We start from the raw sequence: 56716 nt of genomic DNA, 5'->3' as shown, positions 1-56716 counted from the left end.
CCCTTGAGGATGTTGCTCACGGCCTTGCGGGTCTGAGCGGCCTCGCTCAGAGGTGCAGCTTGTTGGGTGCTCATCAATGAACCTTCCTGGACGGCAGCGTTTTGCGGCGGCCGTGTCTTGCATGAGTTCGTTCTGTCCATGAAGCGGGTGCTCATGGCGTCCTTGCGCATGGCTCTTCGTCGACTAAGAAAGGTCCTCCAAGGTGAAGAGGACATGTTCCAAACTATGGGTGATGCACGGCACAGCCCTAGCCGGCCGGGCATTTCCTAACACTTCCTTAGGTTTCGGCCTGCCGCCGACGCTCTTTCATGTCCCGAGGGTTTGGCCGGGACGCTCTTTCAGGTCCCGCGGGTTTGGCCGGGACGCTCTTTCAGGTCCCGCGGGTTTGGCCGGGACGCTCTTTCAGGTCCCGCGGGTTTGGCCTGAACGCTCTTTCAGGTCCCGCGGGTTTGGGGTGGACGCTCTTTCAGGTCCCGCGGGTTTGGCCGGGACGCTGATACGCACGAGCTTCCACGCGGCGAGGCGGCCGATACCTGCAGCCAAGGCAATTGACGATGAGACAAGTAGGGGACCTGTTCCTGAAAGTCCGCCGAACGGCGCACACATCAGCAAACCTCCGGCGAAAAACACGGCAACGTGAAGCCATTGATTCCGAAGTCGACGCAGTGCCAGACCGAGAAGCGACCCCACAGCCGCGCCGACCATCCAGACCGGGAGCAGACTGTAACCAAAGAAAATGATGGCCCATCCCGGTGCTTGGATGCCCCAAAAGGCACAGAATGTCAGGTGCGCTACCGCGATTCCCATAGCCAATCCCTTGCCGCCGAGCACCACCCGATCCTTGGACCCGTACCGTGATTCGGCAAACGGGTGGGGACTTGCAAGCCCGTACTCGGCCTCGTCAGTCCACGGTTCCTGGCTCATGGTTATTCTCCTGGATAGTGAAAGAGCGTCCGGCTGAAGGGGGCGGTTATGTGAAAGAGGGTTCGGCTGAAGGGGGCGGTTATGTGAAAGAGGGTTCGGCTGAAGGGGGCGGTTATGTGCGAGAGGGCTTCCGCTGCGCAATCTGGTTGAGCGCCCCTGCCAGGGTTGGGTGCTCAAACGCGAACCCGGCATCGAGCAACTTCCGCGGCTCCACCCATCGGCTCTTGAGGACCAGCTCCGTTTGCGTCCGGATCAGGATCGCGCCCGCTTCCAGGAGCCAAGCGGGCGTCGGAATCCCAAAAGGAACACCCAAACTCCTCCGGACCAGGGACATCAGTTCGCGGTTGTCCACGGGGTAAGGCGTCGCCGCGTTCACAGGACCGGACAGCTCAGCGTGATCGTGAACGAACAGCACCACGCGGTACAAGTCCTCCACATGGATCCAGCTGAACTTCTGCGTGCCGGGCCCCATATGCCCACCCAGACCCAACCGCGCAAGATTGCGGAGGGGCTCCATGACGCCCCCGGCTCCCAACACAATGGCAATTCGAAGCGGCACTTTCCTTGTACGGGGAACAGCAGCCGACGCCAACTCGTCTTCCCAAGCGCGGGCCACGTCCACGGAAAACCCGCTTCCGAGTTCCCCGGAAACCTCAGACTGCGGGCCGTCCTCCGCGTGTCGATAAATGGTGCCCGTACTTGAGTTGATCCACGTCCGGGGAGGCTCGTCGCACGCGGCAACCGCACGGCCCAAGGCCCGCGTCGTCAAAACCCGGGAATCGACAATTTCTCGCCGGTGCTGCTCGTTGTAACGGCAATTCACGGAGCGTCCGGCGAGGTTCACCAACAGTTCGGCGCCGGTCAGCACTTTGGTGATGGCGCCGTCGTCGTTCCATTGCGCACCAGCGGAACCGTCCCGCCCGACGGTCCGAACCTGCCACCCCGCGTCCAAAAAGCGACGCCGGAAGTAACTGCCAATGAACCCGGTAGCACCGGCAATAACCACTGTCCGCGGCATCATGAATCTTCCTTGACGCTGCGCACGAGCCCCAGAACGTCGTCGAAGACTTTGCTGACGCCGGGTATTTTCGCCAGGGACAAGCCCCTAGCCAGAAGGGGAGCCGCGCCGTCGATTAGTTTTCGCGTGCGGCGTTGTCCTTCCGAGCGGTCGTAGACCCAGAACAGCGCGACGCCCATGTACGCCAGCCACAGCAGCTCCGGTAGATCCCCGCGCAACTTTTTCGCCACGGCCGGGGAGGAACCTTCGACGGCGGACCGGAAGATCGCGAGGGAAGCCTCACGGGCGGCGGTGGACGCCTCGCCGAACGGGTTGACGGGCGACGACGGCCGGATCGCCGTCGCGATGAAGTCGGAACCAAACTGGTGGTACGGCGCCATGACGTCCATCCCAGTGTGCAGAACAGCCTTCAGGCGGCCCGCAAGATCTTGGACTCCTTCGAGCGCCTGCGCCGCAACGACCGCGTGCTCGTCCTGTACCTGGATGTACAGCTCCTGGACGAGTTCATCCTTGGACGCAAAGTAGTAATAGGCGTTCCCTACGGACACTCCTGCCTCCTGGGCAATGGCGCGCATGGTGGTTTTCTCGAATCCGATCTCACGGAACATGTTCAGCGCGACGTCGGCCACTAGTTGTCGGGTCTGCTCACTCTTTGCTGCCATGGAAGTGCTCCCTGCCCTTTTTTGAACGTGTTCAGGAACAGTATGTCAGCTTTCTGAACATGTTCAAAAATGTGGGAATGAGCGAGCGTTTGGGGAAGGGCTTGGGATGTGAGAGAGGGATGCTCAAAAGGGGGTGGGATGTGGGAGAGCGTTGGGGGGAGGAGTGGGAGAATGGAACCGGTGCCGGGCCGGATGCCCCACCAACCACAGTGCTAATACAGCGGGGCGCCCTCAGGAAGGGAGCCTGCGCGAACCACTACGAAATGGATGACCCATGCCCTCGCCCTCAGGCTCCAGTACTCTGAGCAAGCCCGCTCCGCGCTTCGCGTCGATCGGCTCCCCGTATTTCGGCATCATGCTGGCCATCATGGCCGTGGTGCTGATCCTGTCCAACATCGGTGCTTCCAAAGGCGTGGTGCTCGGACCGATCATCACTGACGGCGGGTTCTTCCTGTTCCCGATCGCCTACATCCTGGGCGATGTGATGAGCGAGGTCTACGGCTTCAAAGTGGCGCGCAAGGCGATCATCACCTCGTTCGCCCTCTCCGTCTTTGCGTCCCTCTGCTACTGGATCATCATCGTGTTGCCCGGCTTCAGCGACGACTACGGAACCACTAAGCAAGCCGCCATCGAAGGCGCCCTTGGACCCGTTCCCTTGATCGTCCTGGGTTCGCTGCTGGCCTTCCTGGCCGGCCAGACCATCAATTCGTGGATCCTGGTGAAGATGAAAGCCCGCACCGGCGAAAAGAGCCTGTGGGCACGCCTGATGGGATCTTCCGTGGTGGGCGAACTGGTGGACACCCTGATCTTCTGCAGCATCGCGGCGTCGGTCATCGGCATCACGGACTTCGGCTCGTTCCTGAACTATGCCCTGGCCGGTTTCGTCTACAAGACGGCCGTGGAGTTCCTGTTCGTACCCGTCACCGTGCTGGTGGTCGGCTGGATCAAGAAGCGCGAGCCGAGCTACGGGGTCGCTGCAGCCTAGGCTTGGGCTGGCCCGGCGCTGAGTTCACCGGAGGACGCCCAGGACGCGGGAGCTGTACGAGATCGCCGGAAAAGCCCGGCGACCTCGCGCGGCTCCCGCGTGTTCGCGCAGTCCGGCGTTCTCGAAAACCAGTGAGACACAGGACTCTCGAAGGACGCCCGGCCCCTGTCATCTCCTGAGCGCTTTCAGAACCCGCGCCTTGAACTCCTGCTCCTGAAACAGGTCCTTCCATTCCACACGGATGAAGAACCAGCCGTCCTCTACCAGGGCCTTCTCCCGGCGTCGTTCCTCAAAGATCACCCGGTCTGTGCGGGCGTACTTGAAGTACTTGACCTCCCCGTCGAACTCAAGGGCCACCTTCTCTTTCTTCCAAGCGAAATCCAATCGGTGCCGTCCAATCCGGGTTTGCACCTCCACTTGGGCCTCGGGCATGGGCAATTTAAGGCGCATGAGCAGTTCACGGCAGAGGGTTTCACCAGGGGACTCCGAGTGGGGGTCAGCATTGGCCAGGCATCTCTGCAAGGTACGGCATCCCCGCCGTCCGGAGAGGGTACTTGCGTGGGCTTGCATGAGTGGCTTATCCGCTCCCAGCCGCAGCGCATGATCCATGATGATCAACGCTTGCCGGTAGTTCAGAGTCTTGGCACAGTCCACAACAGTTCGCTCAAGATCGGTGACCTGGAGGAATTCCACCGTGGTGATCTGGGAGCGTGTCAATCGCAGTTTGTGCCCGCGAACATCCTTGCCGAGGCGCTCGCTGGATGGGTTGGTGGGAAGGGTGACGTGGATGAGCTGATCCACGTTCCACAGAAAGAGTCCGTGCAGCCGCGCCGCCGACGTGTGGCTGTAGACGTAGCCGCCGGTGGACGTGGTGAGCGTTCCATGTGCATGTGCGTGGATCAGCTGTTTGCCGCGGACATCTTCCGACTGTTTCTCCCATGCCGCGCGGCGTATATAACAGCCTTGGCGCACTCGGATGAGGTCACCCTGGCGGACCAGCGTGCCGATTGCCCGTGAACTGAGTCCCAGTTCATTGAGCTGCTGGGTACGCCAAAGGGTTCCAATTTGAGGAAGGGATGCAGTTGGTTTTTGACTCATCACCTCAGCCTCAGGCAGGCTCGACGCCGAAAGTAGCCCCCGCCGTCGTTATGTGGATAACAGACGAAACCGCCGGATCCATGCCGGGGACGCGGGAGCTGTGCGAGTTAGCCGGACAGGCCCGGCGATCCTGCATGGCTCCGGCGATCTGGCCGCGCTCCCGCGATCTCGGGGCAAGCGAGAGAGCTAGGAGTAGTACCGGCCCACTGTCTCCGCCTTGAACTCGAAGAAGTCCCCGGATTCGATGGCCAACCGGGCATCGTCCACCATCTTCACCACGAAGCGCTCGTTGTGGATGGAGATCAGGGTTGCGGAGAGCATTTCCTTGGCCTTGAACAGATGGTGGATGTAGGCCCGGGAGTAGTTGACGCACGTGTAGCAGTCGCAGCCGTCCTGCAACGGTCCGAAGTCCGTCTTATAGCGGGCCCCGGACAGGTTGAACCGGCCAAACGGCGTGTAGAACGCGGAGTTCCGGGCAACCCGGGTGGGGGAGACGCAGTCGAAAGTGTCGGCGCCGTTCTCGATGGCCGTGAAGATGTCGTCCGGTTCGGAGATTCCCAGCAGGTGCCGAGGCTTGTTCTCGGGAAGTTCTTCGTTGCACCAGCGGACAATCGTGCCCAGGTTTTCCTTCTCCAGCGCCCCGCCGATCCCGTACCCGTCAAAAGGCATGGCGCCCAGGTCCTGGCAGGCCTTTCGGCGCAGGTCCTCGTACTGGGCTCCCTGAATGACGCCGAAAAGCGCCTGATACGGCTTGCCCGCGCGGGAAGAAGTCAACGACGCGTGTTCCTCCAAGCAACGCAGCGCCCAAAGCCGGGTCCGCTCCAGCGACTCCTCCTGGTAGGCCCGGGAGTTCTGCAGCGTGGTGAGCTCATCGAAGGCGAACATGATGTCCGCACCGATCTGGTGCTGGACCTGCATGGAGATCTCGGGGGAGAAGCGGTGCCGGTCCCCATTGAGGTGGGATTTGAACCAGACACCGTCATCGTCAATGTGCGCCAGGCGTTCCTTGCCAGGCGCTACCGCGTCATCGGGCCCGGACGAATCCACGTTCTTCATGTCGATCACTTTTTTGAACCCGGAGCCAAGGCTCATCACCTGGAATCCGCCGGAGTCAGTGAAGGTGGGCCCGGACCAGTTCATGAACGCGCCAAGGCCGCCGGCGGCGTCGAGGATTTCCGGACCCGGTTGCAGATACAGGTGGTACGCATTGGCCAGCACGGCCTGCGCGCCGAGTTCGGAAATGGACTCCGGCAGGACTGCCTTTACCGTTGCTTTGGTCCCGACGGCGATGAACGCGGGCGTCTGGATGGTCCCGTGCGGCGTGGTGATGGTTCCGGTCCGGCCAAGGAAAGCGCCGCCGTTGGCCTCTACCTGGGCGTCCGACGGCGGGCACGTTTCAGTCAGGCGCTTGCCCACCGTAAAGGAGAACTCGGATTGCCGGGAGGACAACCCGGGCAAGTCAGGCAGGGCGGGAACAGAAGAATCGGATACAGACGCAGAAGCGGAAACGGAAGCTGGCACGCTATCAAGTGTGCCAGCTTTACCGGGAGTAACCTGCCGAAAAACCCCTACGAGCCGTAGCTCTCAGCCTTCCAGTTGTCCCACGAGGACCGGATGTCTGCCAAGGTGTGTGCCCCGAGATCGTAGGTGGAGGCAATCACCATGGAACCGCCGTCGGGCCTCTTTTCCGGAATGGGCAGCTGCTCGGCAACGATCAGCAGCCCGTCCCCGTGCTCGGCGTAGCTGTGCACGGTAAGGCCCACCTGGTGCCGGCTCTTGAACCAGACCTTGCCTGAGATTTTCTCGCCGGTGCCAAGCGTGAGCGAGTACTCCTCCCCAACGGGCGGCAGATCGCCGAGCCCCAACTTTTCAATGGCCGGCCCGCCTTTGCCCGGAAGGGATATGAAGTGCGTCCGCCGGTGCCCGTGGGGATGCCGTTCCAAGGCAAAGCGCAACTGGTGCAGGAACGTGAGCCAGCCCTGGGTGATGTCCTCGTCCCACTCAGCCCACTCTGAATTGTGGTCGAGCGCGGCCCTGGTGATCTTCACTTCGGTACCGCCGGAGACGGGGTGGAGCTCAAAGACATCGCCGCCGTTGACGGTCAGGCTCGTGTGATCGGGCCCTTCCACAACATCGGTGTTGAAGTAGATCTGTTTGATTTCGTCGGTGAGGTCATCAGCTTCCCAGCCATGCCATTGAGCCACCAGCGACGGTTCGCGCAGCATTGTCCAAACCTGCTGCGCGTCGGCATTAATCACAACGCTCAGATTGTTCGTCATGGCCCCGAATCTACCGCCGTTCGGGCCCGCAGAACAGGCCCTGCATTTCGCGGGTCGGGGTCAGGCCCGCACTGACTCCAGTTCGTTGCCGATCCTCCGGGCCAACTCGTCCTCGCCAATGGTTTTCGATCCGCCATGGGCACGCAGGAACATCAGGGCTTCAAGCCGGAGGAATCGCCATTCGCGCTCGGCTTCGTGGTTGCCGTTGTCGATTGCGCGGAAGATTTCCTTGTCATACAGATTGGGCTCGTTCAGCGAGCGCTGGCGGACCCGGGCATTGATCCTGGCCTTGAACGGGTCTTCTTCCTGGGATTCGGGCGCGCGCAGCAACTTCTCGTAAACCGCCGCACGTTCGGTTTGGCCGGCTTCACGGCAAATGAAGCTGGACAGGGCAAGTGCCCGTTCAATCGAGGCCCAGCGGTCCAGGTTGCCGTCAAAGGGCAGCACATTGAGCAGGTCCGCCACTGCCAAAGCGTGGTCCGGATCGCGGAGGACGATGCACAGATCGAACGCCAGGTTGCTGAGGTCCCGGAGGCAACTCCCGGACTTCGTGTTGATGCCCTTCGCCAACCGTTCTGCCAGGACCTGGACGCCGTTCTTGCCCTTGTGGTTGGCGGCTGCGGCGCCCACCACGGCTTCGGGCGTGCCGTCGGGTTCGGGAATGAGCGCCAATTCTTCGGCGCTGGGGCCCGTATAGGCAGGCGGCGTTTCCGGGCGGGGAGGCACGACGACGGCGGGTCCGGCTTGGGCGTCTTCGTCGCCCTCTGAGGAGGTGCTTGAGCCCGGGGTGCTGGGGACTGCGGTGCTGGAGCCTGAGACGTCCGGGCCGGCCGCGTTTGAGCTGGCGGTGCTGGAGTCGGGGCCGTCCGGGTCCAGGGCAGGGCCAATGCCTGCCCCGTCACCAACCGGCACACTGGACCCGACGGCGATCCGCACCGTGCCGCCGTCGACCATTGTCACCAGCAGCAAGGCGGCCACGCCGAAGTCATCGTTTTGTACCTCAACGGCTGAAATTTCCTGCGCCGGTCCATCGCCGGGTGGGTAGATAAAATCTCCGGGCTGCAGGTCCCCAGCCTGCTTTTCTTTGTACTGCTGTGTGGCTGGGCTGTGAGTCATCGGAAGTCCTTTGGTTCTCTTGGGGTCCGCCGTCCAGTCTACAAAGACCAGCCGGCGCAGGGGCCGGGACCCGCTAGAGAACGATGCCCGAGAAAGCCAAAGCCTGCCTCACGAGGTTCCCGCGGCCGCCGTCGAATTCCTGCTGGACGTTCTCGCTCAACACTTCCTGGGGCGTCATCCACGTGAGTTCCAGGGCGTCTTGGCGCGGTTCGCATTCGCCGGTCACAGGAATGATGTAGGCAAGCGAGACTGCGTGCTGGCGATCATCCGTGAAGCCGGTCTGGGACGGAGCCGGGAAGTACTCGGCAACGGTGAAGGGGACGGGGCTGATGGGCAGCTGCGGGAAAGCCAAGGGCCCGAGGTCCTTTTCCATATGCCGCAGGAGGGCTGCGCGGATGGTCTCGCGGTAGAGAACGCGGCCGGAGACGAGGTAGCGGACCATGTTGCCGTCTGCGTCGCCCTGGAGCAGCGTCCCGACTTCGTTCACATACCCGAGCGGATCCAGCCTGACCGGAACGGCCTCCACATAGACCATGGGGAGTCGGCCGCGGGCTTCGAAGAGGTCTTCATCTGAAAGCCAGCCTGGATACGGGTCGGGTGTACGTACGCTCATGGTTAAGTTCTACCCCATCCCCAGCCGAACTTCCTTGGTGGCGTTCCGGTGGCTGCGAGGTTACGCTCTCGGCGGTATTAGAGGGCCAAAATCGAGCCGATCGGCTCCCCGGATGTTATGCGGGCGAGGATTGATGGCGCTGCTGTGTTGGCGCTCTTTCCACCACGATCGACGCCGGCGCCGCGCCGCCCGCAGCATCCGGATTCGCCACGTACAGCACGTCCTCGCTGATCCGGGCCTCGATTTTCGCGTCGGTTAGCCGACGCAGTAAAGGTTCCAGCCCGCCGTCGTACTCGAAGGAGAGGTCCCCGTTGGTGCTGTCGGCGCCATGGATGACCCTCAGGACCCCGCCGTTCTTAGTGGTGAACGTGGCCGATTCGTCGTCTTCAGTGCGGGGCCGGGCGCCGATGTTGCGGAGATCGTTGGCTGCAAGGCCCAGGAAGGGACTGATCCAGCTGGCTACTACGGCCAGCGCTGGATCGGCCTCGGTGGACGTGGTCCACGTGCCATCGGCTGCCCTCGTGGCAGGGAACGCGAAGAACTCGAAACCGTCTTCGGCGGAGATCCGCACTGTACGCCCGTCGTTGCTTTCGTGAACGTCTGCCTGGGTGCCTGCTTCCTCTGTGCGGCGCGCAAATTCCGCCAGGTCCCCCACCTCCACCCCGAAGATCGTGGAGCCATCCAGCGGGTGACCGTGCTCCACGAAGCCCAGCGCGAGGCGCCCCGAACCGGCGTCGAACTCCCACCAACCGTCCTCGTCCAGGGTCTTCACCAGTCCCAGCGCTTGGAGGAGCGTGGACCACTGCTCGGGGCGGGACGTGTAGTGGGTGGGGCGGGATCGCAGCATGGGTCCTCCTGGAGTGGGCGGTCAGTTCCCAGCCTATGCCGCGTGGCCTTGCCAGGCGCGGCCCGTTTCGCAGCAGAATGGAGCCATGCCCCTTGAGCTCCAGGAACTCCTTGTCAAAGACGGCGCCGCGTGGCGTGAATGGCTTTCCGCGCATGCAGCCCAGAGCCCGGGAGTGTGGTTGATCCTGCACAAAAAGGGTGGCAGCATCACCGAATTGGACTATGACGCCGCCCTGGATGAGGCCTTGTGCTTCGGCTGGATCGACGGCCAGGCTAAGAGCCGTGACGATCAGAGCTACATGCAGCGTATGACCCCACGGGGCCGCAAGAGCATCTGGTCTGCCCGGAACGTGGGGCATATTGCCCGCTTGGAATCCGAAGGCAAGATGACGGACGCCGGACGTGCCGCCGTCGAGGCTGCCAAGGCCGATGGCCGCTGGGAAGCAGCCTACGCCGGGCCCGCTGACTCCGTTGTCCCGGACGACCTCGCCGCGGCCATCGCCGCCGTGCCTGAAGCCCAAGCCATGTTCGAGGTCCTGACCTCCCAGAACCGTTTTGCCCTGATTCACCGCACCAACGGGGTCAAGCGAGCAGAAACCCGGGCACGCAAGATCGCCGGATTCGTGGAGATGCTGGCCAGGCACGAAACGCCTTACCCGCAGAAAAAGCGCCCTGCCTAGTTTGGCGCCAGGGTAGCGGCTGCCTCGAACGTCATCCAGGCCTGAAGCTGGGTGGAAAGTTCGACGGCGGCGCCCGCCGGATACGTCTCGGTGGCCGGCCGCAGGGGACTGGGAGAGAAGACGAGCGCCGCATTGGGGGCTTTTGCCCGCCGCAGTTCAGGCGCTTCGCGGCGGCCCGACCAGAAGGCATCAGCGGTGGCGTGGACCAGTTCACGGGCAGTCTCCCGAGCCGTTGCGGGCAGGCGTTGATCCCTAGCAGCGAGCGCGAGGTAGCGGATCAGGATACCGGTGAAAAGTCCGCCGTCGCCGGTACCGTCGCCGCGAATGATACGAGTTCCGGGGACCGTAAGTTCGCGGGCCACGGCCTCCACCAGATGGGCTGCACGTTCCAGGTTCTCCGGGGCACCAAGCTCCAGCAATGCTGCGAGAACCGGGCCCTGGTTGTAGGTGTAAACGGCATTCTCCAGGACGGTCCCCCCTCCGCGGATGCGCAGTCCATCCATGTAAACGCCCCGTTGGGGGTCGAAGAGTCTGTTGTTGAGCCACTTCACCAGCGCCTCTGCGCGTTCCCTGCGTCCGGTCCGCGCGAAATATAGCGCTACAGGAGCTGTGGCCGGGGTGTTCTTGAAGTCCCTCGCGGTGCTCCAGAACGTTCCTCCGCCCAGATCATCCGTTGAGGCCGAGTCGAACTGCAGCGTCAACTTCTTGCGAAGATACGCATTGCGTCGGCGGCCCGGGTTCCTGGTCTCCTCCGCCAGCCGCTCCAGGCGAAGCGTCGAGAGGGCAAGCCAGGCCATGTCGTCGTAGTAGTGGTTCTCGAACCGTAGAAGGTTCCGCAGACGGATGGTGGTGACCAGCCGCGAAGCCAGCCGACCCGCGCTGGGGCGGGAGGCGCCGTCGAACTTTGTTGCGGTGGCCAGCTCACGGCGGCCGGCGTCCACCAGGCAATCGACGTAATGCGCCTGCCACCAGTAGTGCCAAGGGCCGACGATATGGCGGAGGGGTTTGGTGGGAAGGCTGACCGCCCCGATGTGCGTACCGGGAAGGAACAGCAGCGGCCGGCCAAAGGTCCGCGTCACTGACCGGGCGGCCTGATTGGCGCGCGTTGCCCACTCGTTGGGGTCTGCAAGGGGGAGTGGCTGGTCGGCGGGAGAAGCGTCAGCTGGCATGGCTCCAGACTACCGAGGGTGCGCTGACTCACAATTCCAGTTAACATGCATTAACGGATTTTGGGTCTGCATCAAGGAGGATGAATGGACATCAAGGGCACGGTGGCACTGATTACCGGTGGGGCATCAGGACTGGGGGCCGCTACGGCAAAGCGGCTGTTTGACGCCGGGGCGTCGGTGGTTCTGGTGGACCTGCCGCAATCGGCAGGAGCCACGTACGCGGCAGAACTGAACAATTCCGCTGCGGATTCGGATTCCCGGGCTGTCTTTGTCCCCGCGGACGTCACCAATGAAACGGAGGTTCAGGCCGCCATCGACGCTGCCGCAGCCCTTGGACCGCTGCGGATCGTGGTCAACTGCGCAGGCATCGCCACACCCGGAAAAGTCCTGGGACGCGACGGCGTGCTGCCCCTGGAAACGTTCAACAGGGTCATCCAGATCAACCTTGTGGGAACCTTCAACGTGATCCGGCTCGCCGCCGCTGCCATGGTGGAGACCGAACCGGTGTCCACGGAACTGGGCGGTCCGGAGCGCGGAGTCATCATCAACACCGCATCGGTTGCTGCTTTCGAAGGTCAGATCGGACAACCCGCCTACGCTGCCTCCAAAGGTGCAGTGGCGGCCATGACCCTGCCACTGGCACGCGAATTCGCGCGTTCGCTCATCCGGGTGGCCACTATAGCGCCCGGCATCTTTGAAACACCCATGATGGCTGGACTTCCGCAGGCTGCGCAGGACTCCCTGGGACAGCAGGTCCCCCACCCGGCGCGGCTGGGCCGTGCGGCCGAATACGCACACTTGGCGGCGCACATTGTGGAGAACGCCATGCTCAACGGTGAAACAATCCGGCTGGACGGCGCCATCCGGATGGGACTCAAATGATGGGCGACTACAGCGGCGGTACATCTGCCGGGGCCTCTGTCGGGGCTTTAGCGTCCTCAGTTGCGGAGCTGCCCACCGCCGACTTCTTTGACTTCGAGTCCCTGCTCAGTGTCCAGGAACAGCGGAAACTCAACGAACTACGAGCTTTCCTGGCCTCGGAGATCGCCCCCTACGCCGGGCAATGGTGGGAAAAGGCAGAGTTCCCCGAACACATCCTGCCCAAGCTCGCGGCGCTGAGGCTCAGTGCGCCGGCCCAGCGGGGGTACACACACCTGTTCGCTGGCCTGGTGATCGCCGAAATGACCCGGGTAGATACCTCGATTGCCACGTTCTTCATGGTCCATCACGATCTCTTCGTTGAGTCGCTTTACGACTTCGGCAGCGACTCCCAGCAGGACCGCTACCTCGACGACGCCTCCAACCTGCGCACCACCGGCGCCTTCGCGCTCACCGAGCCGAACCACGGCTCCGATGTTGCCGGTGGCATGGAGACCACGGCGCGGAGGGTCCGGCGGGCAGCCTCCGACGGCGGAGACTACTGGGTGGTCAACGGCGCCAAACGCTGGATCGGCAACGGGACGTTCTGCGACTACATGCTGGTGTGGGCCAAAGACGAAGCCGACGGAGCGATCCGTGCGTTCATTGTTGACGCTTCCCTTCCCGGCGTCACCCGGAGCCGGATCGAGAACAAGATCGCGCTGCGGACGGTGCAGAATGCCGACATCCGCTTCGTTGACGTGGAAGTGGCCGAATCGGATCGCTTCGCCGGAATCAGCAGCTTCTCCGACACCAACCATCTGCTGCGGGGCTCCCGGATCATGGTTGCCTGGCAAGCCGTGGGCCAACAACTGGCGGCGTTCGACGTTGCCCGGCAGTATGCCGTCGAGCGTATGCAATTCGGAAAGCCGCTCGCCAAGTTCCAACTCATCCAGCAACATCTGGTGGACATGCTGGGAAACGCGGTGGCCAGCATGGGCATGATGGTGAGGATCGCCCAACTGCAGGAAGACATCTCCACTGATGCCCAGGGCGTTCGCCATGGCGGTGCCGACATGGCCCAGGTGGCCCTCGCCAAGGCCTACTGTAGCGCTCGGATGCGGGAGACTGTGGCTTTGGGCCGGTCCATTCTGGGCGGAAACGGAATCGTCACCGACTACCGGATCGCCAAGATCTTCGCCGACGCTGAGGCCATCTACACCTATGAGGGTTCCTACGAGATCAACTCGCTGATCGTTGGCCGGGCAGTCACGGGGGTTTCAGCAATCACCTAAGCCCGGGCTTGGCGGGCGTGTGGGAACGTCATTCCTGGGGGAGTTTTTCGCCGGCTTCCACCCGCACATCGATGGAATTTCCCCGCACCGGCATGGGGCATGTGCCGTAAGGGGTGAAGGCGCTGGGGTAGTTGATGCTGCGGTTGAAATCGATCACCACCGAGCCATCCGGGCGAGGTTTCGGAATGAAGACCTTCCGCCATTCGTCCGTGGTGTCCCCGTTGGTCTCATCATGGAAAGTCACGTTGAGGGCACCCAACTTCTCTTCCTCAGCGTGGAGCCGGATGTCATGGGTGCTGCCGGGTACCCGGAAAACCACCTCACCCACTGAACGATGAACCCCGTCCACCAGGGGATTAGCCGTGCCGATGGGAACATCGCGGGGTTCGTCATATGCCTCGAAACGTCCTTGGATGACCCAATCCGGGTTGTAGTCGTAACTGGGAACGCCTGTGAACCCGGTCAGAACGGGAGAGCCGTTGTCCCTGGTACGGATGGCGTACTTGTCCGCTCGTACAGCAAGTTCAACCACCACCTGTTTGCCGTCCGCGCCACCAAACTGAACCCACATCAGAGACTCTTCATCTTCCAGGACTGCACTAACCGTCCCTTCGACGGGCTCGCCGGTTCCCACAAATGTGAGTCCGTCCGCTGCGCTCGCCGAAAGAAAAGCCGTGCTGCCGTCCGTAGACCAGCGACCCGGGACGAGCTCGACCTCACTCGGGTCTGATTCCAGCCACTGGAACGAGGTCAGGGTCAACCAGCCGTGGTCGGCTGCCAAGGCGGAATGCCGTCCCGCACGGAACCGCTCCCAACGGGCAAGCTGGGCATCGGTTGCTGTGGTGGGCGAGCTCATGGGTCTCCTCGGCTGGTATCTGCGTTAGTTCGCGGTGATTGCACTTTCCTCAACTATGCGACCGTTATGGGCATTCCCTGAATTCGAGCCGGGGCCGGCATCGCTCCGAATCTGAGTTGGGGCCGCCCCGCTACAGTGGAACGGCCCGCGCTGGCCCCCAACTCATGCCAGCGCGGGCCGAGACTAAGAAATCGACTGATGGGCAAGGCACCGGGTGCCCCGCCCATCAGTCGATCCAACCCTCAGTGGGCCTTGTTAGTGCGACCTCCGCCCGGACCAACGTGATCCTGCAAAGGCGAGTAACGATCCCACGGCCAAGAGAGCGGCCGCTATGAAGACGAATGCCGTTCCCTGTGCGCCGGTGTTCGCCAGGGGTTCATCAGGCTGTCCTGGAGCAGGTTCCGACGGGTCCTCGGTCGGCACCACAACGATGGGTTCGGTGGTGCTCGGGCTTGGTGCGGGCGTTGCAGTACCAGTGGGGGTTGCTGTTGCGGTGGTGCTCGGGCTTGGAGTGGTTGTTAAGGTGACGCTCGGCATTGGTGCCGGCGTTGCAGTACCCGTGGGGGTTGCTGTTGCGGTGGTGCTCGGGCTCGGGCTCGGGCTTGGGCTCGGGCTGACTGTTGCTGTGGGCGTCGAGGTGGGTGTGGGCGTGGGCGTCGGGGTTCCGTTGCCTGTGCCGCTTCCGCTGCTCCGGCGGGTCTGGGCAGTCACGGGTGTCTCACGCCCCGAGATGGTGACGGTTCCGCTGTTCTCGTAGACATCCATGATCGGTTCGGTGACCTGCGTTACGACATAGAGCTCTACGTGGAGGCCCTCGGGAAGGCGGGTCCAGCTGGCCGTGAGTTTCTCAGGAGTGCAGTCGAGGGTAGCCGGATGCTGCTCGTTGGCGTAAGGCTCCGTGATGTTTCCGTCGGCGTTCAGCACGAAGCCAACCCGGGGAGTGATCCGGCTGCAGTCAATTTCCATTCCTGCCGAAGGAGTATCAGTGACCACAACATCGTTAGTCCTCGCAGGCATCGGCGGCATGTAAAAGACGGACTCCAGGACTGTCTGGGCGGGGTCTGTCCACCACATGGCCTTGCCGGCTTCAGTCGGTACGGTGGGGCCGCATTCCGATGTGCACGGTTGAACAGCCACCGGGACACGCACCACAGAGGAACCCACCGTAAAGCTGAGTTCTTCGACGTCGTTGTCGCCGGGATCAACCGAATATTGGGTGCTGAAGGAACATGTTCCGCCGACGTTAAGCGGCTGTTCTGCAACAAAGTCGGTCAGTGTGAAGACCACCAGGCCGGAGTCGTTTGCCGTGGCGACAGCCACTGTTTCGCCTTCAGGGTTCTGTAGGTCAAATGAGGTGGCTCCAAACCAGCGCAGTTCCGGTGGCAACTGGATGCTGAAGGTGTCACCTGGCCGGGAGTTGTCCGGCACGGACCATTCACACGTCAGATCCACTTGGTCCCACTGATTGGAAACTACCGATTCCGTCCTGAGGGTGATTTCCGCGTCCGCCAGCTCTGCAGCATTGGCTGGCAAGGCAGACATGCCCAGCCCCAGAATGGCCATGACAACCGCCAGAAGGGCGGCCAGCAATGACGCGGCTTTTAGATGGATCTGATTTTTCATGTGCTGGATGGTCCTTAGAAATCCGTGGTGAGTGCTCCGTCAATAAATGAGTGATGGGCCCTGCTGGTTCGTGACGACATCACACGTGAGCCGGTCTAATTTGTTTCGCAGGAAGTGTCCTGGGCTGCTGTCGTGGTGGCCGCGGCAGCCGCGGAGGACAAAGGGTAGAACCGCAGCCGCGCAGGACCCAGGGCTCCATCGCCCAAAGCTTCCAACGCGGCCTTGCACTCCAGCAGCCTGCAAAGGTTGCTTTCACTGAAGGGAAACAACACGTGCACTGCGGAATTTTGGTACATGGCCATCGCTCCGGTGCCATGCAGTTGCCCTTTGACGGCTTCTCCCAGCCTGGCCAACAATGTCCAGCAATGACTCCGGCTGTCACGTGGTCCGGCGACGGAGATGATTGCCATGGCGTGGGCGCCCGGGCGCTCGGGTCCGGTCCCCAACGATGAGATTTCATGGATCCGCCGCTGGAAATGAGCCTGGGTAGCCAGCCCTGTATAAACATCCGTGCACGAGATAGGCGGTGCAGTTTCTGCAACCTCGGCCCAGCCTTCCGCTACAGACTGCAGGGCATCTACGTCCAGCGTTCTTTCCGCAGCAGAAAACAGTGCACGGAAATCAGTCATGGTTTCACTGATGCTCACGCCGTTCCTGGCCCTGGCAGCGCCAAGAGATTTGGCTGCCGGTGCGGGGACGGTGGCGCTGGCTGCAAGGGAGGTAACAACTGTCCGGACCTCGGGCAGGAACCAGTCCGCGTGGAAACGCCAACCTGTTTGGTAACTGGTGGTCTGCCATCTACGCAGCAAAAGGTGCCGGGAGAACGTGCATTCTGCGAATGATTTTGTCCGGAACGATGTCATATCCGAAGAGTGTGCAGAAATGCCGTTTCGTGACGAAGCGAACCACAAAAATCGTTGCTAAAGACAGTGTATAAATGGCGTCACGTCTTGCTGCCTACCCCCACTGAATATATATGGGCACGATTACTTACGGTTTGGGGGCGCCTTAGATGGCACGAAGGTCACAAGTGGACGTCGATGTAGATAGCGATGGACACCTTATTGGGCTGGTCCGTGCCGGTGAGATGTCCGCTTTCGATGGACTCTACGAGCGCCATTTTTCCATCGCCTCCACTGTAGCCAAGCGCAACGTGGACAATCCGAGCGATGCCGAGGACGTGGTTGCTGAGGCGTTTCAGTCCGTGCTGCAAAGCTTGGTGGCAGGCAAAGGGCCGGATACTTTTTTCCGGGCGTATTTGCTGTCCACCGTCACCCGGCTGTCCCACCAGCGCAACCGAAAAGCCAGCAAGGTCCTGCCAAGCAGCGAGGAATCTGTCCTGGACCAGACATTGGCAAACTCCGATTCTGCAGTCAGCGCCTTCGAATCAGAGACCGTGGCCAAAGCCTTCCGCGCCCTGCCGGAGCGCTGGCAGGCCGTGCTGTGGTACCTGGACGTTGAGCGAATGAAGCCTGCGGCCGCCGCTCCGATTCTTGGTCTTTCTGCCAATGCCGTTTCGGCGCTCGCGCTGCGCGCGCGCGAGGGCCTGAGGCGGCACTACCTTCAGTTCCATATCGCCGAACAGCCTGATGATGGATGTGCCACTTTTGTGACAAAACTGGGCAGCTACCTCCGGGGTGGGCTCTCCAGTACTACGGAGCGCAAAGTTCGCGAGCATCTGAATGGCTGCTCCAAGTGCACGGCAGCCCTTGCGGAGCTGAAGGACGTCGAGACCAGCATGAGGGCGGTGCTTCTTCCGCTGGTGACTGGCATTCCAGTGGCCGCGTGGGCGGTCAAAGGCGGCGGACTTGGCATCCTCGGCGGGATGGCGCCGGCGAAGGCGGTGATGGCCGTTCCTGCCCTTGCTAAACCTGCCGTGATGGCTGTCATTGCCGCAGCCAGCGTGGGACTGGCCCTGGGAGCAGCGGGAATAGTGGATCACCTGACCCCTGACGCCTATATGGAAGAGCGTGCCGTTGAAACCGGGGCGCCGCTGATGGGAAAAACTCCAGTGCCGGTGACGCCGTCACCGTCCCTCAGCAGCACTCCGGACCCTGACCCGTCTCCTCCGGTTCAGCCTGAGCCTGTGGAAACTGTCCCTTCGATACCACTACCGGAGCCGTCAACGGAGCCTACAAAGGAGCCCTCAACAGAGCCAGTGGCGCCGACGGTTCCCGAGCCGGATCCAGTTCCCACATCCGCTCCCGGAACAACTACTGCAACGCCTTCGGCGGTTCCCTCGGTTTCGGCGCCGGTGCAGGTCATCGGCACCGCCAGGCGAACTGATAGAAGCTACTTCCGTGGCACCGAAATGGAAATCGATTTCAGTGCCTCAGGAACCCGGCCCTTGGGCGCAGGAACAGCGGTGTTTGCAGTGAGCAGGGATTCGCGGATCGTGGAGAGTTCCATCAAGGCACCGGATGGATGGTCGTGTTCCCTGGCCGGTGGCACCGAGGTCACCTGCATTACGGATTCGGTCCAGCGTCGCGATTTGCACTTTCATGTGACCGTGCAATCCAGACGACAGACCGATGGCGTTTTGAAGTACTCGCTGAGGGGGAGCGGTATGTCCCCGGGCGAGTTTGAGTACCGCTACTCATCGGATTGGTGAGGTGGCGTCACGAACTTTCCTCCCTGCTCACTACTTCTACAGCGGTCTCCGGAGATGGGAACCGTGCTCATTCGCTACGCACTATGGGGGCATTATGGAAGCAACGCTGTGCGCCGTTGCCGGTTTGTTGGCGGTTCTGGTGGCAGTTTGGGCTGTGGTTCCAACTGGTCGGGACTGGTTCGTGCGGAAGTTCAGTTCCCCGCATCGGCTCCGCTTGACGCTGGCGGCCTTGGGAACTTTGCTGCTGCTGGCCTTGGCGGGGTGTGCTGTCGGAGGGCCCCATCCGCCGTGGTTGAACACTGTCGTTGTGCTTGCAGGCGCAGCACTGATCGTTGCGTGCCTCGTCGCTCCGGCGTTCCGGATCCGCTCCAAGATGGCCTCCCAGCCACGAAGGGTACTTGCCATCGGCGCGCATCCTGATGATTTGGAACTGGCTTGTGGTGCCACTCTTGCGAAGTTGTCCGACGCCGGCCATGACGTCAGGACCATGGTCATGAGTACCGGGAGCAAGGGCGGAAACAGCCGGATCCGGGTGACGGAGGCTGCTGCAGGCTCTGACTTCATGGGAGCCACCGCTGTGCAGGTCCATCATTTCCAGGACACCAACTTGTCCGAGCATGGCCAGGAGATGGTGAAAGCAATCGAGGAAGCCATTGAGGACTTCCGTCCTGACGTTGTGATCACGCATTCCCGCAATGACTACCACCAGGACCACCAAGCGGTCCATAGTGCCACCATGCGGGCGGCTCGACGCCACTCGTCCATCCTGTGCTTTGAGAGTCCATCGTCCACCCGGCAGTTTGATCCCAGCGTCTTTGTGGACATCGCCGGATATGTCGACGTGAAAATACATGCCGTTGGCATGCACCGGAATCAAAGGGGCAAACCGTACATGAGCGCTGAAAGGGTCCGCAGTCTCGCGGCCTTCCGGGGCTCACAGGTCAAGACCACTTACGCCGAAGGTTTTGAACCGGTTCGGTTGCTCGGCTCTGCCGTAGGAGAGTTCTGATGCTGCGGGTATTGGTCACAGGTGTAGGCGGGCCTGCCGGACTTTCTTTGGCTCGTCAATTGATGGACCAAGGACACTGGGTTCTGGGCGTCGATATGAAGCAGGTTCACGCTTCAGCGGCGGACGCTGTGGTTGTGGTGTCTCCCGCAAGCGCGCCCGGCTATCTATGGGAACTCCGGGGGCTCGTGGCCGCCCACGGCATAGGCCTGGTGGTGCCTACCGTTAGTGACGAACTGATGCTGATGGCCGAAGCCAGGGAGGATTTCGCTCCGGGAGCCGAGATTCTGATTGGGGACCCGGCACCGGTTCGGATCGCAAATGACAAGTACCTCACCATGAGGTGCCTTGCCAACGCCAATGTAGCTGTTCCGGATTTCGCCTTGCCGGGGGATTTCAGCTCCATCAACGAGGCAATGGCCCGTCTTGGCGGATCACTGGTGGTCAAACCCCGGGTTTCACGTGGTGGGCGTGGTGTTCAGGTCCTGGAGAGAGCTGCCGACGGTGGAAGAAATGCCGCGCGGGTATGGTCGGCATTGGACGATTCCTGGATCGTGCAGCGCTTTGCGCCCGGAACTGAGTATGCGCCCGTGGTCTTTCGGTCCTGGCACGAGCCAGAGCAGGAGGATTTGGTGGTGGTGCTGGAGAAAACGGAGCTAAAGCAAGGTCGCATCGGCAATGCCCTCTCTATCAGGAGGGTGGATACGGCGGAGGCTCCCGACGTTGCCCGGACGGCGGAAGCAGCCTCTGCAGCACTCGGCTTGACGGGACCCATAGACGTTGACGTTCGTCGCAGGTGGGACGGAACGCCTGTAGTCCTTGAGGTGAACGCCAGGTTTGGCGCCAACAGCGCCTATGCCCCCCAACTCCTGGAGACCGTCCTGCGGAGTTACGCCCTTGGGCCACTGACGGGACGGGCCGTGTGACGTGGCGTGACGCTGCTTTGGTGTTCGTCCAGTGCGGCGGCCTGGTGATTCTGAGCTTCGGAATGATCAAGATCGCCTATGTTCCACTTGCCTTGTATTTCAATTGGTTACATCGTTCCAAACCTCCCAAACATCGCTACTCCGTAATGAGCCAGCGGCCTTTGGTGTCCGTGATTGTCCCTGGCTACAACGAAGCCGTGGTCATCACCAAGTGCGTCGAGTCGATCCTGGCGAGCCGATATTTGCGGCTCGAGGTCATTCTGGTGGACGACGGTTCCACTGATTCCACCGCGGACATCATGGCGGGCCTTGCCCGGCAGTACGACAGGGTGCGGTTCATGTCGCAGGCGAATGCGGGGAAGGGCGCCGCCCTCAACTGCGGAATCGCCGCAGCACAGGGGGACATCCTGATGTTTGTTGACGCCGATGGGATCTTTGCTCCGGACACCCTCATGAACATGCTGGAAGGTTTCGATCATCCCAAGGTGGGGGCGGTCTGCGGCGATGACCGGCCCGTCAATCTGAACCGTGTCCAAACCATGATGCTCGCCGTCCTGAGCCACGTTGGCACTGGCTTGGTCCGCAGGGCCCTTTCCCTGTTGCACTGCCTGCCCATCGTTTCGGGAAATATCGGCGCCTTCCGAAGCGATCTTGTGAGGCAGTTGGGCGGATTCCACGAGGACACCCTGGGCGAGGATCTTGAATTGACGTGGAGGGTCTACAAGGCCGGCTACCGGGTTCATTTCCAGCCCAGTGCATTGGTCTACGCTGAGTCGCCGTCCACCATGGGCGGACTATGGCGCCAGCGCGTTCGGTGGTCCCGCGGGTTGTTGCAAACACTTCGAATGCACGCCGGAATGCTGGGTCGGCGTCGTTATGGGATGTTTGGCATGTTCCTGATATTCAACGCCATCACCATGGTGGTGATCCCCGTGCTGCAACTGGCAATTCTGGCGGTCCTGCCGTTCCTCTACATAGCCGGTGCAGGTCCGGTACCAGGCGAGGTGTTCGCAATTCTTGGCTGGTTGGGCCTCTTTGTGTCCCTGTCTCTGGTGTGTTTCTCCATTGGCTTGAACCGCTCCTGGCGGGATCTTCGGTTTCTGTGGACGGTGCCATTGTGGCCCTTCTATTCGGTCTTTGTTGGGCTGGCTCTCGCCACCGCAATCGTCAAGGAAATCAGGGGTAGCCCGGCCAAGTGGAACAAGTTGCAGCGGACTGGCGTCATCAGCGTGATCGCTGCCGAGGCCACAGTCCGGAAAGAGGTGAGCATTTGAAACACATGACCGCTTTCGGGTTCACCGGGGTCCTTCTGGCTTCGACGCTGGTGATGGCGGGGTGTGCGGGCGAAACGCCTCCTGTGCCCGCAGACCGGATGGTGAATCTAGGCTTTGAAGACGTAGTCAACACCGAGCACGGGTATTTGGCCGGGCTCTCGGACCGCCTCAATTCCGTGGACGCCACGGCCGTGTCGCTCTCTGTGGGACGTACTGATTGGACAGCTTTCCCATGGCCGGACCAACCTGGAATGGAGTCCAGCCAAGTGTCCCGATCAGGCCGGGACTTCGTAGCGGAGGCCATCACGGCACTGGAGACTACGGACGATGGAAGCAAGCGTGAGGTGGTCCTGACCATCGATGTCCTGCTGGACCGTGCGCTGAAGGAAGATCCGTCCCTTGCCGGGCGAAGCGTTGAAGGGGCGGAGTCCGGTTCCTTTGCAAGTGTGTGGGCCTTGAGGCATGGCAAGGCCGGTAAGCGCCTGGCTTCCCTCGCAGCTGCAGTCGCTCGGAAGTACAAGCCCTCGGCAGTGAACCTCACGGAACTCATGTTCGACGACTTCACTTTCGGCAGCGACGATCTCGAAGATTTCAAAGTCACCACCGGTTCCACGGACTGGCCCCGAAGCAGCGATGGGTCCATCAATGTTTCAGACCCGCGCATCCACACATGGCGCAGTGCAGCCATGGCGGACATCGTGCGCAAGGTGGGTGCCGCCGTCGAACCCTATGGCGCCAATCTGGATATGGACGTGCGGTCACCGCGCGATTCGCCGTCCGGAGACCGCGCGGACAGCGGGCATGACTACGATCTCCTGCTGACGCAGGTGGACCGGCTTCACGTGTGGGAGTACGTGGGGCTCAACAGCGAACGATCCCCGAAGACCAGGGAACTGGCTGAGTCCATGAAGCGCCGTGCCGGCTCCCGCATGTCCTTGTCGGTGGGGCTTTGGTCCGAAGATGGTCGGATTTCGGCTGGAGAATTCGGGGCCGCATTACGCAATGCGGCGCTCGGCGGTGCGTCCTCAGTGTCAGTGACGCCTGCCAGCCTTATGGAGGACCAGCACTGGGAAGAGCTGAGGAAGGCGTGGTCCGGTTAGGCGCGCACTGTTGGGCGGATTCCCTGAGGAGTACGCTGACCGCATGGGGATGGACGCAGCGGTTGCAATTGCGGTCAGTACTGCTCTGATTCTTTGCTCTATTTGGGCAGGCACACGGCTGGTCCAGCGGGGTGTTTCCGCGAAAGGGGCGACCGGCACCCTGGGGAGCGTCCTGTCCATGATTGAACCCGCAACCGGTGCGCCCACCCGGATTGAGGCGGCCGCTGCCCTTGAAGAGATGCGCCAGCGTCGCCACGAAATGCCCTCGGCTGGGCCCGGCCCCTTACATGAGGAGATCATGAGCGGGAAAGTGGTCCTGCCCACGAGGCCGCTCCCACCGCGTGATGCCAAAATTTGAGACACATTCCATGGGTCCAGTTCGGTGCGGGTAAGATCCCGTAGGAAACATTAGTAATCCGGCTCACAGTATCCAGCGCAGTGTACGGGCCAAAACCAGACCCGAAGGTATGCATCCATGGTTCACACTGCCCCGCAAGATACCGATCTCGCTGCCGAACTGCGCGCCGACGTGCGCCGCGTTTCCACCCTCCTGGGCGAGTCGCTGGTACGTCAGCACGGTCCGGAGCTCCTTGACCTCGTGGAGCAGGTCCGCCTGCTGACCAAGGAATCCAAGGAAGCTGCACGCGGCGGTGCAGATGCCACCGGGCCTTGGAGCGCGCACGACGTCGTTGCCCAAGTCCGCGAATTGCTCGCCTCCCTGCCGCTGGACCAGGCGACGGATCTGGTGCGGGCCTTCGCCTTTTACTTCCATCTCACCAATGCAGCAGAACAGGTTCATCGCGTCCGTGGGCTCCGCACCCGGCAGGAGAAGGACGGCTGGCTGGCGAAGGCTGTATCCGAGATTGCTGGCCAGGCAGGTCCTCAGGTTCTGCAGGACGTGATCAACGAACTCGACGTGCGCCCCATTTTCACGGCCCACCCCACCGAGGCCTCACGCCGTTCCGTGCTGGACAAGGTCCGTAAACTCTCCGACGTCCTCGCCGAGCCGACGGCGGAAGGCACCTCCTCGCGTCGTCGGCAGGACCGGCAGCTTGCCGAGATCATCGACCAAATGTGGCAGACGGATGAGCTGCGGCAGGTTCGACCCACGCCGGTAGATGAGGCGCGAAACGCCATCTATTACTTGAACAGCATCCTGACCGACGCCATGCCGGAAATGCTGACGGACCTATCGGAGCTCCTGGCAGAGCACGGCGTCAGCCTGCCGGCCGCCGCGGCACCCCTGCGCTTTGGTTCGTGGATTGGTGGTGACCGTGACGGCAACCCCAACGTCACCGCCGCCGTCACGCGGGAAATCCTGCAGTTGCAGAACCAAAATGCCGTCCGTATCAGCATTGCCTTGATCGACGAACTGATCTCGGTGCTTTCCAACTCCACGGCACTTTTTGGGGCGGACCAGGTGCTGTTGGACTCGATCGACCAGGACCTGAAGAACCTCCCGGGACTGGACAAGCGCATCCTTGAACTGAATGCGCAAGAGCCGTACAGGCTCAAGCTGACGTGCATCAAGGCCAAGCTCATAAATACCGGCCGCCGTGTTTCTGCCTCTACTTATCACGAGCCCGGCCGCGACTACTCCACTACGTCGGAGTTGTTGGCGGAGTTCGGGCTGCTGGAGGATTCCCTCCGCAACCATTCGGCCGCGCTCGTGGCGGACGGGGCCCTGGCCCGTGTTCGCCGGGCCATTGCAGCTTTCGGTTTGCATCTGGCAACGCTGGACATTCGCGAACACGCCGACTACCACCATGATGCCGTGGGCCAGCTTGTGGATCGGCTTGGTACGGAGAAGCCCTACGGCGACCTCAATCGTGAGGAGCGCTTCACATTCCTTGGCGCAGAACTCGCGTCCCGTCGACCACTTTCCGGCCACCCCATCAAACTCGAGGGTACCGCTGACGGCACGTATGACGTCTTCCGTAGCATCCGGCAAGCCCTGCACACTTACGGGCCGGACGTCGTGGAGACCTACATCATCTCCATGACCCGTGGGGCCGATGATGTCCTGGCCGCAGCGGTCCTGGCCCGCGAGGCAGGTCTGATTGACCTCTTCGGCTCGAAGCCGCACGCCAAGATCGGATTTGCTCCGCTGCTGGAAACGGTGGAAGAACTGCGCGCATCTGCTGAGATCGTGGACCAGTTGTTGTCCGATCCGTCGTACCGGGAACTCGTCCGACTCCGCGGAGACATCCAGGAAGTCATGCTGGGCTACTCCGATTCCAACAAGGAATCCGGCGTGATGACCAGCCAGTGGGAAATCCATAAGACCCAGCGGAAGTTGCGTGACGTCGCAGCAAAGCACGGCGTGCGTGTCCGCTTGTTCCATGGCCGTGGTGGTTCCGTGGGCCGCGGTGGCGGACCCACTTACGACGCCATCATGGCACAGCCGAATGGTGTGCTCGAAGGTGAGATCAAGTTCACCGAGCAGGGTGAGGTCATTTCGGACAAGTATTCCCTGCCCGAGCTGGCGCGCGAAAACCTTGAGTTGTCCTTGGCCGCTGTCATGCAGGGCTCGGCCTTGCACCGGACTCCGCGTACGTCCGAGGACGAGCGCGAGCGCTTCGCGAATGTCATGGAAACCATCTCCGACGCAGCATTCGACCGCTACCGCAGCCTGATCGACGATCCCGATCTGCCGGCATACTTCCTAGCCTCCACACCGGTGGAACAGCTGGGTTCATTGAACATTGGATCGCGTCCGTCCAAGCGCCCGGACTCCGGTGCCGGCCTCGGAGGTCTCAGGGCCATTCCCTGGGTTTTCGGTTGGACGCAGTCCCGGCAGATCGTTCCGGGCTGGTTCGGTGTGGGCTCGGGCTTGAAGGCTGCCCGCGAAGCCGGCAACACTGATCAGCTCATTGAAATGATGGATCGCTGGCACTTCTTCCGTTCTGTGATCTCCAATGTGGAGATGACGCTGGCGAAAACCGACATGGAAATTGCGGGACATTACGTATCCTCCCTGGTCCCGGAGGAACTGCACCGCCTGTTCCACATGATCCGTGACGAGTACGAGCTCACCGTGGCCGAAATCGAGCGCCTGACCGGCGAGATCGAACTCCTCGATGCGCAGCCTACGCTCAAGCGGTCGCTGGAAATTCGAGACCAGTACCTCGATCCCATCAGCTACCTTCAGGTGGAACTGCTCCGCCGCGTGCGCGAAGAGTCCGTGTCCGGAGCCGAGATCGACGAGCGGCTCCAGCGGGCCATGCTCATCACGGTCAACGGCGTAGCCGCCGGCCTTCGCAACACCGGCTAGCCGACGCTCTCCCACATCCCTCGGGGTTTTACGGATCCCTCTCCCAGCTGGTGGGAGAGGGTTCTGCCCAAGGGCGTGGGATGAACTGGTCCCCGATTGTTGGACTGGCTATTGGGATTTTAGGCTGCGAGGGTCTGGGCCCGGTATTGGACCGGGCTCTGGCCTTCGAGTTTGGTGGAGATCCTTTCGTTGTTGTACCAGCGGATGTACTCGTGCAGTGCTGTTGCCAGGGCGTCGGTGCTGAGAAACCGGACGTGGTGGAAGAGTTCTTCCTTTAGATGTCCGAAGAAGTTCTCCATGACCGCGTTGTCGTAGCAGTTGCCCTTGCGGGACATTGACTGGGTGGCGCCGGCTTCGGTGAGCAGTTGCCGCCAGAACACGTGCTGGTATTGGAAACCTTGGTCCGAGTGCACCAACGGTTTTTGTCCCGGTTCAAGACACCCAATGGCATCGCGCAGTGAGGTGTTGGCCAGTTCCAGGTTCGGTGAGTTACCGATGGAATAGGAGATGATTTGCCGGTCGAACAGGTCCATGACGGGTGAAAGGTAGAGCTTACGGTCCCCGACGCGGAACTCGGTGACGTCGGTGACCCACTTCTGGTTCGGAGCATCGGCGTCGAATTCCCGGTTCAGCAGATTCGGTGCAATCACGCCCTGTTCGCCTTGGTAGGAGTTATAGCGTTTCCGCTGCCGAACCTTGCAGCGCAGGGCCAGGGCGCGCATCAGTTTCAGCACGGTCTTCTTCGCCACCGTCCAGCCGTGCTTCACCAGCTCGGTGTGGATGCGGCGATGTCCGTAACGGCCGTGGTTGGTCGTGAAGATCGTTGTGATGGCGCTCTTGAGAGCTTCCTTCGGGTCCGGGGACAGGAGCCGGGCCTGATGGTAGAAGAACGTCGAGCGGGCCAGCCCCGCGACCCGCAGCAGAACCGGGAGCGGGTAATCAGCCTTGAGAGCAACGAGGGCTTGAACCTTCACCGTCGTTCCTGAGCCCTCAAGGCCCGCAATTTTCCCAAGTAGGCCACCTCAGCCCGCAACAGTTCGTTCTCCCGACGCAGTTGCTCAAGCTCCGAAACCTCCGCAGACCGCGGCGCTGCCCCGGACTTCACGGACGGCACGGCACCAGGCTTCCGCGAGGGCACGGCCCCGGGTTCCCGAGAAGGTGCGACCTTCGGCTTCGCTGGCGTGCCGTTGCGTTTTGGCCGCAACCCATCCTCACCCTCTAAGCGATACGCCCTGACCCACTTCTGCAGCAGTTGACGTGAAGACAGACCGGCTTCAACAGCCAAGTCCGGCCCGGTTTCGCCCGCCAGGAACCGCTGCACCAGCGCCAGCTTGACCTCGAAAGAGTATGACTTCGGCGCCTTGGTCACCAACACTCCTCGCCCATGAATCCTCCATAACCCATACAGTCCCCTGACCGGCACAGGCGGCGCATCCAAGTACCGGGCCGCCGCCCGATACCCCAGACCCCTTTCAAAACACGCTACAGCCGAGACCCGCTGCACCACAGACAAAGAACTACGCGAACACATAAAAACTGCTCCCCTCAAATCGGAACTGAAATTCTCAGTCCAACTTCAGGGGAGCAGTTCAGGATGTGGGAGAGGGTTCTGCCCAAGGGCGTGGGATGTGGGAGTGCCCCTATGTTTTTCGTCAAGCGGTTGCGGGTGTTGGGGGTTGGTAGAGGGTGCCGTCGCGGAGCATGGCGTAGAGGGTGTCGCAGCGTCGTCGTGCCAGGGCGATGAGTGCCTGGTTGTGGCGTTTTCCTTCGGCTCGTTTGCGGTCATAGTAGGCCCGGGAGGGCGGGTCTTTGAGCGCGGCGAAAGCGGAGAGGAACAGGGTTCGTTTGAGGACTTTGTTGCCTTTCCTGGAGGAATGATCGCCACGGATGGAAGACCCGGATCGCCAGGTAACAGGGGCCAGCCCCGCGTAAGAGGCCAGGTGCCCTGCGGTGGGGAAGTCTTTCCCGGCGACTTCGGTGAGGATTCGTGCAGCGGTCCTGATGCCCACGGCCGGCAGAGACATCAGGACCGGGTGAAGAGGGTGGGCCTCCACAAGAGTCTCGACCTGGGTCAGGACCGTGGCGCGGCTTTCGTGGAGCCCGGCGAGCATGGCCGCGAGCTGGGGCAGCACGATGGTTGCGGCGTTCGTTCCAACGACAGTGACGGTTTGCCGGCCCAAGGCCTCGATGATTTCATCGGCAAGACGTTCACCCATGCGCGGAGCGAGTTTGGTCAGCCGGTTCCCGATCCGACGCCGGCCCGCATGACGGAGAGCCTCAGGGGTAGGCCAGGTCCGCAGCAGATCCAGCCACCGCCGGGTGGTCCATGTAGGGTCCGAGCACCCTTTCCAAAGCTGGGTGGATCTGCGTGAGCAGCCCGCGGATCCGGTTCGAAGTCGCCGTGGCCTGCTTGGCCAGGTCATCGTCGAACCCACACAGCATGCTCAGCTCAGCGAGCTGCTCATCGACCAACTGAACCGAGCGCAGGGCATGCGGCATGGTCCTGGCGGCCTCGGCGATGATGAACGCATCCCGGGCATCGGTTTTCGCCTCTCCGGGGTGAAGATCCGCGATCCGGCGCATCGCCAGGCCCGGCAGGTAGCCGACCAGCACCCCGGCGGCCTGGGCCACCGCAACGGGAAGCGCACCGATGGTCGCGGGCTGGTCAACAACAAACAGGATCCGGCCGTTGTCCTCCAGCTCGGCCATGATTTCCCGGATTTTGGCTTCATCGTTGGGCAGCGCCCGGTCCAGCAATTTCCTGCCTGCCCGGTCCACAGCAACGGCATGATGGACGCCCTTACCAACATCCAAACCAATAAACACTTCAACAGCGTCGTGGTTCGTGATCATCTGGCACCTCCAGTCGTAGTCAACTACCGCACTGGCCCGCCAGCGGTGTCAGGACCCGGCACCCACGTTACGCACGACGTTCCCGAACTGTCCTGCCCCTATTAGCGATCTCCCGGCACCTACCAACCCCGGTGACAACACTCTCAAGATCATCGAATCAACAGAGGGTCGCAATCATGCCGGGATCAGCAGGCCAGCACACCCATATCCTGCACCAGGAAACGGGCTACGAAAAAGGTAACGAGGGTTAGGGTGGTGGGATGCCGTCGTTCCAAACCAAGTTGAAGATCACTGGCCTCAAACCGGGAAATGCGCCCGAATCCGTGATGGCCGCAGCTGTTGAGGCCTTGGAAACCCGCCACCACGTCGAGTCGAACCAGCTGGACATCGTTGGCGGTGTCCCGCAGATCAGCCTCCGTTTCACCGTGGGCGACCGTGATTATTCAGGCGAGAACGACGAAGCCCGGACCTCGGCAGCCATGATGCGTGACGCCGTCGAACGCGTGGCCATTACGGGTAGCCTGTACGTGCTGCGCCGCAGCCGCGGACGCTGGTCGCCGGTCTAGCCACGCCGCCGGCGCCACGTCGCCGGTCTAGCCACGCCGCCGGCGCTACTCCGGTTGTGGGCCGTCGCCGGGTGTATCGGCGTCGAACGGTTCATCCACAGGTGAGCGGCTGCCACGGCGTCGCGTCACGATCAGCCCCACCACCACACCGATCACCAGGCCGACGCCCACCCCGATCAGCGAGCTGGCCCAAAAGGGAAGCTTGGTGGTGGAACCGGTGAAATAGCCGAGGCCGACTTGCCAGACCGCCCAGAGAACTGCTCCCAAGCCGGCGCACAGGCTGAAGCCGCGGACCGAGACGTTGGCGATGCCGGCCGCGGATGACGTGGCGAGCCGACCGCCCGGGATGAACCGGGCCCCGATGATGGCGCCGTACGTTGAGGATCTGCCGGCTTTGGCGATCGCCTCATGGATCCCGCGGTGAACCCGGCGGCCCCACGCCCACCGGTCCAGGACGTGGCTGATGCGCCGTTTGAAGAGGATAAAGACCGCCATGTCGCCGAGCCAGGAGGCAAAGGCGGCGAGCAACAGAATCAGCCAGAAGTTCGCGTGGCCGTCCGCAGCCAGTGCCCCACCGGTGATCACCACCATTTCGGAGGGGATGGGCGGGAAGATGGCGTCGCCCAGCACAATGGGGACGATCCACAGGTAAATTGCGGATCCCCATGACTCCGGGGCGGTGATATCCATGGGCACAAGGTACCGCACTTGCCGCTCCCCCCGCTCCGGCGCAAGACTGGCGCCATGCGAATCGACATTTTGCAGGGTGACATCACCACCCGTGATGTGGATGTGATCGTCAACGCCGCCAACTCGTCATTGCTCGGCGGCGGGGGAGTTGACGGTGCCATCCACCGGGCAGCCGGTCCGGAGCTCCTTGCCGCCTGCCGCGAGCTGAGGCGAACGGAGTTGCCGGACGGGCTGCCGGTGGGGGCCGCCGTCGCAACCCCCGCGTTCCGGCTTCCCGCCCGCTGGGTGGTCCATACCGTCGGTCCCAACCGGCATGCGGGGCAAACGGATCCGGCGCTGCTGGCCTCGTGCTTCCGCGAGAGCCTGGGGGCCGCGGCCGGACTCGGTGCCAGGTCCATCGCCTTCCCCGCCATCAGCGCCGGAATCTACGGATGGGACGCCCGTCAGGTTGCGGAGGTAGCGTTCGAGGCCGTGAGGTCGTTTTCGTCGTCGTCAGTCAGCGGCGCTGCGGAGAGCCGACTTGAGAGAGCGGAGTTCGTGCTGTTTTCGGAAGGCACGACGGCGGTCTTCCGGACGGTGTTTGATTCCTCACCCTGACCCGACGACGTGCCGGCATCGGAGTGACGTTTGCGGCGCTTGACCACATGGAACAGGACCGTGACAAGCGCCAACGACGGCAGGCCGAAGACCAGGGTCATATTGAACGCCGAGGTACCCAGCGTGCTGATGGCAATGGCGAGCATGAGTACGGCCCCAAGGATGGTGCCCACGGGGTAGAACCGGGTCTTGTAGGACAGTTCCGTGCCGCTGCGTTTGATGCTGCGGCGGAAGAACCAGTGGGTCACGAAGATCATGAACCAGGTGAACATGGCCCCGAACATGGAGATGGCCATCATCAAGGTGAAGGCGGTTTCGGGGAACATCGCGTAGACCACTGTGGCGATGGCGATTCCGGTGGTGGAGAGGATCAGGGCATTGACCGGTGCACCGTTGGTGCGCAGCTTGCCGAACACGGCGGGTGCGTCGCCGCTGCGGGAAAGGCTGAAGATCATGCGGGTGGAGATGTACAGCTGGCTGTTCATGGCCGAGAGCGCGGCGATGATCACCACGAAGGTCAGCAGGCTGTCCGCGAAAGGAACGCCGAGGTTCTGCATCACTGTGACGAAAGGGCTGCCACCGGCGAGGATTTGGCTGACCGGTGCAATCGCAAGGATGAGCGCCAGAGTGACGATGTAGAACAAAAGCAACCGGGCGATGGTGGTGCGGAAAGCCTTCTTCACAGCTGTTGCGGGGTCCTTGGCTTCGCCCGCCGCGATAGCGATCATTTCTATGCTGAGGTAGCTGAAGATGGACACGATCACGGCGAACCACGTGCCGGACAAGCCGTTGGGGAAGAAGCCGCCCTCGGCGGTGTAGTTCTGGAAGCCGGTGCCCTCGGTGCGGGCGCCGAACACGATGTACGCACCGAGCACAATGAAAGCGATGATCGCGAAGACCTTGATGCTGGAGAACCAGTACTCCAGGGTTCCGAACACCTTGACGTTCATGGTGTTGACCCCGATCAGGACCGCGGAGAAGAAGATCACCCACAGCAGTGACGGCACGTCAGGGAACCAGAGCTTCATGTATTCGCCCACAGCGGTCACTTCAGTTCCCACCGCCAGCACTATGCAGGACCAATACATGTACTTCACCAGGAAGCCGGCCAGCGGGCTCACGTAGTGTTCCGCAAAAGCACCGAAGGAGCCCGACGTCGGGTGTGCCACTGTCATCTCGGACAGACTGCCCATCAGCAACAGGGCGATCAGGCCTCCAATGGCGTAGCTGATAATGACGCTGGGGCCTGCGAGGCCGATGGCGAACTTGCTCCCCAGGAACAGTCCCGTACCGATTGCACCGCCCAGCGCGATCATGGTCATCTGCCGGGATGTGAGCTGCCGTTTGAGCCCACCTTCACGTTCTTGGATCTTTTCGAAACTGCCCATCGCGACCTCCTCGTCGATTCTGCAAATCGCTCCAAGATAGAATCCAGCTCAGGTAGTAACCAAGGATTTCGAAGCATCACAAAGATATTGGAGAACTGTTCGTGTCGGATTCACCAATAGCCCGTACGCAGGGCATCGTTCCGAACCGGGTTCGGCTCGATGAAACGGACCGGCTGATCCTCAAAGAGCTCATGGCGGACGCCAGGATTCCCAATAACGTGCTTGCCTCGAAGGCGGGCATAGCCCCTTCCACCTGCCTGGGCCGGGTCCGGGCGCTTCGGGATGCGGGGATTATTCGGGGTTTTCATGCCTCGGTGGACCTCGAGGCCTTGGGGCTCTTGGTGTACGCGCTGATTTCAGTACGGGTGAATTCCCAAGCGCGCAACAAGATGTTGGCCATCGGTCAGAGGTTGCGAGCATTGCCCAACGTCCAGAGTGTTTTCCTGTTGGCCGGAGACCAGGATTTCCTCATGCACGTGGCCTGCGCTACGCCCAAGGAGCTCCGGGACTTCATAGCGGTGCACCTGGCGTCGGATCCGGCCATCGCGAACACCCAAACGAACCTGGTCTTTGATCACTTGACGCCTGGGGACTGACGGCTGGCGGGATAGGGAACCGCAGGCAAACGAGCGCCGTACTTCGCTAGCCGCGGGCTTCGCTGAGCTCCAATTGGCTGCGGTATTCCACGGGTTGTTTGGTGATGGGATCCACAAACCGGATGCCGCGGGCCAGCAGTTGGAGCGGCTTGTTGTAGTCGTCCGGCGCCTTGTCCAGCAGGTCAGGGTAGAAGGCGTCGTTGATGATGCCCAGGCCCAACGATGCCATGTGGACGCGGAGTTGGTGCGTTTTTCCGGTGTGTGGCTCCAGCCGGTACAGCGCGCGCTGGTGAGTGCCGGCGTCGAACGTTTTTGTCTGTTCAATGCGCGTTTCAGCGTTCGGTTCGCCGTCAATGACTTCGGCAAGCAGGTAGCTACGTGACTTGGTCATGCGGTTGCGGACCACTGCAGGGAATTCGACGGCGGGATAACCCGCGGCGGGCGTCGCGGCGGACACGCACTCGTATTCCTTCCGGACCTGGCGCTTCTCGAAGAGGACCTGGTACTTCCCCCGGGTTTCGGGGTTGGTGGAGAGCAGCAGGAGGCCGGCGGTCATACGGTCCAGGCGGTGCATGGGGATGAGGTCCGGGAGGTCCAGGAGGTTCCGGAGGCGGACCAAAGCCGATTCCTGGATGTAGGTGCCGCCGGGTGTGGTGGGGAGGAAATGCGGCTTGTCTACTACGAGGATGTGCTCGTCCTGGTGGAGGATGTTGATCTCCACGGGCAGCCGAGTCTCGGGCGGGAGGGTGCGGTAGTACCAAATGAAGGTGTGGTCCTCCAGTTTGGTGCTCCGGTCCAGCGGCACGCCGCCTTCGCCGACGATCTCGCCGGCGTCGAACCGATCTTCAATTCCTTGGGGATCTATGTGTCCCCAGCGGTGCATCATGTAGTCCATGGCGGTGATCCACGGGCCCTTGTCCGGCAGGCGGAGGCGGGTCGCGTTCACGCCGTCGCGCACGGGGAGGGGGGATTGCATCACCGGACAATTCTACTGTGGCTGCGTTGCGGGGCCCGCCCTGCGCCCCAATTAGCGCACGAAGCACGCAAAGCGGGCCTCGCAACGGAGGAACCAACCGAACACAAAAAAGTTCTTGACAAGAAAAGTTGTCGGTAAGCATACTGGAAGCATGTTGGACATCGAAGTGATCGAGGACCCCGCTGCGGCGGAAGCCTCGCTGGACCCCATCCGCACCCGCATTCTGCAGGAGCTTGTGGTGCCGGCGTCCGCCACGCAACTGGCTGCGAAGGTGGGGTTGCCCAGGCAGAAGGTCAATTACCATCTCAAAGCCCTGGAACGCCATGGGCTGGTGGAGTTGGTGGAGGAGCGGCGCAAGGGCAATGTCACCGAGCGCGTGCTGCGCGCGACGGCGGCGTCCTACTTGATCTCGCCCGTCGCGTTGGCGTCCGTGGCGCCTGACCCGCGACGATTCTCTGACCGGTTCTCGGCCTTTTGGTTGCTGTCGCTGGCCTCCCGCACTGTGCAGGAGATGGGCAAACTCATTGCCGGCGCTGCCGTGGCCAAGAAGAAGTTGGCCAGCTTCGCGATCGACGGCGAGATCACTTTCCGCTCCGCTTCCGAACGCGCAGCGTTCGCGGAAGAGCTTGGCGTGGCAGTCACCCGGCTCGTGGACAAGTACCACGACGGCGGTGCTTCCGCCGAGGCGGGCGGGGCACGCAGGCACCGGCTCGTCGTCGTACTTCACCCCGCACTCAAGGCGCCACCACAACAAGAGACCTCAACAGATCAAACAGTAGAAAAGGACCAAGGCAATGACTGACAACCGGAAATTCGAAATCGTGGCGGACACCGAACTGCCCGGAACGCCTGAGCGGGTGTGGAATGCGGTCACCGCTGACACCGCAGCCTGGATGTTCCCCACCGACCAGTGGCCCGATGTGAAGACCACCGAAGAGTTCCCCACGCACCTGGTGTCCCGGATGGACGGCCCTGATGGCTGGTTCAACCAATTGGAGCATGTGCTGCAGCCGTTGGAGGGTGGCCGCGCCAAGCTGCACTACGTCCACAGCGGCATTTTCGCCGACAACTGGGACGAGCAGTACGACGGCGCCAGCAAGCACACCGAGTTCTACCTGCACACATTGGGCCAGTACCTACAGTATTTCGACGGCAAGCCGGTGGTCTTCACGGATATCCAGAGCCCCGCCGCCTCGCAGATCTCCACGGGGTTCGTACAGTTGAAGCAGGCCTTGGGCGTGGATGGCATTGCGGCAGGAACTGCCGTGGATGTGGACGTAGACGGCGTAGGGAGGCTTCGTGGCGAGGTGGATTTCTCCAACGAGAACTTCCTGGGCTTGCGCACCGGCGACGCCCTTTATCGCTTCTTCGGGCGGAATGCCTTCGGCGCTCCTGTGGGCATGACCGTGCATGACTTCAGCGGTTCCGGGGATTCGGAGCTCACGGCCAAGGCCTGGGGTGCATTCCTGGAAAAGGTGTACGCCTAAAACTGCGGTCAGGCGGCCCAGGCCCGGGCTACGGATTCCAGGGCCGCCTCGTAGATTTGCGACCAGTCGGTGGCCGGGTCGTTCATTTGAGCCAACTCCAGGCTGACCAGTCCATGGACCTGCCCCCAAATGGCCATGGCCACCATGGTGGGATCGTCCTTGCGCAATGCGCCGGCTGACTGGGCGGCCATCACCGCTTCCACCAAGGGGAGCATGGAGTCCGAGGCGACCTCCGGCGTCGGGCTGCAGTCAACGTACGCGGCCAGCGCGCCGCCGAACATGAGCCGATAGAGCGCTGGATGCTCCAGCGCCCATGCCCGGTACGCTCGCCCAAGGGCCAGCAGCCCGCCCGTGGACGCTTCCTTTTGGGACTCGCCGAAGGAACGGAAACCGTCATCGACGGCGGCCGTCAAAAGTTGCGCCTTCCCGCCGAAGAGCGAGTAGATGGCGGTAGTGGACGTCTCGGCCGCGGCAGCAACGTCCCGGAGAGTGACGCGGGCCGGCCCTTCGCGGTCCACGAGTTCTGCGGTGACCGCCAAGAGCTTCTGCTGGACGTGCTGATCATGAACGATGGGTCTTGCCATGCTTTCAAGTGTTTCATAACATTGTTTCATAACAGCGTTACTAAACTCGTGGTCAGGACGGATACACATGGCACAGGAGATTTTCCCCGGCCGCTACACGGCGGGCATCGGGCGCGACACCGTGACCGTTTTCCTCATCGGGATGCGCGCCAACAGGTGGTGGAAGATAGGCCGCGTAGCGAAAGTTGCCTCAGCCATGCCCGTGATGATGCGGCACCTCGCGGCTAATCCCCAGGCCGGGCTGCTGGGAAGTGAGCAATGGTTCGGGCGCACCACCATGCTGCTCAGCTATTGGGAGAGCCCGGAACATTTGCGGCGTTTCGCCGCCGACAAGGATTCGCCGCATCTGGGCCCGTGGCGGAAATTCATGAAGGAGATCGCAGGCAGCGGGGACATTGGGGTATGGCACGAGACGTACCAGGTTCCGGCCTCGGGGATTGAAGTGGTTTACAACGGGATGCCGGAGTTTGGCTTGGCCAAGGCAACCTCGCATATCCCCGTGGGGCCCGGCAGCAACACGGCGAAGCAGCGCATGGGTGCGCGATCCGCAAACCCAACCCGGTAGCAGCACATGCCGTTCTGAACCCCTCAAAACGGCATCAAATGCGACTCAGTTGGGTCGGGCCGGCGGTGGTGCGGACCACCTCCTAGGCTACCGCGACGGCGGCGGGCCGCTCGGCCTTGAGGGTCCGGCGTAGGTGCGGAGCGGCGTCGAGCTTGTCCTGGGCGGCGCGGAGCGCGCCGACGGCAAACTCCAATTGCGCAGGCGGCAAGGTGAAGGGCATGCGCATGTAGTGCTCGAATGCCCCGCCCACTCCGAAGCGGGGGCCGGCGGCCAGGCGGAGCCCGAAGTCCGGCGCCAGGACGGTCAGTGCAGTGCTGCACGGCGAAGGAAGCCGGCACCAGAGAGTAAGCCCGCCACGTGGTCGCTCCACCTCCCACGACGGCAAGTGTTCGGCGAGCAACCCCATCAGCGTGTCCCTGTTGTGCCGGAGTTCTTCCAGCCGGGCATCCAAGGGCTCGGTGTAGGCCCGCACCAAGCGCGCCGCTGCCAACTGTTCCACCACAGGACCGCCCAAATCCATGATTGTCCTCGTCGCAACAAAACGGGTAATCATGGCTTCGTCAGCCCGGATCCACCCGGTCCTGAGGCCTGCCCAATGGGACTTGCTCAGCGACCCAATGGTCACCACCGCGGAACTGAAGGACGACATCGGAGCGGTGCGGACGCCGTCGAGGTTCAACCCGCGCAGCGTCTCGTCCACCACCAGCACCGTCCCGGACGCATTTGCGGCCCGAACAAGTCGCCTCCGCTGCAGATCCGACATGATGCGTCCGGTCGGGTTGTGGAAGTCCGGCACGAGGTAGGCCATTGCTGGTCGCTGCTGGTTCATGGTGGCGACCATCGCATCGATGTCCCATGCGGGCGAGGTACTCGATTCCAATACCGGTAGCGCGACCGGAAGGGGCTTGCAGCCGGCAGCGCGGATGGCGTCCAAGGCATTGGGGTAGGTGGGGTGTTCCACCATGACCCGGTCCTGCTTTCCCGCAAGCGTGCGCAGCACGATGTTCAGGGCGTGCTGGGCGCCCGAGGTGACCAGGATCTGACCCGCCGTGGTGGGCACACCCTCCGCTGTGTACCTCTCCGCAATGGCTTCACGCAGGGCGGGTACTCCGACGGCGTCATACCCGAAACCCGGCAAGAGCGCGGGGAGTTCGGTCAGTGCTTCCGCGAATGCCCTGTGCACAACTTCACCCGCAGCGGGCAGCGATGCATAGGCGAGGTCCAGCAGCCCGTCCGGAACCGCAAGCCCCGGCGCGCTGACCGGCGTTGAGCGATGCGGGATGCACGTCCGGCCGCGGCTGCCCTGCCCGGCGGTGAGGAACCCCTGCTCGCGCAGGCTCGCATAGGCCGCCGTGACCGTGGTGCGGCTGACGCCAAGTGTCTGGGCCAGTGCGCGTTCACTGGGAAGCGCGACATCCAGCGGGATGCGCCCATCCATTACCAATAAACGCACGACGTCGGCCAACTCGCGGTAGGCGGGCAGGACGCCGGAGTTCCAAGCGCCCAGGAGGCGGAGGAGGGCAGTGGGGTTCAGTGAGCCGGACATAAGACCAGTATTCCAAACTGGCTATGGATTACAAGGCCAGTTCTCTTGGAGGATGGACATCATGATGACCCGAAGAATCACACAACTCCTGATCGGCCTGGCGATGTATGGCATCTCCTTGGCCATTTTCATCCGGGCGGGCCTGGGCTTGGATCCATGGGATGTGTTCCATCAAGGCCTGTCCCAGAAGACCGGTTTCAGCATGGGAGTGGTGGTCATCGCGGTCAGCTTCCTGGTCCTGCTCCTCTGGATTCCGTTGCGGCAGATGCCAGGGATCGGAACCATCGCCAACGCGGTGCTCGTAGGACTCTTCGCCGATCTGGGACTGTTGCTCATTCCTGAGGTCACCCACCTTGGCGGCCAGATCGCCATGCTTGCAGGGGCCGTGGTACTCAACGGCATCGCCTCTGCCTGCTACATCGGGGCCAGGCTTGGCCCCGGTGCCCGCGACGGCCTGATGACGGGCCTGGTCCGCCGTACAGGATGGTCCGTCAGGTTGGTGCGCACCGGCATCGAAGTGGTGGTCCTGGCCGTGGGGTTCCTGTTGGGAGGCTCAGTAGGGGTGGGCACCGTTGTGTATGCCGTGGCTATCGGCCCGATCGTGCAAGTGTTGCTGCCCAAATTCATGGTGCCGGAGCGGGTACCGGCAGCTGCGGGCACAGCCCCTGCAGAGAACGCGGAACCTGTGGAAGCAGTGAAGGCAGCTCCCACCGCCTAGGCCTGGCCGCTTGATCAGCCCAGCGGCTTGACCAACCCAGCGGCTTGATCAGCCCAGCGACTTGACCGGCGCCACCTAGCGGCACACGCCCAAATCCTCCCCGTAACGCAGCCAGTCCGGCAGGTCCTGGGTCAGGGCATCGCGGATGGCGGGCGTTCCAGCGCTCCGCCAGTCGACGTCGTCGTTTATTTCAATCTCGTACTTCTTCCACTCGAACCAGTTGATCATTTTCAATTGCGGAAACTGTTGGTGGGTTTCGGCGGAGAAGACCTGGCGCCACCAAGCCCGTTTGACATCCAACTCCGACGCTCCGCCGCGTGCCGGCGTGAAGATCGCCGCCGTCTCCGGGATCCCTACCGGCTTCTGATGGTCCATTCCGTAGACCTGGTAGAAGTCCGGGACGGCGCTGTCGTCTCCGGCGGTCCCGTTGTAGTTGCCCGTGAGCATGGCCAGGAATTTCCCCGGCTCGGAGATGTCGTTATTGTCCCAAGGCCGTTGATTGCCCCAGTGATAAAGGGACACACCCACCCAGTCCACGGCGTCATCCCCGGGGTAATAGGGCGCGTACGTGTCATCGGCCATGGTGAGCGCTCCGTTCTGGTCCGTGTCCAGTGCCGCGAAGTCCGGAGTGCCTGGACGCGCGGCAAACTGGCCTCCGGTAAAGGGGTAGCCGCCGCCGTAGTTCGGCGCCCACATCATGGACGTACCCGGCGCCTGGGAATGCACGGCCGCAGCGACCTTTCGGAAGACCTCCACGTAGCGCAGCGGCTGCTGGCCCCACGAATACCAGGAACCGTTCATCTCATGCGCAAAACGCACGACGACGGGAGTGCCCTGATCGTTGATGTCCCGTAAGTCGTTGGCCAACGTCGCGATCACTTCGTCGCTCATGGTCGCCAAGCCTCCGTGTGGTTCCAATGTCAGGAGCAGGACCCCGCCGGTGGGACGGACCTGGGTGACGGCGTTGGTGGTGTGGGACCACGTTTCGTCGTCGTAGGGAATGTCCGAGAACTGGACCACCACCGCAGGATCATGGCCGAGGTTGGCCTGGTGTTCCGCCAGGGTTTCGGAGTTCCAGTCCAGGTTGACGCCCAGCAGAACGCCGTCCTTGGGCACGATGGTGGAAGCGTCCACGGCCCTGCAGAGGGAGAGTGCCTGGACCACCGGCACCACCTCCTTGGACGCGAAACCCAGTCCCGTGGCGGCGAGGGACGTCACCACCAAAGGGATGAGAAGGCTTGCCCGCCGCCGCTTTCGATTCGGGTGGCCGGAAAAGGTTGGAGGTGCCGGTGCCACGGTCATCCCCATCCAAGGGTTCGGCGCGGACGCGCGAAGAGCCTACGCCAGCGTGACTGTGGGGCGAGGTGACGTGCCTCCGCCAGGTTCGTACCGCCGTCGAGCGCTTCCTGGCGCGTGGCGTAGATACGGGCCACGTGCCCCAGATGGGCTTGGAGCAGTGTTTGGTCCAGGACGGTGGACGTGCCGAAAAGCCGTAAATCGCCGCCCCGGGCGCGGAGCACATGCAGCACTTCAAGCAGGCCAACTACTCCGGACGCGCCCACGTATGTCACGTCGGCAACATCCAGCAGGACCACCACCGGGCCGTCGGCCGAGGCTTTTGCTGAGAGCCGGCGAATAGCCAGGACACGCGCGGCGTCCAGGGGGCCCGCAACGGTCAGGTCAGTTGAGGTCAATAAAGCGGGTATGGAATTCGGGGCATGGGAAAGAGTGGACATGGGGTCGCTCCTTGCTGGGGGTGTGGAACGGCGTTATTGGATTTTGTTGTCAGTGATGTGCTGGGCGTGAGTCTGGTGCGGATTCGAGGACCCCGTTGAGCTCAAGCGGGATGGGAACCGGGTCCACCAGATCCTCGCCTGGTCCGTGGTAGCGTGCAGCCCCGATCACCACGCTCAGCAGCGCCAGATCCAAAGCGACCCAGGCCAACGTGATGAGGGTAGGAACGAGCGGAGCCTCCCCGGCGGATACGCGCGCGAGGCCGATGACTGCGGAAACAACCAGTACGGCCATTGCCGCCACCTGCAGCCGCACATGCTGGAAACCGCGTCCCGTGGCCTGTTTACTTTTGGCCGTGACGGAAAAAGTGAGGTGTTTGCCGAGGAAGCAGCTGCTGCTCCTGAACAGGTGGCGGCGATCCACGTGGGAAAGAGCGCGAACGACCATTGTTGGCCGCGCCACAAGCCTTTCGAGCCATTGCCCGCAACTTGGAACAGTACCTGGCACGAAACGAAGAAGGGAAGGAACAAACAGAAGAACACCACCGGACTGGCCGTCAGCGGATAGGTGCCGGCCCACAGGAAAACCACCGGCGCGGCGATGTAGCTCAGGGCAGCAAAGCCATTGAGGTAGCTGGTCATGGTGCCCAGGTACATCAGGCGCTGGGCCACCGTGAGGCCACGAAGGAACAGCGGATTGTCACTGAAAAACACCTGCATTGTTCCGGCTGCCCAGCGGTGGCGCTGGGAGAGCATGGTGGAAACATCCTCGGGCGCCAGGCCGTGGACCAGGACCTCGTGGTGGTAAACGCTGCCCCAGCCCATCGCGTGAAGATGCATGGCTGTCGCCATGTCCTCGGTAATGGTGGTGGTATCCATGGGGTGAATGGCCAGGGCTTGGTCCGTGTGGGCCACATCCACCGACTCCAGGACGGCGTCGAGTTCGGGCACCACATCATCCCTGGCATCAGGAACTGACAAGGCAGCTGCATGGAAGGCTATGCGGAGTTCGAAAGTGATCTCCGCGAGGACATCGCCCATGCGGACCTGGCGCTCCGCGCGCGCTATCGCTTCGAGCGCATGTTCGACCACGGGCATGGCAGCGGGGCGTCGCCTGCCAAGTTCACCCAGAAGATCCTGCAGCCTTGCACGGCCCTTGCGAAGGGAGCTCCACGTCTGTTCTGTTGCTGTTCGCGTGTAGCGGGTCAATCCCAGTGCCATGAGGGCTTCCCGGCGCAGGACAGCATTCGATCCACAGAAGAAGGCCGCGTCCCAGCCATCCTTGCCTTGCTGAATGGGGCCGTAAAACAGCTCCGCCTGGCTTCCCAGGGGATCCCCGTCCGGGACGTTCCAAAAGTGCTGTGGAGTCTGGACAAAAGCCACTTCGTCAGCGTCGAAATAGCCCAGGACGCGGTCCAGGAAGCGTGACTCGGGGACCTGGTCTGCGTCCAGGATGGCCACGAACCCGCCCGTGGTCATGGACAGGGCGTTGTTGACGTTGCCCGCTTTAGCGAAGCGCTTGCGGCCATCCCATTCCGGTCCACGGGTGATATAGCCAACACCTATTTGCCCGGCTGCTACGGCGAATTCGGCGCGGTTGCCGTCGTCCAGAATCCACGTCTGGTGTGGATACTCCATGTCCCTGGCGGCGATGGCCGTCTTGAGCACCAGGTCCAAGGGCTCGTTGAAGGTAGTAATGAAAACGTCCACTGTCCTGCCCGGGAGGGCAGGCGGGGGAGGTGGCCGTCGTCGAGCGTTCCACATGGTGACTGCATACAGGGCGGACTCGCCCAGGCTGTAGGTCTCTGCGACCACCAGCGGCAGCGAAATCCACCACGCATCCCATGCGACCGTGCCGGACCATCGCCAGCTGATGTAGATCAGTCCAAAGGAAACCACCAAAACTGCAAGGATCCTTACCAGTATTTGTCTGTAAATGCCCATCTTTAGCCTCCGGTAACTGCTGGGGAAAAGGCCAAGGCGCGGCTGCCTTCCCGGACACCCTCGTGTTGAAGGTTTGGAGGACACGGCAGTCGCGCCTGGAGCGTGCATCATTGATGCTCAGAGGAAGGAATTCGGCTGCGAACGGAATATCCCTATGCCATCGCAATGACGGCATTTTCCGTCATCCAAATGGTTCCTCCTTCCACTTTCTCCCCCTTCTATTTCATCGCTGTTACGAAAAGGAAAAGTAAAATAGCGGTGATTATTTCCATGCCGTGACGTTTTGCGTGTCACCCTGAAAAGGCTTGCGCGCGGGGTTGTCGCGCCGTCAGAGTGGCCATCATGAAGCGACGACTCACGCCCCTGACGATGCTCGTCGTCGGCCTGACCCTCGCAGCCACCGTCATAGCTCCGGAGCCATCAGCGCTGGCAGCCGCCGGCATGCCGACCCCCGGCGCCCTGGTGTGGAGCGACGAATTCAACAGTCCTGCCGGCACCGCCCCGGATCCCGGAAAGTGGTCCTATGACACCGGGGGATCCGGCTGGGGCAACGGCGAACTTCAGTACTACACCTCCAGCACCGGGAACGCCGCTGCAGACGGTCAGGGCAATCTGGCCATCACCGCCCGCAAGGAAAATCCCGCTGATTACCAATGCCACTACGGAGCATGCCAATACACCTCGGCGCGCCTTATCACCGCCGGAAAATTCAGCCGGACCCACGGCCGGTTCGAAGCCCGTCTCAAACTACCCAAAGGGCAAGGCACATGGCCCGCGTTCTGGATGCTGGGCGACAACGTCTTTACCGACGGTTGGCCCGCCAGCGGAGAACTCGACGTCATGGAAAACGTCGGCAAGGAACCTGGAACCGTATGGGGAAGCATCCACGGGCCAGGCTACTCCGGGGCCAACTCGTCCAGTGCCGGCTACACCCTGCCCAACGGCACAGCATTGGGCGATGCCTTCCACACGTTCACCGCGGACTGGGGCCCCGACTCCATCACTTGGTACATAGACGGCACTCCCTACTCGAGGAAAACTAAAGCAACAACACCTGAGCCTTGGGTCTTTGACCACTACTTCTTCCTCCTGCTGAATCTTGCAGTGGGAGGTTACTGGCCAGGACCACCCGATCCAGGCACTGCCTTTCCCCAGTCCTTGCTGGTTGATTACGTCCGTGTGTTCGAACTTGCTGCTGCTCCGTCCCCACCCGCCACCGCGCCCGGCACCAGGATCCAGGGCTACGCAGACAAGTGCATTGACGTTGCAGGCCGGCAATCCGTGGACGGTGCGCAACTGCAACTGTGGGACTTTGACACGGCGGCCTCGGAGCAATGGACATTCGCCGCCGACGGCAGCATCCGTTCACTCGGAAAATGCATGGATGTGGCCTGGGGCTCCACGTCCAATGGCGCACGCATCCAACTCACCGGCTGCAACGGCAACGCGGCCCAGCAGTTCGTCCTGAATAACGCCGGAGACCTGGTCAATCCGCAGGCCGACAAATGTGTAGACGTGGCTGATTGGGGTTCTACCAACGGTGCGCGGCTGCAATTATGGGATTGCGCTGGTTCTGCCAACCAGAAGTGGTGGCGGATGGCGTAAGAAAGCGTCCGACGGCGGCGCGCGCCTTTGTGCGGCTTGGTCGAGTATTGCTGGGGCGGCTGGGGAGCTTCCTGGAGTAGTCGGCCGGACCCATGGATGTGCGCCGCCGTCGCGGCGGCGGGTGGTTCACCCGGCCGGGCTGGTTGTCACGGGCCCGGCCGGGTGAGGTGGGTTACATGGGCAGCTGGCAGCCTACGGGGCTGGCTGGCAGCGCGGGCAGAAGTAGATGTCCCGTTCCTCTGTCCCATCCGGGGCCGCCAGGAGCGCACGGCGGACAGTGGTGCCGCATCGCCGGCACGGCTGGCGTTCCCGGCCGTAAACCCAGTATCCGGGCCGCATGGCCCGCGGGCCGAGGGTAGTGCGCCGCCCTGGACCGAGGTTTTCGCCGAGGAGGCGTTTGGCATCGTTGACTGTTTTGGCCAGGTCCGGAACGTCACGAATCGGAAGCGCTGGGTGGATGCCGGAGAGGAAGCAGGCTTCGCACCGGTAGATGTTGCCGATGCCTGCGAGTTTCCGTTGGTCCAACAACGCGAAGCCCACGGTGACGTCCGGCTCGGCCCGCAGCCTCCGCAGGGCTTCTTCCTCGTCCCAATCAGGGCCAAGGAGGTCTGGTCCAAGGTGTCCAACAATCTTGGCTTCCTCAGCGGTGGGCACCACTTCCAGGATGCCCAGCGAGAACCCCACCGCGTCAGCCGAGGCTGTGCGGAGCACGCACCGTGCCGTATGGCCGGGCTTGGTCCAGCGGCCACCCGGAGGATAGATCATCCAGTTCCCCTCCATCTTCAGGTGGGAGTGGATGGTCAGGGCCCGGGGCTTTTTGCTGGCGCCGGGTTCCTCGTCCACAGGGCCGGTGAGGCGCATCAGCAGGTGCTTGCCCCGGGGGACCACCTCGGCCATGGTCCACCCTGCGAGGTTCAGGGTGGCGAAGCGGGGCACCCGGAAGTCGGAGGCTGTGATGGTTTGCCCGGCCAAGGCCTCGTTCAGCCGCGACGCAGCACGCCAAATGGAATCGCCCTCAGGCACGGATCCGGAGTCCTTTCGGAGTGGAGTAGGCGCCGGCCGCAGCCAGGGCTACGGCAATGGGCGTTTCGAGGAGGTCGTGGCCGTTGACCTTCTCCATGAAGAGCTTGTCCACCGCACCACGGCGGACCACATCCACCAGCGCCTGGGCCGCAAGTGTCAGCACGGCCTCGTCTTGGTTGAAGGTGAGCAGCGTCTTACCGCCGCGTTCCACATAAAGGACCAACGCGCCGTCGACCATCACCACCAGCGCTCCGGCTTTCCGTCCTGGACGGTGCCCGGAGCCGGCGTCAACGGACAACGCAGGCCACGGAAGGGCCGCTCCGTACGGATTGGCAGGATCCGTTGCGGCCAACGCCAGGGCCGACGGTTCCGCTTTGGAAATGCGGGCGTCCTCTGTGAAGGACCTCAGCCGGTCCACTGTTGCCGGGACAGCGAACTGGGCAGCCCCCAAATGCTCGATGAAGTAGCCGCGACGGCACCGGCCCGCTTCTTCCAACCGCGCCAGCACTTTGTACATGAGCCCGAAGCCGCCAATGATGTTTTCCGCCATGACCGAACCGCGGGTTACCACCCCGTACCTGTCCAGCAGCAGTTCGGCCGTGCCACGGGCGTGGATGGTGGGATCCAATTCCGGGGCAGGCAGGGCCGACCAGCGGCCCACAGCAGACGGTGGTGCAGCAGCAACTCCGCCTGAAACCGAGCCGTAACGTCCACCGGTAAGCCCGGGCGAGCCCAGCAGACCTGACCCATGGGAGCGGCCAAGCCTGCTCAGCCGTGGAGCCCGCGCCCTGGGTGCCTTGGCCACCTGCCGGTGCGCGGTCTTACCACCGGCGATCATGGCGCGCACGGGGGCAAAAGTGTCTCCTGTCACCCGGCCGGCCCAGACCAGGTCCCACAGCGCAGAGACAACGGCGTCATCACTCAACACTGAGTCCATGCCGCCGGCCACATCCGTGAGTTGCCGGAAGAAATAGCCTCCACCTGCACTGAAATGCTCCAGGAGCCGCTGCTGAGCATCGCCGGGTTCGAACTCGGGGGAGGGGTTGAGCGTGAGCTCGGCGGAATCGGCCACATGGAGGCTGATCCAGCCATCGTTTCCGGGCAGCGAGCCCGCCCCGGACCAGAGGAGTTCCCCGGCGGCCATCAGTTCGTCCAACATGGCCGGTTTGTAGTCCGCCACCCGGCTTGCCAGCACCAGGGGCTCCCAGGCTGAGGCGGGAATGGGAACTCCGGAGAGCTGGTCCACAGCCGTGATGATCCCGTCCAGTCCGCGCAAAGCCTGGCTCCGCGACTTGCCCGGTGCTGTGACGTTTTGCCAAGCCGGCAGGAACCGACCGTACGCGGCGGTGTCCACGGGCTCCACTTCGGCGCGGAGTGCTGCGAGGGAACGCCTGCGCAGCTTCCGGAGGACCTCGGCATCGCACCACTCACTGGACGGCGGTGCATCCAAAGACATGAGCTCCGGATCTGCGCCTTCCGCGGTGGGCGGGGCTTCGGCTACAGCGTGCGGGCGGAACTCTCCCTCCACCACCCGGCCGTCCCCGGCCAGGCGCTTCAATGCCGTGTTGACCACTGCCACGCCGAGTCCCAACCTTGCGGCAGCTTCCGAGGCCGTGAACGGTCCGTGCGTGCGGGCATACCGGGAGACCAGATCGCCCAACGGATCATTGACCGGCTCGATGAATGCCAGCGGAACACCCATGGGCAGGGGAACGCCGATTGCGTCGCGGAGCCTCGCGGCATCCTCCACCGCAGCGAAGCGCTCGACGCCGCCAATGGTCACCTTGAGGGCACGGTTGGCTTTCTGGAGGGCAGCGAGGTGGGATCCGGCCTCGGTCACGGTGCCTGCTGGCGGGGCCGGCGGAGCTTCCTCCAGGTGTTCGTCGCCTTCCGGATGATCTGCGTGGACATGCTGCTCCAGCGTTCCAGGCTGCTGCATTGTTTCAGCTGTCTCCACGCCTTGAAGCCGTTCCGCGACTTCTTCAACACTGAGGGGACCGAGTAAACGCAGCAAATCAGCCACGCCCTCCATCCCGCGCACTCGCCGATCAGGGACCAGCCGCTGCAGTTCCCGTTCCGTGGAGTCGATGACTGCCGCATCCAGGAGCTCGCGCAGTTCCACGCGCCCCAGGAGTTCGTTGAGGAGCGTCGAGTCCAAGGCCAGGGCAGCAGCCCGGCGTTCTGCCAAGGGGGAGTCGCCCTCGTAGAGGAACTGGGCCACGTAGCCAAACAACAGCGACTTCGCGAACGGGGAGGGCTGCTGCGTGGTGGTTTCAACGATTCTGAGTTCACGGCGCTCCACCGAAGCGGCAATGTCTTTGAGGGCGGGGAGGTCGTAAACGTCCTGCAGGCATTCGCGCACGGTTTCGAGCACGATGGGGAAAGACGGGTACTTCCGGGCGACATCCAGCAATTGGGCTGAACGTTGGCGCTGCTGCCACAGCGGCTGGCGCTTGGCCGGGTTCTGGCGGGGCAGCAACAAAGCCCTGGCTGCACACTCGCGGAAACGTGAGGCGAACAGTGCGCTGCCGCCTACTTCCGCTGTGACAATCTGCTCCAGTTCCTCCGGGTCAAAGAGGAACAGCTCAGCACCCGGTGGTTCGTCTTCCATCATGGGCACCCGCAGGACGATGCCGTCGTCGGCCGCCATTGCGGAGCCGTCCAGGCCGTACCGTTGTTGGAGCCGTTGCCCTACGGCCAGAGCCCACGGAGCATGGACCGGCATCCCGAAGGGGCTGTGGAGGACTACCCGCCAATCGCCAAGCTCGTCGTGGAAGCGCTCCACCACAAGGGTTCTGTCGCTGGGAACAATCTCCGTGGCGTCCTTCTGTTCCCGCAGGTACTGAAGCAGGTTGCTTGCTGCAAAGGCGTCCAGGCCGCTGGCTTGGCAGCGCTCCATGGCGGGTGCCTCGTCCGCTGCCGAGAGCTCCCGGATGAAAGCTCCCAAGGCCCGGCCGAGGTCAACAGGCCTGCCGAGGGAATCACCCTTCCAGAAGGGGAGCTTGCCGGGTTGGCCGAAGGCAGGGGATACCAGCACGCGGTCGTGCGTGATGTCCTCAATTTTCCAGCTGGTGGCACCTAGCGCAAAGACGTCGCCCACGCGGGATTCGTAGACCATTTCCTCGTCGAGTTCACCCACGCGACGGCCACCCTTGGCCGCCCGGGCCGAGGCTGTAGGCTCGCTGCCGTCAGCGCTTCCGGAGGAAGCGGAGCCCTCAACTTCGGTGCCGATGATGTAGACACCGAAGAGTCCGCGGTCCGGGATGGTGCCACCGGAGGTTACCGCCAGGCGCTGGGCCCCGGGCCTGCCTTCGATGGTTCCTGCATGCCTGTCCCAGATGATGCGTGGCCGCAGCTCTGCGAACTCGTCTGAGGGGTACCGGCCTGCCAAGAGGTCCAAGGTGGCTTCGAAAGCGGATCTCGGCAGACTCGCGAACGGGGCAGACCGGCGCACGGTGCTGAACCAGTCCTCGACGTCGATGCTCCCCAAGGCAGTTGCGGCGACGGTTTGCTGGGCAAGGATATCCAAGGGATTCGTCGGGATGCTCAGGCGTTCAATCTGCCCGCTGAGCATGCGTTCCACCGTGACGCTCGTGTGCAGGAGATCCGCCCTGTGCTTGGGGAACAGCACGCCTTCGGAAATCTCGCCCACCTGGTGCCCGGCACGACCTACCCGCTGCAGGCCACTGGCCACCGACGGCGGAGACTCCACTTGGATGACCAAGTCCACAGCGCCCATATCGATACCAAGTTCCAACGAAGAGGTTGCCACCACGCACCGGAGCCTGCCGGACTTGAGGTCGTCCTCGATCATGGCCCGCTGGTCCTTTGACACCGAGCCGTGGTGGGCGCGGGCCAATACGGGATCGGCGCCGGTTGTGCTGCCGGCCTGCGCCATCATGTGGGCCGGCGTGGCGGTGGAGGCTGGAACTGTGGACGCGGGGCTTGTGGACGCGGGGCTTGTGGACGCCTGAGCGCCGGGGTTGGCTTCCGGAGCCGCCCACTCTCCGCCGCCTACAGCCATCAACTGACGTTCGGCGTAGATTTCGTTCAGCCGCGCCGTCAAACGCTCTGAAAGGCGCCGGGAATTAGCGAACACGATGGTGGATTGCTTGGAAAGGACCAGGTCAACAATCTGCTCCTCCACATGTGGCCAGATCGACGCTTGGGGCTGCAGGCCGGAAGCCGGGCCGGAATCGAAGGCACCGGCGGCGCCCTGCAGGTCCGACATGTCCTCCACAGGCACCGTGACCGTGAGGTTCCAGTTCTTCTTGGACGGCGGGGCCACGATCTCCACTGGGGCCTGGCCCGCCAGGAACTGCGCGACCAACTCGCGCGGCTGGACGGTAGCCGAGAGACCGATGCGCTGTGCGGGCTTGGGCAGCAAGGCATCCAGACGTTCCAGTGAGACAGCTAGGTGAGCCCCGCGCTTGGTGCCCGCAACCGCGTGCACTTCGTCGATGATGATGGTGTCCACTTCGCTGAGTGTCTCCCGGGCACGGGAGGTCAGCATGAGGAACAAGGACTCGGGTGTGGTGATCAGGATGTCCGGTGGGTTGGTCAACAGCGTACGGCGATCTGCCGCCGTCGTGTCTCCCGAACGGACCCCGACCGTGACAAGCGGTGCAGGCAGTCCCAAGCGCTTGGCGGTCTGGGTGATGCCGATCAGCGGTGCCCGGAGGTTCCGCTCAACGTCCACGCCTAGAGCCTTCAGAGGTGAGATGTAGAGGACGCGGGTTTTGGTCTTGGGGCGCTTGGCCCGGCCCTTGCCGTTGGCCGGAACGCTCTCGAGCCCGGGGAGGGTGTCTGACGGGGTCGAGTGCAGGCGATCCAAGGCCCAAAGGAACGCTGCGAGGGTTTTACCGGAACCGGTGGGAGCTACTACCAGGGCATGCGAACCTGAGGAGATGGCGTTCCATGCTCCGTCCTGCGCTGGCGTGGGCTCGGAAAAAGCGCCGAGGAACCATTCCCTGGTTGCCTGGCTGAAACGGCTGATGGCGCCATCCGACGCCTGCGGCTCCTGCATTCCTCCATCATGCCCCACGGCCCCGACAGAATAAGACGGAGCCGTGGGGACAGCGTCAGACTGCCTGGAATGCCGTGATGGTCAGGAGCTTGATACCGGCGTTGCTGCACGCATCGTGCGGCTCAGCGACGAACAGCGATGCGGTGTCATTCGGCGGGTAGATACGGAAACCTGCAGCGGGGACCTTGGTGCAATCGCCGTAGTTACCGGCCTGCGTGTAGCGGATTTCGGCCCACGCCGACTTCCCTGGGGCCAGTTCGATCTTGGTGACCGGGGTGGTGGTTTCGCGGGTTGCCGGTTCGCCGATCGGTTCACCATTGGCTTCGGCGGTCAGTGAGACACCGGCGAAGCCTTCCAGGATGCAGGGCGCGGTGCCGGAGTTCGTCAGGATCAGCTTCTCGTAAATGCTGCCCGCTGCTCCGCCGCCGGTTGAATCGGTAGCCGCAGTCAAGGACGCTGCCTTGCACTGGGTGGCGCCTGTCGGCGCAGCCGACGTGGTGGGCGCCGATGGCGTCGTTGCGGCCGTTGCCGAAGGTGAGTTGGGAGTCGACGAGGCCGACGGGGTTGAAGAAGTGGGCGGGGCACTGCTGGTTCCCGCCGGGCTGGGGCTTGGCCCGCAGGCTGCCAGGAGCAGCAGTGAAGCGGCTGCCGTCGTCGTCACAAGTCCGGTTTTAATGCGCTGAGTCCACATGGGCACCAGCTTTGCCGTGGCTGTCAGGTGAGTCAATTGAGCCACGGCGAAGTGACTGGATTGGCGCCCGGATCGTGATCTTCCGGGCGCCAACCCCGGGTCAACTACTTGGAGGAATCAGCCTTGACCGCTGCAGGCTTGGCAGCGCGGCTCCGGAAGAATGCTGCACCGCCCAGGCCCAAACCAGCGATGCCGGCGATCAGGCCGGCCCAACTGCGTGCCTGCGAACCGTCGTCGGAGGTCACTGCGGAAGCCTGCTCGGTTGCGACCGTAGTGGCCGCTGCGTGGTCGCCTTCTGCAGCAGCAGGGGTGATGGTGACCGACGGCGCCGGAGCCTTGAGATCGTGCGGGTCCTGCCCCTCCTTGGCGATCTCGGACCAGTCGGTCTGGCCCTGCTCGCAGGTCTGCAGCGTTGGGAAGTAGAGTGTCTTACCGGCGGCGTCCGGCAGCTTGACCGACAGGACCAACGCGTCACGCAGGTGCGGATCCAAAGGTGCCTTGGCCGTGTAGACGATCTGGCTGGTGCGCTTGGTGATGGTGGTGCCGTCATCCAGCTTTTTCGGCTCGGCGAGGGTCTCCGTGACCTTCTCCACGGTCCAGTTCGGGTTGACGGTCGGCTGTGCGTCATTCAGCTCTTCGGGGAGTGAAATGGCAACTTTTGTGGTGCCGAACGTGTCGCAACCGTGGGGGATGCCGAAGGTGACCAAAGCGTAGGAATTGGCAGCGGTCTTGTTCGGATCGGCGGATACGTGGGCTGAGGCTCCAGCCAGGCCTGCCATCATCAGGGCGGCGGTTCCACCGGCGACGGCGGTAGCGGAAAGGGTGCGACGGAGGGCGGACTTGTTCATGGGAATGCCTTTCGGGTGCGCCGGTTGAGGCGGCGCGGGTACGGGTTTGGGAGCCCGTCACCACGCGAAGGCTTCGCGTTTGCGGCGCTTATGCGTCGCCTTGGTGCCGGGCGGAACTAGGGAAGTACGACGACGGCGGGCGGGCCGCGTCGGCTGTCTTGCCTGAGGTTCCGCCAGGGGCGGGGGATAAAGACATCGGGCGCGCCAACTGCGGCAGGCGAGGCACCGGCGTCGGGCCTGAACACCAAGGTGGGCAAGGCGAGCAGCGGCCGCAACCAAGCCGCCAACTGCCAGAGCGCATCTTCACCCTTGGCGAGGACGATCGCAGACGCAAAGGTAGCGAAGACGTGGCCCACCAGCATCATGGTGCCGAAAGCCGTCCCGAGCTCATGGGTGTGCGCTGCTGCGATGTCCATTCCGGGGCTCAAGGATTCGGCGCCGAGGTGGTGGTTCGCTGCCGGACCGGTGGTTCTGATGGGCCCCAAGGCGGTGAAGGCCTCGTGCAGCGCCAATTGTCCCGCGCCCAAGAGGCCCGCCATGAAGACGAGGTTCAGCTTGAAACGGGTAGCCAGTGTGGCCACGAGAGCCGTCAGCACCACGAGCGCCAACAGAACCGGGGCCGTGGGAAGCGTCCCGCCGCCCACAATGTGGGCACCTGCTGCGAGGAGGACCACCACAAGAGAGACCGTGGCCGACCGCAGCGCATGGAAGGGAGCCCGGGTCCGCGATGTGCGCACGTGGTCCTCCCTGGTCTCTGTGGCCGCTCTGGCCTATTTGCTTGCTCGTTGTCGGCGTCTTGATTCTATCGGGAGTTCGGCGCCGGTCTGGCCCCGGATGGGTGGCTATGTGGAAAGGTGTGCCGAGGGGTTGGCTCTCGGCACTTTGGCAGCGCCGAAAGAGGTGAGAGCTAACCCCTCGCCCGCCGGACGAAGGTGGGTTGCGGAGGTTCGGGGACCTTCGCACCGGATGAAGAACGACGACGGCGGAGCTCCAGTTTGAGGCTCTCCTCACCCCGCGCCATGGCCCAGTGATGGTTGGCCGAGAACACTGGTTTCAGGAGCCAGCTCAGCCGCCGAAGCAGTGGTTTGGCTGCGCTGACCCGCCAGTCGTAGGTGATGATGACTTCCGGGCCGTCGGTTTCGAATGTCCAGCGACCTGTTCCATTGAGGTCGCCAGCGGCGGTGAGGGCGAAGCCGTCAGGACTCACTGGCTCCGTTAGCGTGAGTCGCCAACGCAGTGTGTACGGAAGCCAACCTTTGGTGTGGAGGTCGAAGGTGGCGCCTACGCCGTCGAGTCCGCCGGGGGTCTCGGGAGTGACCTTCAGGTAGACGGAAGGCCACCAACGCGGGAGCGTTCCGGCATCGCCCAGGATGTCCAGCACTTCCTGGCGGGTTCCCGCTACGCGCCACACGGTGATGAACTCGTAGTCCGTGCTTTTGCCTGTTCTGTTGGTAGGCCCGGTCATTACTGCCTCCGAGGTGTGCAGGTTCCGAGGGTGTCTCATGGCATCCGGGGCCAATCTACTCCTGGCTTCGCCGAGGGGTTAGCTCTCGCCTCTTTGAGCGCCCCAAAGGGGTGAGATCCCGCCCCTCGCCGGTCGTGAAAGGGTTGAGATCCCGCCCCTCGCCGAGGGGTTAGCTCTCGCCCCCTTTGAGCGCCCCAAAGGGTTGAGATCCCGCCCCTCGCCGAGGGGTTAGCTCTCGCCCCCTTTGAGCGCCCCAAAGGGGTGAGATCCCGCCCCTCGCCGGTCGTGAAAGGGTTGAGATCCCGCCCCTCGGCGGAGACGCAAGGGGAGCTACTCGCCCGAGTTCTCCCGCGAGGTGATGCCGAACGGGGCTGACTTGAGCTCGGTGAAATTTCCCACGCTGGCCCGGACCGTGCACTGCGGCGTGATTTGCAGGGCGGTGACGGTGAGTCCTGAGCTGTCCACTGCCAGCGCCCCGCCGCAGCCATCGGCGAACCGTACTCCCTGCTCACCACCGGTGACGGCAGCGAGCATTTGGGATGCCTTACCTGAGGCCGGGCTGACGTAGAGGGGATTGAGTTCATCGGCACCGCCGGCCCACACAGGGACCAGCGTGATTTTCAGGGGGCTGGGCGTGACAACGCGTGCAGGGGTGCGGACCTCTACGCCCTTGAGTCGTTGCACCGGGTACGCGGTGCCTTTGACTGCAGGATTTTGCGTGGCAGCCGTGGTTGCAGCCGATCCGCTCCGAAGCCAAGCGTCCATTGCCTTCTGGTCAGCGGGCTGCACAGGCACCTTTGCGGTCAGTTGCACAGATCCTCCGGCAGGAATCTCCACCCCGGAGACTTTCCAGCCACACTCAACGTCCAGTCCGGAGATGGAAGCCTGGTTACGGCTCACAGTGCCGCCATCCCACGTCACAGCCGGGCAGGTTTCGCCATCTGCAAGACCCGGAATGACCTCCAGGAACTCACCGGACAACGGCGCTTTCTGCGCTGAGTAGGACACCGTCAAACGGACCTGACCGGAAGAAGGCTCGTACGTGGCGCTTCGTGAAATGGTCAGGCCGGTCGGCAGGGCAGGGTCCTGCAACTGCGCCGACAATTGTTGTCCAGTCGGCGTGGGAGCTACCTGCGGGCTGGTGGGGGACAGAAGGATAAAACCCGCCACCATCGCCACGATCAGGAAGACCGCGCCAGCGCCCAGAAGCAACGCTTTGCGTGTCCGCCAGAACGGGGTCGCGTCTTTTTCCTCTGACCGTTCCTCCGCCTGTGGGCGGACTTCGCGGCGCGGCACGGGACGGGCGATGGTAGCGCTGCCTGCCTGCCCCAGATCCGGGGCAACCACATCGACGCCGGCAGATGGCGCCGCGGCAAAGGCGGTAAGTTCGTCGTCGGTAAAGGCGCCGCGAACAACGGTGGCCGGGCGTTCGACGTCGTCGAACTCTTCAGGCGCTGTCCCCCGGGAGAGAGCGGGCTTGCCGGCAAGTCCAGGCGCCAAGCGCCGGAGGTTCGAAGCCGCCTCACCGGCTGTTGGTCGTTGGTTGGGGTCCTTGGACAACATCCGTTCGAGGACATCCCACAAAGCATCGTCCACGGGAATACGGGGAGGGCGGGATGAGACATGGCGGTAAGCCACGCTGAAGTCCGTGCCCGGACCTGCGAAGGGCGTGCGGCCGGCAAGGAGTTCGTAGAGCAGGACGCCAGCGGAATAGACATCTCCGGCGGGGCCGGACCGCCCTTGGCTGATGAGTTCGGGTGGCATGTACTGCGGAGTGCCGATCAGGCCGGTCGTTTGACGGATCTTTTCACCCACGACGTCGGAAATGCCGAAGTCGGAGACCCGCACGTCGCCGCTTTCAGACTCAGCCCACGGGCGGGCCAGGAGCACATTGTCCGGCTTGATATCCCGGTGTGTCACACCGCGTGAGTGGGCAAAGGCGAGGGCATCGAAAATCTCGGCGGCCACCTTTGCGGCGTCCTCGGACGGCAACGGGCCATTGTCTTTGACGACGTCGCGCAGCGAGCCACCCGCGATGTAGTCCATGACGATGGCCAGCCGTTCACCCTCCACCACCATGTCCCGTACGGTGACGATGCCGGAGTCCTGCAGACCAAGCAGGACGGATCGCTCGCGAACGAACCGTTCCACCAGGGAGGGGTCATCGGCATGCTCCGGCCGTAGCACTTTGGCCGCCAGGATACGGCCATCGGTGGAGGTGACGGTCCAGACTTCACCAACAGCGCCGGAGCCCACGCGCTCGCCGAAGCGGTATGACGCGCCCAGCGCCTGACCGGTTTGTGCCAATTGCATGTCCGTACTCTCCAAAGCTATCGATCTGATTCCCGAGGCCATCCGGCGGTCCCCTGCAAAGTATCTCTGGTTGGTTTAGCTCCCGGGGCTCAGGGACTGGATCAGTGACATCTGCCCGCCGACGCCAAGGTAGCCTCGACCGGCGGTCAGCGCCACGGGTGCCTTCCGTGGAAGGGTGGCGCCCAGCAGTTCGCCGTCGTAATTGACGTCGGGCTGGAGCACCACGCCCAGGCGCGATTTGCGGATGGACTTGGTCCAGTGGCTGTACAGTCCACGCAGGTCAGCGGCCCGTCCCGAGGCAACAATGCAGAGCCCCGGAGGCCCTGAAGCGATAATCCCCGCAATGGACTGATCGGTATCCTCGAAGCGTTCGGAGTCGTCGATCAGCAGGAACACCGTGCCCCTCTCGATCCGCAGGGAAGCCAGCAACGCAGGCACTTCGTCCGTGCCTACGGCTACCCGGTCCAGACCAGCGGTGGACAACGGGGAGCGGCGGTCGCAAATGCCCCAGACCTGGGCCGGTCCCCGGGAAGTGGCTACGCCACGGACAGCCTCGGCCAAAGCCAGCAGCACGGTGGATTTACCGGAACGGGCCGGGCCGGCAATGAGGGCGTGCTCGCCTTCGTAAATTTCCAGGAAGGCCGGTGAGAGGTCCGTTTCGCGGATTCCCACGGGGATGTGCCATGGCTCGGTTTCCAGTTGCGGCTTGACGCCCAGATCCGTCATGGTGACGTTTGTGGGCAGGCTCCTGATTGCCGTGGTCTTGGCAGGCGCGTCCCCCCAGCCTTGGCGGACACGGTCCACAGCGGCTTCCAACCCGATGCCGGGGGTGGCAACGTGCATCTGCAGGGAGGTCCGCGGATCCACGCAGCGTCCGGGGAGGGCGGCAGGGACATGTTTTGCCCGCACCCCGAGCGACGAGTAGTCATAGGTATCGGCGAGCCGGAAGAGCCACTTCTGCAGCGTCACTTCGTTCATCACAGAAGGAACTGCTTTGGCGCGGGTAGTGGTAACGGCGAAGGAGAGCCCCAGCGCCGGTCCGTCGGCATAGGCCCGGTACAACAGGCCCAGGAGTTGCTGTCCTTCGAAGTCCTGGAATTCATCGCGCAGGGAGGCCAGACCGTCAAGCAGGACCACGGTGCGCCGATGCGTACCCGGTGCTGCCCTGCGACTTTCCAACTCTGTGTTCAGGTGCCGCAGGAACCGCGCCTGTTGCTCCTTGGCGCCGGCACCGGTTCCCACATAGGCCACGGTGTGCGGCAGGCGTTTAAGCATCTCAAGATCACCGG

At 62.9% G+C, this 56716-nt stretch carries 49 protein-coding genes and 3 pseudogenes (2 of these 52 only partly in view); 19 read left to right on the top strand and 33 right to left on the bottom strand.

What is annotated here, in order from left to right; translation table 11 throughout:
• The 4 genes from M1D51_RS18255 to M1D51_RS18240 form a co-directional block, all read right to left on the bottom strand.
• Positions 1–74 carry the 5' portion of an MFS transporter gene (locus M1D51_RS18255; protein WP_458107498.1) on the bottom strand. Its footprint begins 1324 nt before the window's first position, so the window shows 74 of its 1398 coding nt (coding positions 1–74); it begins with the start codon at positions 72–74; its stop codon lies beyond the left edge, outside the window.
• Between the two features lie 328 nt (positions 75–402).
• Complete coding sequence (locus M1D51_RS18250; RefSeq protein ID WP_458107497.1) at positions 403–924, bottom strand: hypothetical protein; 522 nt, start codon at positions 922–924, stop codon at positions 403–405.
• Positions 925–1036: 112 nt separating this feature from the next.
• A complete protein-coding gene (locus M1D51_RS18245) occupies positions 1037–1945 on the bottom strand; it encodes a TIGR01777 family oxidoreductase (protein WP_458107496.1) in 909 nt (302 codons plus the stop codon).
• Complete coding sequence (locus M1D51_RS18240) at positions 1942–2604, bottom strand: TetR family transcriptional regulator (protein ID WP_458107495.1); 663 nt, start codon at positions 2602–2604, stop codon at positions 1942–1944. The genes M1D51_RS18245 and M1D51_RS18240 overlap by 4 nt, the downstream gene beginning before the upstream one ends.
• Positions 2605–2878: 274 nt before the next feature.
• On the opposite strand from M1D51_RS18240, the gene M1D51_RS18235 reads away from it, so the two are divergent.
• Positions 2879–3589 (top strand): queuosine precursor transporter, encoded by a 711-nt coding sequence (locus M1D51_RS18235; protein WP_172322602.1) that lies wholly within the window; start codon positions 2879–2881, stop codon positions 3587–3589.
• 168 nt (positions 3590–3757) lie between these two features.
• Here M1D51_RS18235 and M1D51_RS18230 read toward each other — a convergent pair whose 3' ends face one another.
• The 6 genes from M1D51_RS18230 to M1D51_RS18205 all read right to left on the bottom strand — a co-directional run bounded on the left by M1D51_RS18230 (position 3758) and on the right by M1D51_RS18205 (position 9542).
• A complete protein-coding gene (locus tag M1D51_RS18230) occupies positions 3758–4687 on the bottom strand; it encodes a type IV toxin-antitoxin system AbiEi family antitoxin domain-containing protein (protein WP_458107494.1) in 930 nt (309 codons plus the stop codon).
• A gap of 186 nt (positions 4688–4873) precedes the next feature.
• A complete protein-coding gene (tgt, locus tag M1D51_RS18225) occupies positions 4874–6208 on the bottom strand; it encodes a tRNA guanosine(34) transglycosylase Tgt (protein ID WP_458107493.1) in 1335 nt (444 codons plus the stop codon).
• Between the two features lie 47 nt (positions 6209–6255).
• Positions 6256–6966, bottom strand: a complete 711-nt coding sequence (locus tag M1D51_RS18220; RefSeq protein WP_458107492.1) for an SRPBCC family protein — start codon at positions 6964–6966, stop codon at positions 6256–6258.
• 60 nt (positions 6967–7026) lie between these two features.
• A complete protein-coding gene (locus tag M1D51_RS18215; protein WP_458107491.1) occupies positions 7027–8082 on the bottom strand; it encodes a DUF6707 family protein in 1056 nt (351 codons plus the stop codon).
• Between the two features lie 73 nt (positions 8083–8155).
• Positions 8156–8695 carry an NUDIX hydrolase family protein gene (locus tag M1D51_RS18210; protein WP_091465301.1) on the bottom strand — a complete coding sequence of 180 codons (540 nt, stop codon included), beginning with the start codon at positions 8693–8695 and terminating at the stop codon, positions 8156–8158.
• Between the two features lie 115 nt (positions 8696–8810).
• A complete protein-coding gene (locus tag M1D51_RS18205) occupies positions 8811–9542 on the bottom strand; it encodes a hypothetical protein (RefSeq protein ID WP_458107490.1) in 732 nt (243 codons plus the stop codon).
• Between the two features lie 85 nt (positions 9543–9627).
• Here M1D51_RS18205 and M1D51_RS18200 point away from each other — a divergent pair, with 85 nt between their 5' ends.
• Positions 9628–10221, top strand: coding sequence for a YdeI/OmpD-associated family protein (locus tag M1D51_RS18200; protein ID WP_458107489.1), 594 nt, complete (start codon positions 9628–9630; stop codon positions 10219–10221).
• Here the strand turns inward: M1D51_RS18200 and M1D51_RS18195 are convergent.
• Positions 10218–11390, bottom strand: a complete 1173-nt coding sequence (locus M1D51_RS18195; protein WP_458107488.1) for a glycoside hydrolase family 76 protein — start codon at positions 11388–11390, stop codon at positions 10218–10220. The two genes, M1D51_RS18200 and M1D51_RS18195, sit on opposite strands and share 4 nt — an antisense overlap.
• An 84-nt stretch (positions 11391–11474) precedes the next feature.
• Between M1D51_RS18195 and M1D51_RS18190 the strand changes: the two genes are divergently transcribed.
• Positions 11475–12272 (top strand): SDR family NAD(P)-dependent oxidoreductase, encoded by a 798-nt coding sequence (locus M1D51_RS18190; RefSeq protein ID WP_172322596.1) that lies wholly within the window; start codon positions 11475–11477, stop codon positions 12270–12272.
• A complete protein-coding gene (locus M1D51_RS18185) occupies positions 12272–13543 on the top strand; it encodes an acyl-CoA dehydrogenase family protein (RefSeq protein ID WP_458109616.1) in 1272 nt (423 codons plus the stop codon). Before M1D51_RS18190 ends, M1D51_RS18185 begins: the two co-directional genes overlap by 1 nt.
• A 28-nt stretch (positions 13544–13571) precedes the next feature.
• Here the strand turns inward: M1D51_RS18185 and M1D51_RS18180 are convergent, their stop codons facing one another.
• The 3 genes from M1D51_RS18180 to M1D51_RS18170 form a co-directional block, all read right to left on the bottom strand.
• Entirely contained in the window at positions 13572–14399 is an 828-nt protein-coding gene (locus M1D51_RS18180) for a DUF1684 domain-containing protein (RefSeq protein ID WP_172322595.1), read from the bottom strand.
• 255 nt (positions 14400–14654) lie between these two features.
• Positions 14655–16022: an Ig-like domain-containing protein gene (locus M1D51_RS18175; RefSeq protein ID WP_458107487.1), complete on the bottom strand. Its 1368-nt coding sequence runs from the start codon at positions 16020–16022 to the stop codon at positions 14655–14657.
• A gap of 95 nt (positions 16023–16117) precedes the next feature.
• A complete protein-coding gene (locus tag M1D51_RS18170) occupies positions 16118–16885 on the bottom strand; it encodes a hypothetical protein (protein WP_172322593.1) in 768 nt (255 codons plus the stop codon).
• A 149-nt stretch (positions 16886–17034) separates the two neighbouring features.
• On the opposite strand from M1D51_RS18170, the gene M1D51_RS18165 reads away from it, so the two are divergent.
• The 7 genes from M1D51_RS18165 to ppc all read left to right on the top strand — a co-directional run bounded on the left by M1D51_RS18165 (position 17035) and on the right by ppc (position 26213).
• Positions 17035–18633, top strand: a complete 1599-nt coding sequence (locus M1D51_RS18165) for a sigma-70 family RNA polymerase sigma factor (RefSeq protein WP_458107486.1) — start codon at positions 17035–17037, stop codon at positions 18631–18633.
• A gap of 94 nt (positions 18634–18727) precedes the next feature.
• Positions 18728–19642: a PIG-L deacetylase family protein gene (locus M1D51_RS18160; protein ID WP_458107485.1), complete on the top strand. Its 915-nt coding sequence runs from the start codon at positions 18728–18730 to the stop codon at positions 19640–19642.
• Positions 19642–20565 (top strand): ATP-grasp domain-containing protein, encoded by a 924-nt coding sequence (locus M1D51_RS18155; protein ID WP_458107484.1) that lies wholly within the window; start codon positions 19642–19644, stop codon positions 20563–20565. Before M1D51_RS18160 ends, M1D51_RS18155 begins: the two co-directional genes overlap by 1 nt.
• Entirely contained in the window at positions 20562–21839 is a 1278-nt protein-coding gene (locus M1D51_RS18150) for a glycosyltransferase (protein WP_458107483.1), read from the top strand. Before M1D51_RS18155 ends, M1D51_RS18150 begins: the two co-directional genes overlap by 4 nt.
• Before the next feature lie 5 nt (positions 21840–21844).
• Positions 21845–22939: a hypothetical protein gene (locus tag M1D51_RS18145; protein WP_458107482.1), complete on the top strand. Its 1095-nt coding sequence runs from the start codon at positions 21845–21847 to the stop codon at positions 22937–22939.
• 43 nt (positions 22940–22982) lie between these two features.
• Positions 22983–23297: a hypothetical protein gene (locus M1D51_RS18140; RefSeq protein ID WP_458107481.1), complete on the top strand. Its 315-nt coding sequence runs from the start codon at positions 22983–22985 to the stop codon at positions 23295–23297.
• Between the two features lie 117 nt (positions 23298–23414).
• Positions 23415–26213, top strand: coding sequence for a phosphoenolpyruvate carboxylase (gene ppc / locus M1D51_RS18135; RefSeq protein ID WP_458107480.1), 2799 nt, complete (start codon positions 23415–23417; stop codon positions 26211–26213).
• A 119-nt stretch (positions 26214–26332) separates the two neighbouring features.
• Here the strand turns inward: ppc and M1D51_RS18130 are convergent, their stop codons facing one another.
• The 3 genes and pseudogenes from M1D51_RS18130 to M1D51_RS18120 form a co-directional block, all read right to left on the bottom strand.
• Positions 26333–27187 carry an IS3 family transposase gene (locus M1D51_RS18130; protein ID WP_458107479.1) on the bottom strand — a complete coding sequence of 285 codons (855 nt, stop codon included), beginning with the start codon at positions 27185–27187 and terminating at the stop codon, positions 26333–26335.
• Positions 27184–27582 carry a helix-turn-helix domain-containing protein gene (locus M1D51_RS18125; protein ID WP_458107478.1) on the bottom strand — a complete coding sequence of 133 codons (399 nt, stop codon included), beginning with the start codon at positions 27580–27582 and terminating at the stop codon, positions 27184–27186. Before M1D51_RS18125 ends, M1D51_RS18130 begins: the two co-directional genes overlap by 4 nt.
• Positions 27583–27865: 283 nt before the next feature.
• A pseudogene (locus M1D51_RS18120) lies at positions 27866–29128 on the bottom strand (IS110 family RNA-guided transposase).
• A 198-nt stretch (positions 29129–29326) separates the two neighbouring features.
• Here M1D51_RS18120 and M1D51_RS18115 point away from each other — a divergent pair.
• Complete coding sequence (locus M1D51_RS18115) at positions 29327–29632, top strand: hypothetical protein (protein ID WP_089593699.1); 306 nt, start codon at positions 29327–29329, stop codon at positions 29630–29632.
• Between the two features lie 45 nt (positions 29633–29677).
• On the opposite strand, the gene M1D51_RS18110 is transcribed toward M1D51_RS18115, so the two are convergent.
• The gene (locus tag M1D51_RS18110) at positions 29678–30322 is read right to left on the bottom strand and encodes a DedA family protein (RefSeq protein WP_458107477.1); all 645 of its coding nucleotides are present in this window, start codon (positions 30320–30322) and stop codon (positions 29678–29680) included.
• 54 nt (positions 30323–30376) lie between these two features.
• Between M1D51_RS18110 and M1D51_RS18105 the strand changes: the two genes are divergently transcribed.
• The gene (locus M1D51_RS18105; protein ID WP_458107476.1) at positions 30377–30919 is read left to right on the top strand and encodes an O-acetyl-ADP-ribose deacetylase; all 543 of its coding nucleotides are present in this window, start codon (positions 30377–30379) and stop codon (positions 30917–30919) included.
• A 176-nt stretch (positions 30920–31095) separates the two neighbouring features.
• Here the strand turns inward: M1D51_RS18105 and M1D51_RS18100 are convergent.
• A pseudogene (locus M1D51_RS18100) lies at positions 31096–32235 on the bottom strand (amino acid permease); the annotation flags it as partial.
• A gap of 173 nt (positions 32236–32408) precedes the next feature.
• On the opposite strand from M1D51_RS18100, the gene M1D51_RS18095 reads away from it, so the two are divergent.
• Positions 32409–32903, top strand: coding sequence for an Lrp/AsnC family transcriptional regulator (locus M1D51_RS18095; protein WP_458107475.1), 495 nt, complete (start codon positions 32409–32411; stop codon positions 32901–32903).
• A 46-nt stretch (positions 32904–32949) separates the two neighbouring features.
• Here the strand turns inward: M1D51_RS18095 and M1D51_RS18090 are convergent, their stop codons facing one another.
• Complete coding sequence (locus M1D51_RS18090; protein WP_458109615.1) at positions 32950–33879, bottom strand: RluA family pseudouridine synthase; 930 nt, start codon at positions 33877–33879, stop codon at positions 32950–32952.
• A 151-nt stretch (positions 33880–34030) separates the two neighbouring features.
• Between M1D51_RS18090 and M1D51_RS18085 the strand changes: the two genes are divergently transcribed.
• Positions 34031–34681, top strand: a complete 651-nt coding sequence (locus M1D51_RS18085) for a winged helix-turn-helix domain-containing protein (RefSeq protein ID WP_172324085.1) — start codon at positions 34031–34033, stop codon at positions 34679–34681.
• Positions 34674–35366 carry an SRPBCC family protein gene (locus M1D51_RS18080; protein ID WP_458107474.1) on the top strand — a complete coding sequence of 231 codons (693 nt, stop codon included), beginning with the start codon at positions 34674–34676 and terminating at the stop codon, positions 35364–35366. The genes M1D51_RS18085 and M1D51_RS18080 overlap by 8 nt, the downstream gene beginning before the upstream one ends.
• An 8-nt stretch (positions 35367–35374) precedes the next feature.
• Here the strand turns inward: M1D51_RS18080 and M1D51_RS18075 are convergent, their stop codons facing one another.
• A complete protein-coding gene (locus tag M1D51_RS18075) occupies positions 35375–35950 on the bottom strand; it encodes a TetR-like C-terminal domain-containing protein (RefSeq protein ID WP_172324083.1) in 576 nt (191 codons plus the stop codon).
• A gap of 67 nt (positions 35951–36017) precedes the next feature.
• Here M1D51_RS18075 and M1D51_RS18070 point away from each other — a divergent pair, with 67 nt between their 5' ends.
• Positions 36018–36515: a DUF4188 domain-containing protein gene (locus M1D51_RS18070; protein ID WP_458107473.1), complete on the top strand. Its 498-nt coding sequence runs from the start codon at positions 36018–36020 to the stop codon at positions 36513–36515.
• Positions 36516–36597: 82 nt separating this feature from the next.
• Here the strand turns inward: M1D51_RS18070 and yczR are convergent, their stop codons facing one another.
• Positions 36598–38061 carry a MocR-like transcription factor YczR gene (yczR, locus tag M1D51_RS18065; protein ID WP_458107472.1) on the bottom strand — a complete coding sequence of 488 codons (1464 nt, stop codon included), beginning with the start codon at positions 38059–38061 and terminating at the stop codon, positions 36598–36600.
• 61 nt (positions 38062–38122) lie between these two features.
• On the opposite strand from yczR, the gene yczE reads away from it, so the two are divergent.
• Entirely contained in the window at positions 38123–38779 is a 657-nt protein-coding gene (yczE, locus tag M1D51_RS18060) for a membrane protein YczE (protein ID WP_458107471.1), read from the top strand.
• Between the two features lie 75 nt (positions 38780–38854).
• Here the strand turns inward: yczE and M1D51_RS18055 are convergent, their stop codons facing one another.
• From M1D51_RS18055 to M1D51_RS18045, 3 genes and pseudogenes are all read right to left on the bottom strand, one after another.
• A complete protein-coding gene (locus M1D51_RS18055; RefSeq protein WP_458107470.1) occupies positions 38855–40087 on the bottom strand; it encodes a glycoside hydrolase family 26 protein in 1233 nt (410 codons plus the stop codon).
• Positions 40078–40515 (bottom strand): STAS domain-containing protein, encoded by a 438-nt coding sequence (locus tag M1D51_RS18050; protein ID WP_458107469.1) that lies wholly within the window; start codon positions 40513–40515, stop codon positions 40078–40080. The genes M1D51_RS18055 and M1D51_RS18050 overlap by 10 nt, the downstream gene beginning before the upstream one ends.
• Positions 40516–40564: 49 nt before the next feature.
• Positions 40565–42456, bottom strand: a pseudogene (locus M1D51_RS18045) (glycosyltransferase family 2 protein).
• A gap of 342 nt (positions 42457–42798) precedes the next feature.
• On the opposite strand from M1D51_RS18045, the gene M1D51_RS18040 reads away from it, so the two are divergent.
• Entirely contained in the window at positions 42799–44061 is a 1263-nt protein-coding gene (locus tag M1D51_RS18040; protein ID WP_458107468.1) for a ricin-type beta-trefoil lectin domain protein, read from the top strand.
• 192 nt (positions 44062–44253) lie between these two features.
• On the opposite strand, the gene M1D51_RS18035 is transcribed toward M1D51_RS18040, so the two are convergent.
• The 8 genes from M1D51_RS18035 to M1D51_RS18000 all read right to left on the bottom strand — a co-directional run.
• Positions 44254–45084, bottom strand: a complete 831-nt coding sequence (locus tag M1D51_RS18035; protein WP_458107467.1) for a DNA-formamidopyrimidine glycosylase family protein — start codon at positions 45082–45084, stop codon at positions 44254–44256.
• Positions 45077–50110, bottom strand: a complete 5034-nt coding sequence (locus M1D51_RS18030) for an Lhr family ATP-dependent helicase (RefSeq protein ID WP_458107466.1) — start codon at positions 50108–50110, stop codon at positions 45077–45079. The genes M1D51_RS18035 and M1D51_RS18030 overlap by 8 nt, the downstream gene beginning before the upstream one ends.
• A 55-nt stretch (positions 50111–50165) precedes the next feature.
• The gene (locus M1D51_RS18025) at positions 50166–50801 is read right to left on the bottom strand and encodes a DUF4232 domain-containing protein (protein ID WP_458109614.1); all 636 of its coding nucleotides are present in this window, start codon (positions 50799–50801) and stop codon (positions 50166–50168) included.
• A 104-nt stretch (positions 50802–50905) separates the two neighbouring features.
• A complete protein-coding gene (locus M1D51_RS18020; RefSeq protein WP_458107465.1) occupies positions 50906–51649 on the bottom strand; it encodes a YcnI family copper-binding membrane protein in 744 nt (247 codons plus the stop codon).
• Positions 51650–51765: 116 nt separating this feature from the next.
• Complete coding sequence (locus M1D51_RS18015; RefSeq protein WP_458107464.1) at positions 51766–52386, bottom strand: hypothetical protein; 621 nt, start codon at positions 52384–52386, stop codon at positions 51766–51768.
• A 170-nt stretch (positions 52387–52556) separates the two neighbouring features.
• On the bottom strand, positions 52557–53114 hold the full coding sequence (locus M1D51_RS18010) for an SRPBCC family protein (protein ID WP_458107463.1): 558 nt from the start codon (positions 53112–53114) through the stop codon (positions 52557–52559).
• A gap of 330 nt (positions 53115–53444) precedes the next feature.
• A complete protein-coding gene (locus tag M1D51_RS18005; protein ID WP_458107462.1) occupies positions 53445–55427 on the bottom strand; it encodes a serine/threonine-protein kinase in 1983 nt (660 codons plus the stop codon).
• A 75-nt stretch (positions 55428–55502) separates the two neighbouring features.
• On the bottom strand, positions 55503–56716 hold the 3' end of the coding sequence (locus tag M1D51_RS18000; protein WP_458107461.1) for an FtsK/SpoIIIE domain-containing protein. The gene runs 3076 nt beyond the window's last position; 1214 of the gene's 4290 nt are visible here — the last part of the coding sequence; its start codon lies off the right edge, out of view — the gene reads right to left on this strand; it ends in the stop codon at positions 55503–55505.

The organism is Arthrobacter sp. R3-55, assembly GCF_054161505.1.
This window is presented reverse-complemented; position numbering and strand designations above follow the sequence as displayed.

Excerpts from the sequence above, each read along its gene's own strand:
- M1D51_RS18010 (WP_458107463.1), bottom strand. The coding sequence starts at position 53,114 with ATGACCGGGCCTACCAACAGAACAGGCAAAAGCACGGACTACGAGTTC.
- M1D51_RS18160 (WP_458107485.1), top strand. The coding sequence starts at position 18,728 with ATGGAAGCAACGCTGTGCGCCGTTGCCGGTTTGTTGGCGGTTCTGGTG.
- M1D51_RS18235 (WP_172322602.1), top strand. The coding sequence starts at position 2,879 with ATGCCCTCGCCCTCAGGCTCCAGTACTCTGAGCAAGCCCGCTCCGCGC.
- M1D51_RS18090 (WP_458109615.1), bottom strand. The coding sequence starts at position 33,879 with ATGCAATCCCCCCTCCCCGTGCGCGACGGCGTGAACGCGACCCGCCTC.
- M1D51_RS18195 (WP_458107488.1), bottom strand. The coding sequence starts at position 11,390 with ATGCCAGCTGACGCTTCTCCCGCCGACCAGCCACTCCCCCTTGCAGAC.
- M1D51_RS18250 (WP_458107497.1), bottom strand. The coding sequence starts at position 924 with ATGAGCCAGGAACCGTGGACTGACGAGGCCGAGTACGGGCTTGCAAGT.
- M1D51_RS18075 (WP_172324083.1), bottom strand. The coding sequence starts at position 35,950 with ATGGCAAGACCCATCGTTCATGATCAGCACGTCCAGCAGAAGCTCTTG.
- M1D51_RS18145 (WP_458107482.1), top strand. The coding sequence starts at position 21,845 with ATGACCGCTTTCGGGTTCACCGGGGTCCTTCTGGCTTCGACGCTGGTG.
- M1D51_RS18215 (WP_458107491.1), bottom strand. The coding sequence starts at position 8,082 with ATGACTCACAGCCCAGCCACACAGCAGTACAAAGAAAAGCAGGCTGGG.
- M1D51_RS18055 (WP_458107470.1), bottom strand. The coding sequence starts at position 40,087 with ATGGGGATGACCGTGGCACCGGCACCTCCAACCTTTTCCGGCCACCCG.
- yczE (WP_458107471.1), top strand. The coding sequence starts at position 38,123 with ATGATGACCCGAAGAATCACACAACTCCTGATCGGCCTGGCGATGTAT.
- M1D51_RS18245 (WP_458107496.1), bottom strand. The coding sequence starts at position 1,945 with ATGATGCCGCGGACAGTGGTTATTGCCGGTGCTACCGGGTTCATTGGC.
- M1D51_RS18200 (WP_458107489.1), top strand. The coding sequence starts at position 9,628 with ATGCCCCTTGAGCTCCAGGAACTCCTTGTCAAAGACGGCGCCGCGTGG.
- M1D51_RS18175 (WP_458107487.1), bottom strand. The coding sequence starts at position 16,022 with ATGAAAAATCAGATCCATCTAAAAGCCGCGTCATTGCTGGCCGCCCTT.
- M1D51_RS18165 (WP_458107486.1), top strand. The coding sequence starts at position 17,035 with ATGGCACGAAGGTCACAAGTGGACGTCGATGTAGATAGCGATGGACAC.
- M1D51_RS18155 (WP_458107484.1), top strand. The coding sequence starts at position 19,642 with ATGCTGCGGGTATTGGTCACAGGTGTAGGCGGGCCTGCCGGACTTTCT.
- M1D51_RS18070 (WP_458107473.1), top strand. The coding sequence starts at position 36,018 with ATGGCACAGGAGATTTTCCCCGGCCGCTACACGGCGGGCATCGGGCGC.
- M1D51_RS18005 (WP_458107462.1), bottom strand. The coding sequence starts at position 55,427 with ATGCAATTGGCACAAACCGGTCAGGCGCTGGGCGCGTCATACCGCTTC.
- M1D51_RS18230 (WP_458107494.1), bottom strand. The coding sequence starts at position 4,687 with ATGAGTCAAAAACCAACTGCATCCCTTCCTCAAATTGGAACCCTTTGG.
- M1D51_RS18040 (WP_458107468.1), top strand. The coding sequence starts at position 42,799 with ATGAAGCGACGACTCACGCCCCTGACGATGCTCGTCGTCGGCCTGACC.
- M1D51_RS18220 (WP_458107492.1), bottom strand. The coding sequence starts at position 6,966 with ATGACGAACAATCTGAGCGTTGTGATTAATGCCGACGCGCAGCAGGTT.
- M1D51_RS18205 (WP_458107490.1), bottom strand. The coding sequence starts at position 9,542 with ATGCTGCGATCCCGCCCCACCCACTACACGTCCCGCCCCGAGCAGTGG.
- M1D51_RS18030 (WP_458107466.1), bottom strand. The coding sequence starts at position 50,110 with ATGCAGGAGCCGCAGGCGTCGGATGGCGCCATCAGCCGTTTCAGCCAG.
- M1D51_RS18170 (WP_172322593.1), bottom strand. The coding sequence starts at position 16,885 with ATGACATCGTTCCGGACAAAATCATTCGCAGAATGCACGTTCTCCCGG.
- M1D51_RS18050 (WP_458107469.1), bottom strand. The coding sequence starts at position 40,515 with ATGTCCACTCTTTCCCATGCCCCGAATTCCATACCCGCTTTATTGACC.
- M1D51_RS18240 (WP_458107495.1), bottom strand. The coding sequence starts at position 2,604 with ATGGCAGCAAAGAGTGAGCAGACCCGACAACTAGTGGCCGACGTCGCG.
- M1D51_RS18115 (WP_089593699.1), top strand. The coding sequence starts at position 29,327 with ATGCCGTCGTTCCAAACCAAGTTGAAGATCACTGGCCTCAAACCGGGA.
- yczR (WP_458107472.1), bottom strand. The coding sequence starts at position 38,061 with ATGTCCGGCTCACTGAACCCCACTGCCCTCCTCCGCCTCCTGGGCGCT.
- M1D51_RS18080 (WP_458107474.1), top strand. The coding sequence starts at position 34,674 with ATGACTGACAACCGGAAATTCGAAATCGTGGCGGACACCGAACTGCCC.
- M1D51_RS18105 (WP_458107476.1), top strand. The coding sequence starts at position 30,377 with ATGCGAATCGACATTTTGCAGGGTGACATCACCACCCGTGATGTGGAT.
- M1D51_RS18085 (WP_172324085.1), top strand. The coding sequence starts at position 34,031 with ATGTTGGACATCGAAGTGATCGAGGACCCCGCTGCGGCGGAAGCCTCG.
- ppc (WP_458107480.1), top strand. The coding sequence starts at position 23,415 with ATGGTTCACACTGCCCCGCAAGATACCGATCTCGCTGCCGAACTGCGC.
- M1D51_RS18190 (WP_172322596.1), top strand. The coding sequence starts at position 11,475 with ATGGACATCAAGGGCACGGTGGCACTGATTACCGGTGGGGCATCAGGA.
- M1D51_RS18020 (WP_458107465.1), bottom strand. The coding sequence starts at position 51,649 with ATGAACAAGTCCGCCCTCCGTCGCACCCTTTCCGCTACCGCCGTCGCC.
- M1D51_RS18180 (WP_172322595.1), bottom strand. The coding sequence starts at position 14,399 with ATGAGCTCGCCCACCACAGCAACCGATGCCCAGCTTGCCCGTTGGGAG.
- M1D51_RS18185 (WP_458109616.1), top strand. The coding sequence starts at position 12,272 with ATGGGCGACTACAGCGGCGGTACATCTGCCGGGGCCTCTGTCGGGGCT.
- M1D51_RS18210 (WP_091465301.1), bottom strand. The coding sequence starts at position 8,695 with ATGAGCGTACGTACACCCGACCCGTATCCAGGCTGGCTTTCAGATGAA.
- M1D51_RS18110 (WP_458107477.1), bottom strand. The coding sequence starts at position 30,322 with ATGGATATCACCGCCCCGGAGTCATGGGGATCCGCAATTTACCTGTGG.
- M1D51_RS18025 (WP_458109614.1), bottom strand. The coding sequence starts at position 50,801 with ATGTGGACTCAGCGCATTAAAACCGGACTTGTGACGACGACGGCAGCC.
- M1D51_RS18140 (WP_458107481.1), top strand. The coding sequence starts at position 22,983 with ATGGGGATGGACGCAGCGGTTGCAATTGCGGTCAGTACTGCTCTGATT.